The sequence below is a fragment of the Sulfitobacter sp. SK012 genome (assembly GCF_003352085.1).
GTDB lineage: Bacteria > Pseudomonadota > Alphaproteobacteria > Rhodobacterales > Rhodobacteraceae > Sulfitobacter.
In genome coordinates this window covers 1-56,663 of record NZ_CP025804.1, presented here as the reverse complement: position 1 = coordinate 56,663, position 56,663 = coordinate 1, and the positions used below count along the sequence as shown (strand labels likewise).

The following is a 56,663-nucleotide window of genomic DNA, read 5'->3' as shown; positions in this document are numbered from 1 at the left end:
CGTGACGCGGCGCGAATATGCACTGGTAAAGACAATCGCAATAATCAGGGCGATCCAGTGGCCAAAGATAAAAAGCTCCGGGATCGCCAGGGTGTCCCCACCCTCGGTGTGCAGCGGCAAATGAAAAACGGCCAGTATTGAAACGACAACAATGGCCATACCGCCCAAGACAATAGTTGATCGCAAGCTCAGCGCTGCCGCCGATATCGTGACAGGCCCTAGCAGCAGCAATACGAATGGATTGTTCAGGCCACCGGTTAAGAACAGAAGAAAGCTCAGTTGCACCAGATCAAACATGATCATAGCGAGGTTCTCACTCTCGGACAGCCGTTTATTCTGGGGAAAGATAAAGGTGGCGACGAGGTTAGCGATGATGGACGCGCCGATGGCAAAATAACACCACCCGAGCTCTAGCTGTAACCCATAAAGCAAGGGAGCAACCGTCGTCGCAATCAATTGCCCCGCAATGGCGAACCACCGCAGAACGATCATTGTGCGCAACCTAATCCAATTGGCCCGCATGCGCCCACCAAGGGGCCGGATCGTTGCCTGCGTCATCTGCGCACCCTATCATTAATGTGATTTGTATCGTTCTTTCACTAGGGTAGGTGTGTGCCTGACAACGATCAAGGCGTGAAACGCCATGCCAAGGAGGATGCCCATGATCCGTATGATAGCCATTGCCGCCGCCCTCTTAATTGGGCTTGGCATGATCGCCATGACAGTGCTCACGGGTGGACTGGCATCCGACGACCAATACGCGCAATGCCGTTCAACGGCCGTGGCTGGAGGCGCTGATCTAGGCGGTCCGTTTGAGCTTTTGAACGCGCAGGGTGAAATCGTGACAGATGTTGATGTCATCACAGAGCCGACGTTGATCTATTTTGGCTACACCTACTGCCCAGATGTTTGCCCGCTGGACGTCGACAGGAATGCATCCGCAGTGGAAATTATGGCCGAGCGCGGGCAATCGGTTACGCCGGTTTTCATCACCATTGATCCTGCGCGCGACACACCGCAGGTGGTTGGTGAGTTTGCAGAAAACATGCACCCCAAGATGATCGGGCTAACGGGATCGCAAGAACAAATCAAAGCAGTGAGCAAAGCCTACCGTACCTACTATAGCGCGCACCCCCCGGTGGATGGCGAGTACCTCGTTGATCACTCGACTTTCAGCTATTTGGTTATGCCTGATGAAGGCTTTGTTGAGTTCTTTCGCCGCGAAAAGACGCCTGAACAATTGGCTGAGAGCATCGGTTGTTTTGTTGATAATATGTAGCAGGGTTTGACGCCTCCCCAGTTGCGCTACATATTCTCACAGAACAGCCGTAAGGGGTGAGCAACATGACACAGCTAGATATCGGTCCGGACAAGAGCCTGCTCTTACTTGATGATGATGAACCATTTCTTCGCCGGCTTGCCAAGGCGATGGAAAAACGTGGGTTTGAAGTGGAAACCGCTGATTGTGTTGCCGCGGGTAGTGCTATTGCGACGGCACGCCCACCAGCCTATGCGGTTGTTGACCTACGGTTGGGTGATGGAAATGGCCTAGATGTTGTTGAAATCCTGCGTGAAAAGCGGCCCGATGCGAGGGTTGTCGTGCTGACTGGATATGGTGCAATCGCGACAGCTGTCGCAGCGGTGAAAATCGGAGCGACAGATTATCTGTCCAAACCGGCCGATGCGAATGACATTACCAATGCGCTGCTTACTACCGGTGATGATTTGCCGCCACCGCCAGAAAATCCAATGAGCGCTGACAGAGTGCGCTGGGAGCATATTCAGCGTGTCTATGAGTTGTGTGATCGTAACGTGTCCGAGACAGCCCGGCGGCTTAATATGCACCGGCGGACGCTTCAACGGATTTTGGCGAAACGCTCGCCAAAATAAGGTTTATCCCTTGGCTCCCTGGCCACGCGCATAGATGTCTTCGTATCGGATGATGTCGTCTTCACCCAGATAGCTGCCTGTCTGTACTTCGATCAATACCATTGGTACCTTGCCTGGGTTTTCCATCCGGTGCACGGCACCCAGCGGGATATAAACGGACTGGTTTTCGGAGACGAGCTTGACGTCCTTGTCCACGGTCACCCTCGCGGTGCCTTGCACGACGATCCAATGTTCCGACCGGTGGTGATGGCTTTGGAGCGAAAGAGAAGCACCAGGGTGTACGACAATCCGTTTTACCTGAAACCGCTCGCCAATCACGAGGCTTTCAAACCAACCCCAAGGGCGGTGATCAATCGGAAATTGATCGGCTTGTGTGACACCACGCGCCTTTAGTGCTGTCACCGCTTCTTTGACGCGCTGGGCTTGAGATTTATGCGCAACAAGAACCGCATCAGATGTTGCGACAACCACGACATCATTCAGCCCGATGCCTACAACTTCAACATTGTCAGACTCTGACCGGAGCAGCGAGTTGTCACAATCAATTGCCGTTGCGTGGTCCGAACAAACATTGCCGTTGTCATCTGGCCCTGCCTCGCGCCAGACAGCATCCCAGCCCCCTAGATCGGACCAGCTGTGCGCATATGGCATAACGGCCAAATTATCGGCCCTTTCCATAATCGCGTAGTCGATTGAAATATCTTCGATCTGACTCCAAGGCTCTGCCGCTAGGCGGGTAAAACCCAAATCAGTTTGTGATTCATCAAGTGATGCTTGCACGCCATCCATCAGATTTGGTGAATGCGCTTGATAGGCCGCAATGATCGCCTTGGCAGAGAATAGAAAAATTCCCGCGTTCCACAGGAAATTCCCAGCATCGAGCATTTCTTGCGCCTGCGCGGCGTCAGGTTTTTCCACAAAGCGCGCCAGTGGTTGGGGGCTAACGGCATTTGCATCCGCTCCAGCGGCCAATTCGAGATATCCATAGCCTGTTTCGGCACGCGCTGGCGTGATGCCAAACGTCACCAGATCACCAGCCTCAGCTCGAGGTACTGCTGCTTGGACTGCCTCAAGAAACAACGGTGTTTGTGCAATCACGTGATCGGACGGTGCCACCAGCATCAACGCCTCAGGGTCTGTGCGCGCCAACCATAGGGCGGCGGCCAGAACCGCGGGGGCGGTATTGCGGCCCTCTGGTTCAATCAGGATCGCCTGCGGGGATTGTTCAATCGCCGCCATCTGTTCAGTCACGATAAAGCGGAACGGATCACCCGTTAGGATCAGAGGGGCGGCAAAGCCATCTCCGGTCAACCGCCGGGCTGAGGCCTGAAACAGGCTTTCATCGCCCATCAACCGGGCAAATTGTTTCGGATAGGATTTCCGCGACAAGGGCCAGAGCCGTGTGCCGGAGCCGCCACATAGAAGAACAGGAACAATCATTGTCAGCGCAACCCTTTGTACGAGGTTCGAATTATCTCTTGGTTTGCCCAAATATCGTGGACACATCCAGTATTATCCCTAACCGCAAAGCTTGGCCATGATGCGGTAAGGTTGGAGCGTATTTATGGCAGCGGATGAGGCATCGTTATTTCGCCCGAAGCGTATTTTCCGACTGTTCGTTGAACCAAGCATAGGTCTCTCGGATGCCGTCCTGAAGATCGATGCGCGCGCGCCAGCCCATATTTGCAAGGCGCGACACGTCCATGAGTTTACGCAATGTGCCATCTGGCTTGCTGGGGTCTGTGGTGATGGTCCCGGTGTAGCCCGTAACCTTTGCAACCATTTTTGCCAGCTCAAGGATTGAAATATCCGTGCCAGAGCCGACATTAATGTGGCTGAGCATCGGCTCGGTGTTTGCATCATAGGTTGCTCTGTCGAGGTCCAGCACAAACAATGACGCTTCCGCCATGTCGTCCACGTGAAGGAATTCCCGGCGCGGGGTGCCTGAACCCCAGATTATAACCTCTTCTGCACCACTGGCCTCAGCTTCATGGAAGCGGCGCATCAACGCAGGAAGAACATGGCTGTTTTCAGGGTGGAAGTTGTCGCCAGGCCCATAAAGATTGGTGGGCATCACAGAACGATAGTCCGTTCCATGTTGACGGTTATAGCTTTCACAAAGCTTGATCCCCGCGATTTTTGCAACCGCGTAAGGCTCGTTCGTGGGTTCCAACGTGCCAGTTAATAACGCGTCTTCGCGCATCGGCTGAGACGCGCCCTTGGGATAGATACAGCTTGAGCCCAGTTGTAACAGACGCTGAACCCCGGCGCTGTGCGCTTGATGTATCACGTTGGACTGAATCATCAAATTTTCATAAATGAAATCAGCAGGGTAGGTGTTGTTTGCGTGAATGCCGCCCACCTTTGCGGCGGCCAGAATGACAATATCTGGCTTATTTGCGTTCATAAAATCCCGCACCTGAACCTGATCGGTCAGGTCCAATTCTGCGTGGGTGGCTGTGATCAATTCAAGCGCTTCGCCGTCTGCGCGGCGCGTTTCCAGCCTGCGCTTGATGGCGGTGCCTACCATGCCGCGATGCCCTGCGATGTAGATTTTGGTCATGGCTGACCTTTCTCGCTATTCGACGCTAACGGGCAAATCAAACCCATGCTCTTTGAGCAAGGCGTGACGCTTGGCAGTTTTGAGATCGGATGCGACCATCTCGGTGCACATCTCTTGCGTGGTGATTTCTGGGACCCAGCCCAGCTTTTCCTTGGCTTTTGTCGGATCGCCCAACAGCGTTTCGACTTCAGCTGGGCGGAAATAATTTGGGTCAATTTTCAGCACCACGTCGCCGACCTTCAGGGCTGGCGCGTTGTCGCCGGTGATCTTGGCGACGGTTGCTGTCTCGTCCACGCCGGTGCCGTTAAATTCCAACTCAAGACCTAATTCAGCAGCCGACCAAGTGATGAACTCGCGCACCGAATACTGCTTTCCGGTCGCGATGACAAAATCTTCAGGAGTATCTTGCTGCAGCATCATCCACTGCATCCGTACATAGTCTTTGGCGTGACCCCAATCGCGTAAGGCATCGATGTTGCCCATATAGAGACACTTTTCGAGGCCTTGCCCAATATTACACAGGCCGCGCGTAATCTTGCGGGTCACAAAAGTCTCACCGCGCCGGGGGCTCTCGTGGTTAAACAAGATGCCATTGCAGGCATACATTCCGTAGGCTTCACGGTAGTTTACAGTGATCCAATAGGCGTACATTTTCGCCACAGCATAGGGGCTGCGCGGGTGGAACGGCGTAGTTTCGGTCTGCGGCGTTTCTTGAACAAGACCGTAAAGCTCGGACGTGGAGGCCTGATAGAAGCGCGTCGTCTTCTCCATGTCAAGGAACCGGATCGCTTCAAGCAGGCGCAATGTCCCAATGCCATCGACATCCGCAGTATATTCCGGAGCTTCAAAGCTCACAGCAACATGGCTTTGCGCACCCAGGTTATAGACCTCGTCTGGCTGCACTTCGCTAAGAATACGTGTCAGGTTCGACGTATCAGTCAGATCACCGTAATGCAGCTTGAAATGCGCGTTGTTGACGTGCGGATCCTGATAGATGTGGTCAATCCGCTGAGTGTTGAACAGCGATGCCCGCCGTTTGATCCCGTGGACCTCATACCCTTTGGCCAACAGAAACTCTGCCAAATAAGAGCCATCCTGCCCTGTGACGCCGGTAATAAGTGCTTTTTTCATGCCTGCGGATCCATTGCTGCAACGGTTTCGTGATGCTTTTCATATTGGTGCGGATTTATCAATGCGAGGATGAGCCTTCTGCCGACCCAAGCGATACAACACGCGCCTCTGTTTTGCGAAAATACTGAACGACTGCATCGTCTGGGCCAAGCTGTTTGACCGCGCGGTCAAGTGCGCCTAACGGACCGGCACCAAAGTTCTTGGGGTTAACATTCATTTCTGCTGCCGCTGCACGCAGCAGCGATGCTGCTAACGTTGGATCCTCTGCATAGCGTCGTGCCAAAGATTCTAACCAACCAGGACCGCTCGCCACTGTTACCGGAATCTTGGTACCAGATACGGAACCACTTACTTCGGCTCCGGACAGTCTTGAAATCGCTTGAGGCATCCCGTCGCTTGGGTGCTCAAGGAGGCTGGCGCGCACCGAATTCATCGCTTGACCATGGAAAAAGACGGGTGCTTGCCCCAAAGTTGCATGTCTGTCGAACACATCCAAATAGTCGTCAACTTCTGCCGTTGTGACGAGCAGATTCACGACAAATGGATCGCTATGAAAAAACGGATCGTAGGCCTGAAACAAATGCCACGCGTCATTTGGCTTGCGCGCGCTGGCCCTCGCACACTCTAACGCCCACCAGCAATCATATGGCACGGTATAGTCGAGCCCAATTTGTTTCATCAGACGAGGCTGCCAAACCTCACGCAGAAACGCCTGAAACAAAGGGTCACCTGTACGGTAGAGAGCATTTCCGTTAAGATGGGACTGGGTTTTTTTCTTAAGCTCGCCAATACCAGCATAAACTGAACCGATCACCCAAGCACTGGTGTGGTCATCGATAACATCTTGCGTGGCTTCAACCCACCCCGCTGAGACGGGCAGGCAATCAACCTCGATTTGAAGGGTGAAGCCGCCGCGCTCCTGCGAGAATTCCATCGTCTTGAAAAATTGAAAGTTTGGACCTGCACGGGCACCATATGCGCCCTCCCGAGCGCCGGGCTTGCGTTCATAGCGGTCGAAATCACCAGCTAGATCAGCACTGAGTGCACTGAAACCCGAAAATGCATTGGCAAGCTTTGGATGATCGCGAAACAGCGCCTCAGCCAACGCCAGCTGATCTTCATTTGCCGCGTTTGCGACAATCATCAGATGCGGTCGATGCGTTCGTGCATCCACCACTGGCGCAAAACGCTCATCAGACCAAAGCGCAAACAACTGTGCTAGGACTGGCCCGATATCGCTGGCCACGACGGGAACTGCCACGCAGCGCAACGTTGTGTCGCCATGGCCACGTCTGGGGGTGCTGTCCAAAGGTTTCATCAGGGCCTTTCCCCTTCGGCATTTTATGTGCAACGTCCGGGGGATGATGATTAATGCGCGCATCCTACCTTGTCCAGCGCGGCAAGGGTTGGGCTACAGTTGCCATGGGTGTTTTGCACGTGGTAGAGCGACGGCCTTGCACCCTCGCGCGAAACGGAGCTTTGGTTGATGACTGTAGGAACCGCGCAACGCGATATGTTTGATCTGTTGGTGGCTGGCGTATCTGATGACGACCGGGCCGCACTAAAGCAGGCTCTTGATGCTGGTCAAACCGTGGAGGATGTGCCGCTGTCTGATCCGACAGCACGCTTGTTGGCGTTTTATGCAGGCAAATCAACCGATGGCCTGGATGATGCATTATCTGCGAAAGTACTCACCAAAGCCTCGCTGCGCAAATTGCCGGACCTATCCGTCGAGGATCACATCACCAGCACCAAGAAGGCAATCAAGCTGGCATTTGAGCTTACTCTAAATCGCCGTCCAAAAACCAAAGAACTAAACCGCTGGACTAACGAGATCGCAGGCGGCACGCCGTTCCCGCATTTTCTGCTGGCTTTGAACAAGAAAGCTGACAGTCAATCGTCTCGCACAACGGCAAAGGTCGCGCCTAACCAAACTGACGCTGAGTTTGTTCAATTCGTCTATCGAATTATCGAAGGCCGTGGCGGGCTGCCAAGTGAGCTCGAACATTTCCGCGAGCTGCTTCAAGGTCGAGAAATGAGCCGAGCTGATCAGGTCATCAATTTCTTCAACGCGGAGATCACACGTCTATCCAAAGACAGCGTTGAGGTGCTGCATGATGGCCTGTCGAGCTGGATCATGGGGACAAATCGAATCGTTCATCTAGATAACTGGGCGGCCCAGGCCAAAGATACCGAAGCGCTTGCAGCTGCGCGCGCAGCCCTGAAACCCGCAACACCCTATCATATAAATCCAGATTCTGGACTGCGCGTTAGCGCCATCACCAGCCTGTTTCGTGGCGGTGATTTCATTGAACAGTTCATGGATAACATTACCACCCAGACCTGCTTTGATCGCCATTCAGAGCTGATCATCATCGATGCAGACTCCCCCGAGAACGAGGGTGAGGTAATCGCCCGTTACCTCAAGGATCATCCCAATATCCAATACCGCAGAATGGACAGCTGCATAGGCATTTACGAGGCATGGAACCTCGGCGTTCAGATGTCAAAAGGTGACTATTTGACGAATGCCAACCTTGATGATCTGCGCCGCGCTGATTCATTTGAAATCCAAGCGGGTGCGTTGGATGCGACGCCCTTTGCAGACGTGGTCTATCAGGATTTTTACTATTCCTTTGCTCCAAACCTTAGCTGGGATGAAGTCGCAGCCTTTGGCTACAAAAGCGATCTGCCGGTGATCACACCTTATAACATGCTGCGCTTTAACTCGCCGCACAATGCACCGATGTGGCGCAAATCACTGCATAGTGAAATGGGGTTGTTCGACGCCTCATACAAATCCGCCGGGGACTATGAATTCTGGATGCGCTGTCTGTCTAAGGGCAAGTCATTCTTCAAAGTGAATGAGCCACACGTTGTGTATTATCAGAACCCTAAGGGCCTCTCGACGCGCGCAGATACGCGCGGACTGATAGAAGGGCGGATGATCCTTAAGAAATACGCTGCGCAGCTGATCGCCCAAGGGTTTACCGCTGACCTGCCAGAATTTACCACTGACATATTGGGTTTGCCAAAGTCTTCAACGCAGGACGAGGTTGATCGCAGTAGACTTGTCCAAAAGGCGCTGCGCGATTTGGCGCGCGCAGCCAAACCTGAAATGGGGACGGGATCATGAAAAAGTTGATGATTGATGGGGTCTTCTTTCAGCTTGCTTCTTCAGGGATCGCGCGCGTTTGGGTGTCTGTGTTGACGCTTTGGGCACAGCAGAACCGCTTTGATATGGTCCTGCTGGATCGCGGCAATGCCCCGGAAATCGATGGCGTCCGGACCATCCCATTTCCACGTTGGCATGCACCCGAGGCAGCCGCGGATTCCGCTTTGCTGCAACAGATGTGTGACCACTTGGGCGCGGACGCTTTTGTGTCGACCTACTACACATCCCCCGTGTCCACACCGATGGCTTTGATGGTCTATGATATGATCCCCGAGCTGTTTGATTTCGACATGCGTATTAAGGATTGGCGTGAAAAGGAAATCGCGATCGCCTTTGCGCAGTCGTATCTTTGCATCTCGAACTCAACCCGCAACGACTTGATCAAACTCTACCCTGAAATTTCAGATGCTCTGGTAGCCGTAGAATACTGCGGCGTGGACGTAGAAACATTTCGCCCGCGCGATCAGACTCAAGTCGACGCATTTCGCGCAGCGCACAGCCTTGATCGACCCTATTTCCTTTTTGTCGGCTCAAGGGTCCAACACAAAGCCTATAAGAATTCTGATCTGTTCTTTGATGCATTGGGCGAAATGCAGAGCGCTGACTTCGATGTCTTTTGCGTCGGAGGCGAAACTGAGATTGAGGCGCGCATTCTTGACAGTTTGCCAAATGGCGTCCGTGCAAGCCGCGTTTCGCTAAGCGATGATGACTTGTCGCTCGCTTATGCTGGTGCTGCAGCGTTGGTTTATCCTTCCCTTTACGAAGGTTTCGGCATGCCGGTGATTGAAGCGATGGCATCTGGGTGTCCTGTCATCACAACCAGCCGTGGATCCTTAGCTGAAGCCGCGGGAGATGCAGCTCTGTTGATCGACGGCACCTCCGTTCCAGAGATGGTCACGGCACTGCAGGGGGTCTTGAGCCCAGATACCCGCGCCACCTTGCGCGAAAAGGGGCTGGCACATGCAGCAAAGTTTGAGTGGCAACCGATGGCCGATAAAATGGCTCAGCAGATTGACGTTGCCATCAGAGCGCGCGACACCAAGGCTACGACGGCGTTTTTCGCTGAATGGACCCGTTTGCGGAGCCTAATGGCGGATGTCGATCACATATAGTTGGAGAGCACGATGCAGCGCGCGTTGATTTGCGGAATCGGTGGACAAGACGGCAGTTATTTGGCGGAGCTTTTGCTGGCTAAGGGCTACGAAGTCTGGGGTACCTCCCGTGATGCGCAATCGGCGAGCCTGTCAAACCTGCAGGCGCTGGGCATTGTCGATAAGGTTAAGGTGCTGTCCATGGCGCCCAACGATTTTCGCAGCGTCTTTCAGGCAGTCGAACGCAGCGATCCGCAAGAAATTTATAACCTTTCTGGCCAAAGCTCGGTTGGGCTTTCCTTTGAGCAACCTGCAGAGACGCTTGAAAGCATCGTGACAGGGGTGCTCAACCTGCTGGAGGTCGCGCGGCTACGCAGTAAGGTCGTCCAAATCTATCAGGCGGGATCTAGCGAGTGTTTTGGCGATACCGGCGATACAGCTGCAACCGAAAAGACTCCATTTCAGCCACGCAGCCCTTATGCGGTGGCCAAGGCCTCTGCCCATTGGCTGGTAGCAAACTACCGCGAGGCCTATGGGCTGCAATGTTACACAGGCATTCTTTTTAACCACGAATCTCCTTTGCGCCCGCAACGCTTTGTAACGCGCAAAATCATCGCAGGCGCGCACCGGATTGCAAGCGGTGACACCGGAAAATTGACCTTGGGCAACCTTGATATCGCGCGGGATTGGGGATGGGCCCCAGAGTATGTCGAAGCCATGTGGCGGATGTTGCAGACGGACGCGCCGGGTGATTACCTGATTGCCACGGGTCACACGACGGCTTTGCGGGATTTTGTGGCCGCGGCTTTTGCGCATTTCGATCTCGATTGGCAGGAACATGTTGATCTGTCTCAGGAGTTCTCGCGTCCCAGCGATATCCGAACCAGTCGCGCAGATCCTTCGCGTGCAGCGGATCTTTTGGGTTGGACGGCAAAGACCCATATGAAAGATGTCGTGCGCAAGATGTGCGAAGCGGAAGCCAAACGTGGGTAGGCCTGCTAAACAAATGAAAGCGGGATAATGAAACGGTATCTTTTTGTTTCGGGCTGCCCGCGTTCGGGCACAACGGCCCTGACCACATTGCTAAATTGGGCCCCTCAAACTTTTGTCGGCCAAGAGCGATACAATATGTTGTTCAATAAGGACAATAGTCAGCTGCGCCCAGGGTTGTTTGATCCAGAACGGTTGAGGAGTTTTCGCGACACTGACTGTGGCTATACCTCGTATGATCAAAAGCCCGCATATTTCAACGGGGCCGCTAACTTGCAAGCCATTGAAAACATGGATCAGGCGCAGGTCGTTGGGGACAAGTTGATATCTCTTTGGAGGAATTTCTCAGTCTTCAATGCGCCCCACTGGGCGAACAAAGATATTCAGGTGATCCACATCATCCGTGACGTCCATGATGTCGCGGCATCTTATCAAGCTCGGTATCAGAACGCAGCAGATGGTTGGCAAGACGACTTTTCAAAGGGGGTCCGAGTTTGGAGCCAGTCTGTGAGAAATGTTGCCACTTGGATCAAGGCGCACGAGGGTCAAGCACCATCTTTCAAACTGCATCTGGTAAGTTACGAAGGGCTGTTTGAGAATGATAAGAAAACGTTTGCCGATCGCTGTGCTGATCTTTATCGGGCGATTTCGTTGGACGTGGGCGCTTCCCAGATGGCAGGGTTCGCAAAGATGCACTCAGGTGCTGAGCGTGTCCAGAAACGCCGCATTTCGTTTCCCGAGCTGAACGACAAAATAGCGGAGATCGTTGATCACGATACGCTGCAAATGCAGAGCTATTTGCGGCAACAGGCAATTTTCTAGAACGAGCCAGCCCAAGTGCGGCAACGGCGGAGCGTCGTAGTTTGCGGAAAGCTCAGCCCGGATGGATATAGGCCCATACCAAAGTTTTTCTGTGCAGTCGCGACCGTGCGAGCAGCCTAAAGCCGGTATCCGTAGAACGCACCGATATCGCGGAACGTATCATTAAGTACCTCAATCGTTTCAGGCCGCAGCTTTTCGCGGTGATCGCCTGGCGTACCTTTGCGGATGTGTTTGCTGTCATCTTCTTGCGCAGGTCTAACATCATGTCGCTGTGCGACTCTCGCAATAGTCTGCGGGTCAGCTCTGATGCCAAAATGATCAAAGATATCAGAAAGAAATGTCTGCTTGTCGTAGTAAATATCCTCATAGCGTCTCAGCATTCCAAGTTCAAAGTTCAGATTTTCACTGTATTTCAGCAGTTTGCGCCGCAAGGGTGGGGCCGCTGCCGTAACATATTTGTCAATTTCTTTGTCTTCGATTTCTTGCATTTTCTTGTGATACGCAGCGGGGTTTTTCTTGGGCGACGCATGGCTCCCATCTTTTCGGCCATATGAGAAGTACTGAGATACGAGTGAATCACGTGGATCTCGAACTAGAAGAACAAACTTCTTAGTCCCGATTTCTGCCTCGGGCGTTTCAAGGATTTTCGGAAAATTCCTAAAGCCATAGTAAAGCCAGCGCTTCTGGAAAATCGGAAGCAGTTCAGGATCAGACATCCAGTCGATCCCTGTTTCGCCAAGGTTGAACATAATATCCGGCAATGTGACGGCGGGTATTTTTTCGACGCGGCATACGGCGTCAATCATTGAGTGCATCAAGGTGCTGCCGCTCTTGTGAACCGAGAAAGCATAACATGGTGCAAAATTTGCTTCTTGTGTAGGCAGTGCTTTTTTTAGGTCATCATAGCTCATGTTGGTGTCCTCAAACCTTGCCGCCGGGGCGTCGAACGCTTCGCAGAGGCTGGGTCAGCTTCCATGATTTTGATCCATGGATGCGTTCAATTTCTGCAGATAGCTGCGCCGTTTCGGCCGTGGCTTCCCGCAGGCGTGCTCCGTCTTGCAGCAAGGCACGGCCCAAAACGGCTTCGCGCGCTTGATGGGCCTTATCTTTTGTCTTCATCTGTTGTTGGAGCAGATCATTAAGCGCCTTGAGCATGTGCCGATCAGCAACCGCTTTTGTGTGGCCCTTTGCATCAGCGCGCATTTGTCCGATCTCTGATTCCATTTCCTTCAGTGCAGCGAGTGTCTGGAACAAGCTTTCGCGCAGCAGGTCACGTTCAATTTCCAATTCAGATTTTTTTGCAGGTGATTTGGCCACGTGAGTATCCTTGAGTGCAGGTACTGCCCATTTGGCACATCCTGACAACCCGGGACAAGGTCATCTGTGCGAGTGCTCCATCTAGAAATCTACGCCGCTTTGTTCCATCGGCCGGTCCGCGGGGGCAAGGCGCTGGGCAATATCGGAAAATGAACTCCAGTTAGACGCCAAGAAACGATCCGCTGCCGATAGCAAAATCAGGTCTGCCAGCGCAAATTGCAGTTGCCTTGCTGAGCGGTCAAAATCCTCGCGAGGCAGATATGCGAGGCGGTCTCCAAAGCGTTCCGTGAATGTTTCATAAGTTTGGGAAAGATCAGCAGCGAGAAAAATGCTATCTGCCCTGCCCTCAAGCTCAAGCGCTTCGATCCGTTGCAGGAAATGTGATGCATGGCTTTTTTTGCGCCAAAGCGTCAATTCTTCGTGGCGTTCCGCCGGCCAATTCTCTGGTGCTTCGTAGCTAAGATGGTCGTGCCCGGGCCCGGTCCCCATGCGAATATGCGCCGCAACCTGATTGGGATGCCGGACCGAAGCCACCAGATCGCTGACATGAGGCCTAGGGATCAGCCCGCGCAAAAAACTTTGTTCGATCTTATAGTCGCGATGTGGGCTGTTGAGAGTATAGGCCGCGCGGATAAAGACGTCGTTCCCGGCGTCCGTCTCCGCCAAAATAGGGGCGTCAAAGGCGGCACCCTCTTCGATCTCCATATAATTATAACTCACTGGAGTCTGCGCACGAACGGCAAGAGCTGCCTGAGCGTCATGGATCACCAGGCCGGGATAGTCGATGATATCCGACAGATGTCCGGCGCAGTGATGATCAGGCACCCAAACCACAACCAATTCGCGGCCTGTGACTTGTGCAATCGCCGCAGCCGACGCAATCGCCCGCAGCCGGTTGCACAACCCGTGCTGGGCGTCGATGAACAGCAAGGGCTGACCAGTCAGATATGATGCGGCAACAGGCATAGGATTAATCCTATCCTCAATTCGCTCCGATTGGGCAAGGGGCTGGTCTCGACAAGGATCGAGGGCTGAGGCATGAAGGGGCATTCGTCGGACCAAGGCAGGACCTCTCCCGTGACCCACCCCATCGAGATATCGAGCGACCAAACCTTATCTGTCTTGCGCGCCCTACGGCAGATTGAGGCAGTAGAGAATAACGCTCATATTGTGCCCTCAATTTACTACAGTTGGGATGCGGAGCAGGCCGAGGTTGCTTTGAGCGCACAAACCGCAGCGGGAATGCTTGTTGATACGGATGTGACCGTAAAGGGGACGCCGCGCTGGCTGACGCTGAACATTGGCCTCGGCAGAGGGTTGTTGAGCGCTGGTGATACACTTGTCCTGACAGCAGATGCAGAATGTGATCGCAAAGACGATGTGCCGCTCTTCATTCGCTCATCAGTAGATGGAGCTCAGGAAGATACGGAGCTTAAAGAGAAGTTAGTGGTAGGCAAATCTAGAACCGTTCGCACTTTGATGCATACGCTGCGCGGTGACGATGGTTTTGTCGGGCATGATGCCTACCACACGCTCATTTTTCGCCTACCTGCCAAAAAGCTGCGTTTGTCACTTATGGATTTGCGGCTGAATGTCATTCTTGCAGGCCAAGGTGCGCGGGCAACACCACGCAGCATTTCAGAGTTCAGCTAGATATCGTAGCGCTTCAGCCTTTTGTCCACGCGCGTGCCATCTGCCAAGGGGTAGCCTTCAATGATGCCGTAATCGCGAAATCCGCGACTTTGGTAATAGGTCAAACCACCTTCGTTATCCGCGCGGATATTTGCATTGATCCAAACATAACCTAACGCTTTGGCCGCAGCGGAACTTGCCTTAAAAAGTGATGATCCGATGCCAAGTCCCGTGCGGCCAACTTGCACAAAGGTTGCAATATCAATGGCCTCAGGCGGCAGAGCTTCATTGGGGCTGATCCATTGAAATCCAACGACTTCTTCGTCTTGATCTAGGGCCACATGCCATGCTGATTGCCCTGCACTTTCGGTCATCCAGTCGCTTAAATCCTCGCCTGTCACGGGTCGCGTAATTGCGGTTGTCCCGCCAATGCGGATGATCTCATTTAACAGGCGCGCCATAGATGGGGCGTCCAAAGGGATGGCCGGACGTACATTGATCATGGCAGTTGTTCCAGAAGGGCCGCGTGGCGTTCCGTAAAATCGTGGCGGGCTTGTGCGGCGGGTCTAAGTACGATCTGCAATCCTTGGGTCAGGGCGGGATCTGGATTGCCAAAGAGTTTGGTTGCTTCAGTTTCAGAAAACCCAGCGATCTGGGTTGCTTCCATCCAAGCGCTGATACGGTCGGCTTTTTTGATCTGCTTTTTAACTGAAATGGGAAGGGCTGCTGGCAGACCAAAACGAATATGGATCGCAGCTGTTAACCTCAAATCGAGCTCTCCGTATCCGGGTCCAACGGCCGCCTTGACGGGTGAAATCATGTCGCCAATCACATATTCCGGGGCATCATGAAGGAGCGCTGCTAACCGCCATTTAGCGGGGCCATCTGGGCGTATTCGCCCAAATAGAGTTTCAACCAATAGTGAGTGTTCGGCCACGCTGTAAGCATGATCACCGCGCGTTTGCCCATTCCAGCGCGCCACAAAGGCAAGGCCGTGAGCGATGTCTTCGATTTCAATATCCACAGGAGTTGGATCAAGCAGGTCTAATCTGCGACCCGAAAGCATCCGCTGCCACGCACGGGGTGGTTTGGCCATATTTGGGAGCCCCTTTTGACGAATTCAATGAGCGCTATGCTCCAGAACACTTTGTAGACGTCGAAAGGAAAATATAAAATCGATTGTTGCCGCACGGGGCTATTGGCGCATTGGTCCGAACCTCTGGCTGGCTTCCAGAGAAATGACAGCGATGGTGCAAGGATTAGGACTGAGGCTGGTTATCTTTCCAGAACGCGACCGGTTCAGTTGAAAAAATGCGATTTCCATGCAGTTTTCCAATCAGCTTGTAGCCTAGATGACCAAAGTTAAGCCGAATAAATCGCGGACGTTTGAAATCTTCGAGGATCAAGATGGGTTTGCAGCGATTGATGATCTTTTCTGCGCCAATCAAGGCCGCGCGCTCGTGTCCCTCAACATCCAACTGGAGGATCGAGATTTTGCGATTTGCAGGGATCATGTCATCAAGAGAGACAGCAGAAACTCGTTGGATGCCGTCACCAAACTCGTGGACCACAGTGCTGTGCCCCCCCATCGGCTGGCCGTTTTTATCATGGGTTCTAAAAAGCAGTTCGCCTGATGTATTTGAAAGTGCGTGATTTTGGATTGTCACATTCTTGAGTTTGTTCAGCTTGATCGTGCGTTTTGCGTGCTCAAAAGAATCTGGATTGGGTTCAAACGCCCAGATTTTTCCCTTCGGCGACATCGCACCAGCAAGACCCGGCAGGAAATCGCCAAAGAACGTTCCGGCGTGGATGATGTCGCCATCGCCTGCATTCTCCATCATGAAACGGATGGTTTTGGGCTCATAGACGTAACCTTGCTTGATCAGCCGGACGGCTGGTCGGTGATTTAGCTTGGAAGGCAGTGAATACACGCCGTATTTGTTCTCAGCTAAGGGAGCGTTCATGAAACAATCCTATGAAAAACCTATCTCTGTTTCTTCAATCATCCAAATAAGGCATCATTTGGACAATCCAAAGTTAAATTATCACAGCAATGAGATGAGGCAACACATCAGGCCAACCCCACACTGATTGCGCAATGGCAGGGCCAGTGGTATCTGCCGCCCAAACCCATGACTGAGGAGCGCCAACATGGCCGCAGATTACAAAGTAAAAGACATCAGCCTTGCCGCTTTTGGGCGCAAAGAACTTGATATTGCTGAAACTGAAATGCCGGGCCTGATGGCGCTGCGCGAGGAATATGGCGATAGCAAGCCGCTAAAGGGCGCACGCATTGTGGGTTCCTTGCACATGACCATTCAGACCGCTGTTCTCATCGAAACGCTGAATGCGTTGGGTGCAGACGTGCGCTGGGCTTCGTGCAATATTTTCTCGACCCAAGACCACGCGGCAGCAGCCATTGCCGAAGGCGGTACGCCCGTCTTCGCGATTAAGGGTCAAACCCTAGTTGAGCATTGGGATTACCTCGACAAATCCTTCAAGTTCCCTGAAGGGGCCAACATGATCCTCGATGATGGGGGTGATGCGACACTCTACATCCTCTTGGGCGCGCGCGTCGAAGAAGGCGAGGCGGACTTGCTTGCCGTGCCAACATCCGAAGAAGAGCAGGCGATCTTTGATCAGATCCGTAAGCGCATGAAAGAAACCCCGGGTTGGTTCATCAAGACACGTGAAGCGATCCAAGGTGTTTCCGAGGAAACAACCACCGGCGTTCACCGTCTCTATGATCTCTTTAAGAAGGGCCAACTGCCTTTCCCAGCGATCAATGTGAACGACTCAGTGACCAAGTCGAAATTCGACAATAAATACGGCTGTAAAGAATCTCTGGTCGACGGAATTCGTCGTGCCACAGACACCATGATGGCAGGCAAAGTTGCTGTCGTGATGGGTTACGGCGATGTTGGCAAAGGGTCTGCTGCGTCCCTATCCGGTGCCGGCGCTCGTGTGAAAGTTACGGAAGTTGATCCAATCTGCGCGCTGCAAGCCGCAATGGATGGCTTCGAGGTTGTCCTGCTTGAGGATGCGCTGGAAACGGCTGATATCTTTATCACGACCACAGGCAACAAAGACGTGATCCGGATCGAGCATATGCGCCAGATGAAGGACATGGCGATCGTCGGCAACATTGGCCACTTCGACAATGAAATTCAGGTCGCTGCCCTCAAGAACCACAAGTGGACCAACATCAAAGAGCAGGTCGACATGATCGAGATGCCGAATGGCCATCGTCTGATCTTGCTCTCCGAAGGCCGTTTGCTGAACCTTGGTAACGCGACGGGCCACCCGTCCTTTGTGATGTCCGCATCGTTCACCAACCAGGTTCTTGCTCAGATCGAACTGTTTACCAAGGGTGATGAATATAAGCCCGGCGTTTACATCTTGCCCAAGCATCTGGATGAGAAGGTCGCGCGTCTGCATCTTGACCGGATCGGCGTTCGTCTCAGCAAACTCGACGCTGAGCAGGCCGCTTATATTGGCGTCTCGCCCGATGGCCCATTCAAGCCAGAGCATTACCGCTACTAAGCTCTACAACATTCTACGCCGGGGCGGATATTCTGCCCCGGCGATGTCTATTAAAGTTGGTTGGGTAGGGATCGCTTTCCTACAGACCAACAGCACATTGCGAAAGTTTAAATCAAACTGACGCCTTCCCGCGATAGAGCGCGGACCCACCCATCAAAACACTGAAATTCAGGACCGGCGGATTGGTGTTGGTTCTGTCATTTTTTGCACTGCCCCGTCGCGGGTGATCGTGGTCCGGCGCACCGTCTCTGCTTCGCGGTGGGCAACGTCGATCCCGACATGATTGACCTCTTCTTCACGCCCACCAAAGCAAGCCTGCATTGCCGCCAACAACCCAACGTCCTCAAGCGTATTAATGCGCGGGTTCGGGTTGTTTCTGGGACTCGGCACCGTGCCGGGGAAAAGGTAGATGCACGGCGGCGGCAGGCGGTAAGGCCCTACAGCGGTTAGGCGGCCCTCTGCACCAATCAGCTTAGGGCAGGGCCGTGCGCTGGTTCCGCAAATCCAATCCCAAACGACCAACCCATCAATACGCTGGTTGCGGTCGATCATCTCGGCACTTAGCCGAGTATGAATGCCGGACCAAACGTTGTGGCGTGGATCAGCGCCGGGATTGCTGCACACGCTCCAAATGATGAATTCATCAGCGTGTGGCGGGCGCTCAAAGATGTTGGTGTTGTTTCCGTCCAAGCAACCCTTCAGCTCGATCACTGCTGTTTTGCCTGAATTCAGCGTTACGACGTAGTCGTGCCGGTTGGACTCTCCCGCGGACCCCCAAGACGCTACAAAACCACCATCGGTCATATAATTCAGGACCAGCGCTACGAATTCACGCTTTTCGCGCATTGACGCTGAAAACTGCCCCCGGAGGCGTTCGATCGTCCCACGGAAAAGACCGGACTGGTAAAAGTCCTGCTCTTCCAGACCGTGATCGCCAAGCGTATGGGCTTGGCTCCGCAGTACCTCAGCGAATTCGAGTATCTTCTTACGCAACTCCGCATTGGCTTCACAGGGGATTTCACTCATGCGCTGGCCTGCATTTTTGCCGCGATATTATGCTCTAACAAGGGTTCCAGCAAATGCGCAGCGATGTGGCGAACGACCGGAACAACAACGCCGTCGCCGGTGAGGTGATAGGCCTCGTTATAGGTCGCAGGCAACAGGTAGCTGTCAGGCAGACCCATCAGTCGCGCGGTTTCGCGGGTTGAAATCAGGCGCGAACGGATCCGTTTTCCGTCTACGACCATGATCGACTGCCTAGATGAACCACCCGCCGGGGTCCTCAAACACCCGGCAATATCATCAAATCGAATTTCAGCGCGCTGAACCTTGATCCCATGCTCATGGCGCGTGCGTTTGTATATCGTTCCAACCATGGGAACACCGGCCGCCTTGGCTGTCTCGACTTTGGCGAGATTGACCTGTGACATCATCGACAAAAGAGCCGTCGTCTCAGCAGGTTTGTGCCATTTAGTTGAGGTTGGACGATCTTCGACCATATCGGCAAACCGCGCCTCGCGCTTTTTTGGGGAGGGCATTTGCCACCAGACCCAATTTTTCTTGAGAGCGTTGGGAAGCCTATCTTGCGCCGCCATCAAACCCTTGGTGTGCCAAGGCTGTACAGGTTCGCGGCTGGCCGTTCTCGAAGTCACTGCCAGATCATTGCGCAGTCCGACGATAAAGAGGCGCGGCCGCGATTGAGGCACAAACAACGCCGCATCTGCTACAAACGCGCCAGCACGATACCCGGCCTCTTTGAGCGCGCCGCAGATTGCCGCGAAGTCGCGCCCCTTGTGTGAGGTCAGCGTCCCCAACACGTTTTCCAGTGCGATCAACGCAGGCGCTCGGCCGTCGTCGCGCAGTGCATTGAGGTGCGAGATAAACGGCCAGAACGTGCCGGAACGATTGCCAGCCAAACCCGCACCACTTCCTGCAAGAGATAGATCTTGGCAGGGAAATGAACCCCAGATCAGATCGGGCGTCCCTGGCATTTCCTCTGGAGCGATGTTGCGGATGTCGTCAACGATAAGATCCTTACCACCCCAGTTTGTGCGGTACGTCTCGCCCTTTTTTTTGTCAAAATCATTGGCCAGCAGACAGGTCCATTCCGTACCCAAGCCAGCGCGCGCCATACCGCCGCCAGCAAAAAATTCATAGAATGTTCGCGTCATGTTCTGCCTTTTCTTTCCATCCATAGACCAGACTCAGCGCATGGGATCAATATTTTTCCTGCGTGCACAAGTGGCGGCGGCGGAATGATGGCAGGGTCCATCTTGTAACTACTGTCACGATGGTACGTGGCATCAAACTCGGAACCGTTAAGGCTTCAGGAAAGCAAACCGCACAACCAGCTTTTTATGAGTGTACTGGTAGAGACGGTTGATACCTTTGGCCCCGGTGTTTGGTGCCATCACGCAAGTGGACCCAATATCATAGGCTGATATATCGACCCTCCTGTTATCCACTAAACGGAATGGCCTCTTGCTGTTGATCACCCAAGCCTGTGATGCCGAGCGTCACAACATCCCCGGCCTTCAAAAACTTCTGCGGTTTCATACCCACGCCAACGCCGGGCGGTGTGCCGGTCGCAATAATATCCCCGGGCACAAGCGTTACGAAGCGGCTGACGAACGAAACGATCTGAGCGATGGAAAAGATCATTCGGGCGGTGGTGCCGGTCTGGCGGCGTTCACCGTTCACATCTAGGTACAGATCAAGAACTTGGGGGTCAGGTACTTCGTCCGACGTAACGAACCAAGGGCCAACGGGCGCGAAACTGTCGCAAGACTTACCCTTCATCCACTGGCCGCCCATCTCAAGCTGAAACGTCCGCTCGGACACGTCATTTACGACGCAATATCCGGCAACATGATCCATTGCGTCATCTTCGGTCACGTGTTGTGCACGGCTACCGATGATGATGCCCATCTCAACCTCCCAGTCGGTCTTCTCGGACCCCTTCGGGATGATAATGGGGTCATTGGCACCCGTGACCGGACAGGCCTTCATGAACAAGATTGGAAATTCAGGAATTGGCAGATTCATTTCCTCAGCGTGATCGGTATAGTTCAACCCGATGCAAAGTAACCGCCGCACGTCAGAGAGGATTGGAGCATAGGTCCCAGTGATTTCAGGCAGACTGGCAATTTCGATTTTACTAAGGGTTTTCAAAGCCTCTGGAGATGTTGTTTCAGGAGCGATGTCGCTGATATGCGCAGACAAGTCTCGTAACTTACCGCCTTGGTCCACTGCTGCGGGCAGTACGCCATTTTCAGTTTTTATCCGGCAAAGCTTCATCTCAGCGTTCCTTTTGACCTGCACGTTCGCCGTGAGTGTAGCGACCAACACCAATCTACCCAAGTTGATTGCGAGAAATTTTGACCGAGCCCGATACATGAACTGCGCCGCTGATCTATGGTTGGTTGAGGTTTCGTATGTTGAGATCGAAGATGTCAGATGAGCGTGTATGACGACGCCTGCCGCGGTTTTGGCGGCAACCGTGCTAGGTGCGCGAAGTTATGCCGAAAATCAAAGGCGCTAATTGTTTAGATCATGACGCGATCCGAGGCGAAGGTTTTTCTTGGGAATGCCTCGCATTGCCATACCGTTCTTTTCACTTGGGCCGTCATTGTTGGTGGCGGTGCTTAGTTGAAGCGAGAGGGTCGCCGTTTCTGGAATTAACCGTAGAGCTATGCTGAGTGCGCCTTCGCGTTTTGATAAAACCATACAGCTTCACACGACATATCCTTGATAAGCATGTTGCCGGGATCGCCTACCAACAGCAATGAGATAGAGGCATGGGGTGTGATGTCGATTCAGACACTAATGTGGGGGATTTCCAGCAATTTGGGACGCCTCATACTGTTTTGTAGTTCGCGTTATGTGTGATCCTCGCTGGTGCAGAAGACAAGTTTGACCGTTATTTTGTTATGCCGCCGCTCTGCTTTGCCCATTTCGGCCTAGGTTTTCTCGCCTACTTTTTCGCGCCCAAGTCGGTCCAGTGATAGCAGCTGTTTGCACAAGACAGATAGCATATCTGAGGGCCATTGTGCGGGCGGTGTCGGGACAAGCGGCGCATTGGGAAATGCGACAGCGGTTATCCTCAAGTAAGCGGCCTCCTGTAAGCAGCTGTTTTGAGGATCTCTTGCGAGAAGCACAGTCCATTGAATTTCGCGAGGCATCGGTTGCGGGGAATAAATCCTGCAAAAATTCCTTTTGCCACGGAAAAATTGGCTCTAGGCTCTTGGTCGAGGTCAGATTTTGCTGACCAAGTCCAAGGTGGGAGATATTAATATGGGCAAACGTGACGAGTGGATCGCGAAATACGCGGAAGATCTGAAGGACAAATGTGGCATGGCGCCGGATATGGACCTTCTGACCAAAGTAACGATCGGCTGTGGTCCAGCAATCTATAACGCTGATGCGTCGACAGTTGCTGGCACCCAACCGGCAGAGCTAGAGACGGTCAAAAATAACTTTCTCATTAAAAAACTCGGCTTGCCTGATGGTCCAAACTTGATGGAAGCGATCAATTCTGTGATCGAGGTTTATGGTAAATCAGAGCGCAACAAATACCGCGCGGTGATCTATTACATGCTGACCAAGCATTTCGGCAAAGAGTCTGTGTACGGTTAAGCCGAACCCCGATTATCGATCAGAAACGCCCGCTTGGTTAAGCGGGCGTTTCTTTTTTGAATAAGCTTTAAGCTATTCAAAAATTGCATTTTTCTGATGGTTGAGGTACTCAATTTACATCGGACAGAATGCCGGAACAGATTTCAGATACGTGTGTGGTGCACTTGGGAGCACACGGGGTGAGAAGGGGTTCTGGCTTGTGGGCTTGGCCCTTTTTTCGTTCCAGAAACTGTTATTTTCAAAACAAACCCAACACCAACCCAATTGCAGCACAGCCCAGCGTCGCATAGCCGCCATCAATCAGTGTTAGTTTAAATGGCCGCCCACCATAGCCATTGTTAATCATGATCCAGGGGCTGATGAAAAACAGTCCAATGCCCAGACCAGACACAGCCCCTTTGCCAATTGTGTCAATTCCGGAGAGGGCAAACATATGCCGCATCATGCCGGCAACAACGATCATCGCAATAAATGCCATCACGTAGGGTAGCGGTGAGTCGTTTTTGGGGCGACCATCTGGACCAGCCTCAACCCCGGCAGCTTCCATCCAGGGCTTGGACAGTTTCATGTACCAGACGGCCCCAACCGCAAAGCCAGCAATTGCCGCCAATAGAACAGACAAAATTCCCATATCTTCAACTCCCACCGCATTAATTGGCGTCAAAATACCCAAAATGCAGCCAAAAAGCTACGGTTTAGTCTTTCCCATCTTGCAGATTACCTGCCACTCAGCGTCCGTCACGGGTTGCACAGATAGGCGTGAATTCCGCACCAAGATCATGTCGGACAGCAGGTCCTCGCCTTTGATCTGATTCAGCGAAACAGGCTCTATAAGGGGCTTTACGGCCTTGATATCAACGCATTCCCAGCGGGGATCGTCGGTAGTGCTGTCGGGGTGCGCAGCCACAGCTACTTCGACAATGCCGACTACAGATTTCTCTTTTTGCGAGTGATAGAAAAAGCCGCGGTCCCCTACGGCCATCTCGCGCATGAAGTTGCGGGCTTGGTAATTGCGCACACCGTCCCACTCTTCACCGACATCGCCTTTGGCCACCTGATCATCCCAGCCCCAGACGGAGGGTTCAGACTTAAAGAGCCAATAGGCCATCAGCCAATCACCTTTTTCCACTCGGTCAGCGACACGCTCGCAAAGAGCCCCGCTTTTGCATAGGGGTCGTTATCTGCCCAGTTTTGAGCCGCGGGCATATTTGGAACGTCCAGCACGATCAAAGAACCGATCATCCCGCCTTCACCGTCCAACATCGGTCCAGCCAAATGCACCATGTCTGTCGATCCCAGGTATTCCACATGCGCGGGACGGTTTGTCATGCGCACATCCAGCGCGCCGGGTTTGTCGTGGGCAATCAATGCTACAAGCATGCTATTCTTCCTTTAAGGGGCGGTTTAAGAGTGCGCGCATGGCGCTTTGTACATCTAAGCGTTTGTCGAGCAGTGCTGCAACGACTTGCGTGATTGGCATGTCCAATCTTTCTCGTTCAGCCAGGTTAGCTACCGCGCGTGCAGTGGCTGCTCCTTCAACTGTTGTACCCGCTTCAAAACGGCTGCCGTCGCCGATGGACAGGCCTAAGCGGTAGTTGCGCGAATGGTTCGAAGTGCAGGTCAACGTCAGATCGCCAAACCCAGAAAGTCCTGACAAAGTATCAGGCTGCGCGCCTACATGCTCGGCCATACGTTGCATTTCCGCATAGCCGCGCGTCATCAACGCAGCGCGTGCGCTTTCACCCAGGCCAGCACCGATCGCGGCACCGCAAGCAATGGCTATTACATTCTTCAGGCCACCGCCGAGCTCGGCACCAACGGTATCTGTCGTACGATAAAGCCGCAGCGTTGGTGTCGTGAGGGCGGCCTGAAGCGTCTTCCCGGTATCGTCATCTGCGCAGGCCAAAGTTAGCGCTGTTGGCAAACCATTTGCGATATCGATGGCAAAGCTCGGTCCTGTCAGGATCGCAGATTTGGCGCTCGGTGCGGTTTGGGAAATAACCTCGGCGGGGCCGCAGCCGCTCGTCAATTCGATCCCTTTACAACAAGCGACCAGCGCTTTGCCGGCCAGTACATCAGCGTGAGCCGTTAGAAACTCCCGTAGTTTTTGCATCGGAACCGCGAGCAGTATGATATCAGCCAGCGTCGCGGTTTTCAGCTCCCCGGTCACCGCCAACGCGTCAGGAAACGGACAGTTTGGTAGTCGTTTTGCGTTCTCGCGTAGGTCGGCCATATCACCCAATTCGCGTGCCCATAAGGTGACGGGGCTGTTTTGGCTCAGTGAAATTGCCAACGCGGTCCCAAAGGCACCAGCGCCCAGAACACTCACACTCATGCTTTGGCCCCCTTCTTGCCGCTGCCCAACATCGCTGGCTGAGTGGTATCAAGCGGCCAGCGCGGACGTGGTGAAAGACCAATCCCATCAGGTACGCGTAGGTCCATCTGCTCAAGACCCGCATATGCGATCATCGCTGCGTTATCTGTGCAGAGTACGAGCGGAGGAGCGATAAAGTCAGCGCCCATTTTGGCTGAAACAGTCTCTAATCCGGCGCGAATAGACATATTTGCCGCAACTCCTCCCGCGACGCACAGGCTTGGTTTTTGCGGCGCAAGCTCAAGATAGCGATCCAATGCGCGGCGTGTTTTTTCCGCAAGCACATCGACCACCGCCGCTTGAAATCCGGCTGCAAGGTCGGCCTGATCTCTTTTAGTCAGCGCTCCGCTCCCATTCATAAGCGCATCGCGTTGGCGAAGAACGGCAGTTTTGAGACCCGAGAAAGACATGTCACAACCCGCACGGTCCAGTAGGGGTCGCGGTAAAGCAAAGCGCGTAGGATCGCCGCTTTTTGCACATGCTTCAATGGCGGGGCCGCCGGGTTGCGGCAAAGATATCAGCCGCGCGATTTTGTCAAATGCTTCGCCAGGCGCGTCATCAATTGTGCCACCCAAACGGCTAAAGTCATCAGCCCCACGCACAATCAGAAACTGACAATGCCCTCCTGAAACCAGCAGCATTAGGTAGGGGTAAGAGACTCCATCTGTCAGTCGCGGGGTCAGTGCATGTCCCGCCAGATGATTCACGCCGTAAAGGGGCAAGCCCCTCGCCGTTGCGATCCCTTTGGCGCACATCACGCCCGACACGACACCACCGATCAATCCGGGCCCAGCGGTCACAGCAACAGCATCCAAATCCGACAGACGCATGCCTGCTTGCTCCAGAGCCTGCTCGACGCAATGGTCCAGCTTTTCAGCATGGGCGCGTGCCGCAATCTCCGGAACAACGCCTCCAAAATCTGCGTGCAGGGCATTCTGGCCCATAACAATAGAGGACAAAACTTCAGCCCCGTTCTGAGCGTTGCCACGGATGATGGCCGCGGCCGTGTCATCACAGCTGCTTTCGATGCCGAGGATGATGCGGGTCGTCATTGTCAAAGTCGTATCCATTCCGGGGTGTCTTTTGAGGAGTTAACATCGTAAGCCATAGCAAACAATCCTGAGAGCCGAACCCGTGGCCGACCGCACCCTTTTGTTGACCCGCCCCCAAGCCAGTTCTGAGCGTTTCGTCGCACGACTGGACCCATTGGCCCTCAGTAAGGTGCAGGTTGTGATTTCTCCGCTGTTGGAAATTGTCCCCCTTGATACTCCCGTTTCCCTCAATGGAATCCAGGCAGTTATTTTTACTTCTGCAAACGCCGTGGGTTTTGCGCCCGCAGCAAACGGGATGGCTGCCTATTGTGTCGGTGCGCGTACCTATGAGGCTGCACGCCAAGCAGGTTGGTCGGCACATTTAGCTGGGGAAACTGCCGTAGACTTGATTGCCCATATTCTCGATCTGCGTCCCAAAGGGCCGCTTTTACATCTGGCAGGACACCATAGACGCGGCGATATTGGCGAAAATTTGAGCAAAAGCGGAATCCAAACGCAGACGCTGACACTCTATGACCAAATATTGCGCGGGCTAAGCTCCGAGGCTCTCAGTGCGTTGCAAGGTACGACGATTGTGCCGCTTTTTTCCCCGCGTACAGCCCTTAAATTCATGCAAGAATCACCTGATATGCGCCATGTTCACGCTGTTGCCCTTAGCGGGGCGGTAGCGGATCCACTTGCCTCTGCAGGGTTGGCCTCATTGGAAATATTGCCGTCTCCGCAGGGTGATAAGATGGTGAAGGCGGTTGAAAGCCTGTGTCTTCGTGTCGCCTTGCCTTGAGAGGGCGTCACTTGCCGGATAAGGTTGGTGCAATTGATTGGCCTTAGGGTCAGAATCGAAAAGGTGTTTACGGTGGCGAAAGCGACGAAACCAACTTCTCCTAGTAGCAAGGCTACGGATGCGTCCAAGGCGACACCGGAGATCGAAGATGCGGTTGTTCTTGGATCAGACGCCGACCCTGAGGCAAAGCCTAAGGCTGCAAAATCAAAACCGGCTTCCAAGGCGGCGGCCTCAAGCGAGACCGTTAAGAAACCTGAGCCTGCCTCAAATCAAGCGAAACCAATTGCTGCTGCAATGCCGAAAGTGGAAAAACCGCGGCCGGCTAAAGATACACCCACGGATGATGTGTCAAAGCAGAACGTACAAAAGAAGGACGCGAGCTTATCTCAGTCAAGTTCTTCGTCGAGGGCAGAGATGGTTCATCCAGTGCCAGCTCCGATCGAACCTGAAAAGCGCGAGAGTATTTTCTGGCCTTTGCTGTTGGGTGGTGCGATCGCGGCGGTTGCAGGGTTCGTAGCGTCTGAACTTGATCTTTTTGACAACCGCGGAGATGCGATCACAACACAATTGCGCGCCGACTTAGCATCGCAACAAGAGCGGCTGTCAGCAGTTGAAGAACGCGCTCCCTCCGAGGTTGATCTGTCGTCAATTGACGATCTAAAAACCGACGTTACGTCCCAAATCGCCGATGTCTCGGAGCAGCTGTCCAAGGTGAACACGCGGCTGGCGGCTTTGGAATCATTACCACCGCTGGCGGACTTAGGTGCAGAAGCTGCTGCGGCTTATGCCAGCGAACTGACAACACTCAAAGCGTCCGTAGAAGATCAGCGCGCCGAGATTGCAGGGCTGCTCGACAACGCCCGTAGCGTCAAAGAAGCAACCGCAGATTCTGCCAAAGCTGCGACAGCGCAGGCAGCTCTTGCACGGATCATGTTAGCAATTGACGCTGGCCAACCGTTCCTTGAGCCGCTGACTGAGCTTCAGTCTGTCGAAGTCGGTGACATCCCCCAAGCGCTGAGTGATTCAGCTGGTGATGGCGTTGTCACGATGGCCGATCTGCAGCAGAGCTTTCCTGATCTGGCGAGGGCGGCATTGGCTGCCGCGCGCGCGAATGACCAAGACGAAAGTGCACAAGGCATTGGTGGGTTTCTAAAGCGCCAGCTTGGCGCACGTTCTGTTTTACCGCGTGAAGGATCTGATCCCGATGCCGTGCTCTCGCGTGCCGAAGCTGCACTGCGCAACGGAAATTTACCTGATACGATTGCTGAAATCGAAGCCCTGCCTGAGGAAGCCAAAACCGAGATGGCTGATTGGCTTGCCGGGGCCCAAGCGCGCAGCAATGCGCAAGCTGCTGCTGATGCGCTGGCTCAACGCCTGACGGCAAACTAAGGAACTTATTATGCTTTGGTCATTGATTAAAATTGTTGTGTTTGTTGGCGTAATCGCGGTCGTTGCGTGGGGTGCTGGTTTCTTGCTCGAGAGTTCGGGTGGCATGCAGCTAACGGTTATGGGCACTGAATTTAGCCTTGGTCCGCTTGAAACAGTGCTTGCTGTCGTCGCGCTCATGTTCACAGTCTGGGTATTGCTCAAGCTGTTTTCGCTTCTCGTGGCACTCTGGAAATTCCTAAACGGCGATGAAACGGCCCTATCGCGGTATTTTGACCGCAACCGCGAACGCAAAGGTTTTGAAGCTCTTTCAGAGGGGCTAATGGCGCTTGCGAGCGGCGAAGGCCGTGTGGCCATGGCCAAAGCTGCAAAGGCTGACAAATACCTAAACAAGCCGGAATTGACCAACCTGCTAACAGCTCAGGCTGCGGAGTTGGCTGGTGACCGCCGCAAGGCAGAGGAAACATATCGCAAGCTCGTCGAAAACGAGCAGACCCGATTTGTTGGTGTGCGCGGGATCATGAAACAAAAGCTGGCGGATGGAGACACCGAAACGGGCCTTGAATTGGCAAAGAAGGCCTTTGCACTCAAGCCCAAGCACGAAGAGACGGGTGATGTTCTTTTGCAGCTTCAGGCGGCCAAGGAAGACTGGTCAGGTGCACGTCAGACATTGAGCGCTAAGCTGAAAAATGGTCATTTACCCCGCGATGTCCACAAACGCCGTGATGCCGTGTTGGCGTTATCCGAAGCAAAAGATGTGATCGCCGATGGCAATAGCATCGAGGCGCGCGAAGCGGCGATTGAGGCGAACCGTCTGTCGCCTGATCTAATCCCCGCCGCTGTTATGGCGGCTCAAAGTTATATCGAACAAAGCAAGCCGCGCTATGCCACCCGCGTCCTGAAGAAAGCTTGGGAAGCGCAGCCACACCCTGATCTTGCTGCGGCTTTTGCAGCTATAGAACCCGATGAGACACCACCCAAGCGGATCAAGCGCTTTGTGGCGCTGACCCGCAGCAAGTCTGATCATGCTGAATCGCGTATGGTGCTGTCAGAATTGCATATTGCGAATGAAGATTTCCCAGAGGCGCGCCGCGCGTTGGGCGATTTGGTTGAAACGGATCCGACTGCTCGTTCAGTTACGTTGATGGCTGCCATTGAGCGGGGCGAGGGTGCTTCAGATACTGTGGTCAAAGGTTGGCTTGCGCGCGCGCTAAGCGTCTCACGTGGCCCTCAGTGGATTTGTGATAACTGCCATCACATTCATGCAGACTGGAAGCCGATCTGCGAAAACTGCAAGAGCTTTGATACACTTGCATGGAAATCACCACCGCTCTCTGAGGTTGCGATGCCCGGTGGCGTCCAAATGCTGCCCTTAATTGTTGGCGCAATTGAGGACAGTAGTGGCGCTGACGCGCCAGAGGCTGTTGATGGTACTGTGGTGATCGAAGACGCTGAGATTTTATCTGAAGATACCCCCGATACCGTTGGGGAAGAGCTTGAAAAAGCAGCGAAATAGCCAGCAAAAGGGTGCGCTTTGAGGCGCGCTCCCTGTAGTCCTTAGAGGGAAGTGGGCTGTTATGCTCGGATGACACCGCTAGCGGTGCTCTCCCAAACATAGTCGGGAGGCTCTAAGGACATAATCGGCAGCATCATTTACCACACGAACCAAAATATGTAGGGACGCGTGTATCGCTACATTCCCGTCAATTCACTTTGGTTTGAGCGGAGCGGGCTTTCTTTGTTCGCCCTAAATACATATTCACTAAATCAAAAACTGCACTTTTGGATGCAATGATCCAACTCAGCCTTTCCAAAAAAGTGATCCTACCGGCACCAGCTGGTACTGGTTCAGCTTGGTTTTAGGTAAGGCGGGGACAGCGATTGTGGCTGTCCCCATCCGTATGCTCAGGCAACGCTAGCAATTTATGTGCCGCCAGTTCGGAAGTAGCCGGGTTTTGGCGGTCACCAGCTTACCGTTGGTCACGGTGATCGACGTCCAGTCATCACCCGTCTGGCAGTCGCCGCTATTTGAATCCAGCATATCCGCCACCAGGAAGGGCACGATCCCGATAAGGCATCCGGTCAAGATACACCGCGATGTCGCCTCCATGCTCAGTACAGCTGACACGCTAAAGTGCAGAAATCGGTACTTTGGGTGGAGTCCGGACATTCGCTAAGTCCGCCTCCAAGGACTGCTATGCGGACGACGAAGACATTGAGGTATAAATTGCGATAGCTTAGGATAAGTGCCTATCGGCAAAGCTATCTTGCATATTAGAACCGAAGAGTAAGAATGAGCCATGCAATCATCCAACTTGGGTTACTACTAGGTTTTCACACGACTTGGGTCGGATTTGTCTGCTTCTTTTTTGCAATTGCATGGCCCAATCTTTCTTTCCGAAGAATAAAGGAAAACCATTCGCTACCCTACGGGCAAATGTGGAACCGGGTTAACGATGATCTTCTTCGAGGCGTTAAATCCCGCCTCGGTCGTGTTGCGCAACTATTGTTTGCAATTGGTCTGTCATTGCTCATTCTTGTAGGCGTCATTTGGTTCGTTTTAAAGATTGTTGAAAGGCAGACAGGCTCTGGCTAGAGGTAACTTTCCCGCTGCCAGCTCCAGACACTTTGGACTCAATGCCGGCATTCGCTGCGCGAGTCATGAGTGACCGCACTGCGCGACGAACCTCCTGTTGACCGCAAAAGACACGACCGGTGCTTTGCCCGGTGGCCTCAACTGATCGACGCAACACTTTAATCTTTAGGAAGAGATGGAGTGTTTTGAATGAAGTATCGTCGCAGGATCTATTATTCAGGCGAACAGCGTGCCGATATCTGGGATCGATGGCAGCGTGGCGAGTCGATGAGGTCGATTGGGCGCGTTTTTGATCGCCACTCATCGTCGGTATTTTCCGTGATTTCACCGACGGGCGGAATACGTCCACCTGATCGCAGACGCGGTCGTTCTGCATTGAGCCTTGCTGAGCGTGAAGAGATATCTCGTGGGCTCAGCACCAAGCAATCTCTCCGGGCAATTGCGCGTCAGTTGCGACGTGCGCCTTCAACGATCCGCCGCGAGGTACGACGCAATGGGGGCAAGTTGTGCTATCGCGCAACGGCATCAGACCAAGCTGCATGGGATCGGGCTTTGCGCCCCAAGATGTGCAAGTTGGCTTGTCACCCGATGTTGGCCCACGCAGTATCCGCAAAGTTACGGCGCAAGTGGTCGCCAGAACAAGTTGCTGGTTGGTTCAAACGCGCATCCCCTGGAGAGGCGCACAAACAGGTGTCACACGAAACGATTTACAGAAGCCTATATATACAGGCCCGCGGTGTCCTGAAGAAGGAACTTCTGGAGCACTTGCGGGCTAAACGCACTGTCCGGCGCTCACAGCATGCCAGCCAGAAGCGAAAGGGAAATGGCCAGATCAAGGACGCTGTATCTATCAGCGAAAGGCCTGCGTCCGTCGAAGATCGTGCTGTTCGGGGCCACTGGGAGGGCGACTTAATCGGTGGATCAAAGAACAGTTATATCGCGACACTCGTGGAACGGCATTCTCGGTACGTGATGCGGGTCAAAGTCGCGAACAAAGACACACAGAGTGTCATCACGGCGCTGATCAAATCGGCTCAGAAACTGCCGCGCGAGCTCTACAAGTCGCTGACGTGGGATCGTGGCAAAGAGCTGGCAGATCATCCGCGATTCACGTTGGCAACCGACGTTGATGTCTACTTCTGCGACCCACAATCACCATGGCAGCGCGGGTCAAACGAGAACACCAACCGGCTTTTGAGGCAGTACTTGCCTCGCGGAACGGACCTATCCGTTCATTCCCAAGCAAAACTCAGTGCAATTGCAATTGCAAGGCAACTCAACGAACGACCTCGCAAGACCAAACGCCAGCAGAGATGTTCGCAGAGTGCGTTGCATCGACCGGTTGAGATCGCCGCGGATTGCGGACATTGGCGCAATAATGGCATGTTGCGGTGCGGCTCGTCGTTGCGGACTTTCGCTGCCACTGCAAAACGAGCGATAGCGGTAGCTGGGTTAACAGCGGTTACAAGACAATGCTAACGTTCTTTATTTACCCCAGGGGCAGAGTGCTTCGACCTGCTGGCGACCAAGTTTATTCAATGTTCTTATGTTATCTATATAAATCTTCTCAGGGCTCAAAACGTAAGCGAGGGCTTTAGTCATTTGATCTTGACGCAGAAGATGTATGGTTGGATAGGGTGAGCGATTAGTGAAGTGGCTGAGATCGTTAGCAGCTACACCTTCAAATTGATATCGAGGGTGAAAAGATGCTAATTGCACATGCTCTGTAAGTTCTGCCTTCTCCAATAGCTGTTGAAACCAATCGAGCAAGGCGAGGTAGTTGTCGAACTCTTCTAGACCTTGGGTAAACATGAGCAAACTAGTGGCTACGTCATTTTCGTTAGCCCCAAGTAAGCGCTGCAATTCACTCACATAGAACTGCTTTAGTTGTGCATCGTTGGTGGCATCACAGATGGCATAATACACTTGGTCTTGGGCTATGGCTTTACGGGAAAATGGGCATAGATTTAATCCTACTACCATTTGTTCAAGCCATCGACGGGTGTTTTTAACTACGTCTTGATGAGTCATTGATAGTGTCTTAGGGCCATACTTATTGATACGATAGATCCTTTCTTGTTTAACTAACTTAAAGCATATTTTGCCCATATCTTTAATTTATTTGCAAAAGCCAAATCCATCGACTCGGCGCAGTTGCAATTGCCCCTTGTATCATACCGTCCTTCGCCATTGGCAAGCGGCCCACAACGGACTCTCACCAGTTGATCTGACGCCGCATTGCAGCTTCACCTGACCAGCCATTGGCGCATCGTGCAGCATTTCAATTGGTGCAATGATCTGGTCGCGGACGTTCCGGACCTTGGCTCATTGGCCTAAGGTGCCTTTGAACAATCTTTCTCCCAAGCGTCGCAAACTGCGGCAGGAACCCAAAGTACCGAATGCTGGTCAAACCTGTTCTGGGAGGGAGATCAGCTTCACATAGTTTCACTGTTTGCTAAATAGTAAATCAGCTAGCGAGATGTTAGTACCTCATCATTACTATAGCGTGGCACCCATAACAATACTTCGTTAAACACCACCGTTTCTCGCTTGCCATTGTAAGTGAATTCAATTTTCACGATTTCTCAAACTTTGCTTGAAAACTGCGAACTGTCATACTTGAGAACATAAAAGTTCTCCCCGATTTTGAAGCTTTCTTTTGGCACAATTTCTTCGTCATTTAAATTTGGGTGAGCGAACTCAATAGAGTTCACTCGGAAAGTTCTATTTCAAGGGTTGACGAGATAAAATGCAACTTGGGCAATAGCACTTTCTTAGTTGCTTACGGGAAGCACAGGATGCCGGATCGACACGGTAAATTTCTTGTCGTTTGAGATGAATAGAACGGGCTTAAATTCATAGTCTCCGGGAATAAAGGACCCGTCTTTTTGCGGCAGAACGGTTTCTGACGAACCAACTTTAAGGCCATAGCTATAAAAGTCAGACCCACATCCGGAGTTTAGTAGGGCAAGGCCAAGAACGGCAAATAAGGAAGACAATTTCATCAAGGTTTCCTTTCTGGTAGGGTCCTGCGAGAAAATTGTTGTTTTTGAATAGGTTAAAATCCGAAGGATGCCTAAGAAGAGAACATTTGGTCCTGCGGCTGTCGACGGCCATGCTTTTGAGGCCGTTTACTAGGCATAGACGTTCAGCGGTATCCTAGGAGTTACTACCCGAGCTTAAACTCTGGGAAATTAGGGGTGATGCGCTAGTCGTAGCCATTGTTCGGCTTCCGTCCACTGCGTCGATTTCTGCTGTCGGATTTTTTGTCCGAAAGGGGCTAACAACGGGCTTGCGGCAGTGCCGACGAAAAACCCCTTTCGAGGTTACTCGAATGTCGGCTTCAAATGTTTCGGCAGGGTTGGTACGCACGCGTATCGAATGGCAAGTTTCCGCCCTTCTAGTTGGAATGTGCAGGCCGTAGCATCGGTGACTAAGGGCTCCAAGCCACCGTTCGCTGCAAAGTGTAATAAGCCCGCTATAGGCCGAGAGTGACGGCGACGTTAACCATTGTCTTGGTGTTTGAGTTGAAGTCTTTCCGGTTTGGTGAGCGGGGACAAGCATCTCTACGGACAACCTAAGCACTCGCTCATTCAACCGAAATCATATCTGTCCCCCGACAAAAAGAAGATACTCCTTCTAGGCGCCTTCCTTTGCCAGATTTTCTTTTAGCACTGAATTTTACACTTAGGTCTGGCCGAGGGATTTAGCTCGATTTCTCGCCCAATGCTTTGGCTGCTGATCCCAACGTAAAGAATGCAAAGCCAGATGAAATCATGTTGACCCCAACCATTAGGCCGACCGCCCAAACCGCCGTACTGGGCAGGCCCGAGATGATCAAGACGCCTGCCAAAATACCAATAAGACCAGAAAACATCATCCATCCCCAGCCGGTCTTGGGACGTAGATTATTTGCCATCACCGCTTCCATAATGCCCTGCGCAATAAAAGTGATGGCCAAGAGAACCGTAAGTCCGATGATTCCGGAAAACGGATCAAAGGCAAGCCAGCATCCAACAACCAAGTACAGAAGCCCAATCAGCAGGTTCCACAGGAATCCTCCCCATTCACGGGTCGAAAACGATTGCCATATTTGAAACCCACCTGCGACGATGAAGAGCCAGCCAATAAAAACCTTGGCCGCAATCGTCGTCGCGAGCGGGAAAATAACTGCGAGCACGCCAAAAACTATTAAGGCGATCCCCAGCCAAGTCAGTCCCTTTGCAAACCTGCCATCCGTTGCGCTTTCATTCTGGATATTGTCCATGCTTCACCTGTCAAATTTTTTCATCTGACACTCCCCAAAGCGAATGTCTTTCTTCTAAGTTGAGGTTTTTCGTGTCCCGATCAAGCAAAATGTGAGCACCCGTCCTATTTAACTATGAGGGTTTTTTGCTTCAAAATGCCATCCCGTCATCAAACTTGAATGAGTAAGCGGAGCTTCTCTTCGCTACCACCGAAGGTCGGCAATGGGCCAGAAGCACCAGTTTGGCAGATTACTGCGAACGGCGGGGCAGCCCGCAACTCGGACACCATGGTTGGTTAAGCGGCCTCTGTGAATTTCATCACTTCACGCTTCCCAATGACGAAATTCTCATCAAATCGCTCACAGAGTTCTCGCGCGGTCCACTCACCCTCACTGTGTTTTTCAACCACCAAGCGAATAAAGTACTTTGAAACCAGCCTGGCCAGCACATCGCAGATTTCTATTGCTCGAGAACCTCGTGAATCACGGGATTCAGTTGATATGACTCGAAGTGACCAATCCAACCCGCTCCCATCACTTAATAATTGGCCCGAAGCCTCGCCCGCACTACTTTTGGCTGCATAACATAACGCCCCTTACCGGGCGTTCGCCACTTGTTAGCATGGCTTCTGATCTGCTCAGAGTTGTCTGGATTCCTATAGATCTTGCTCAAAGAGCCTCTGGGGTATGTGCTTTTGCCAACCCACGACGAAACCACGTCTAAGACCGGTAATTGATCGGGACAGAACCAAATTTATGCAGTGTTTAAATAGAAAACGACGAAGGCCACGAGTAACGCGGAGGGGATAATTAATACCGCAATGATGCCCATCACCACGTCACGATATTCCGTAGGGGGTGAGGGGGGGGTACGGATCACGTCTAAGTTTCCAAGGATTTTGTTTTTGTTCTTCAGACATTAGATGATCCCTCATTAAATAAACATTACAAATAGGATTATAAAAGCAGCGGCGCAGATAACTGGGGTGGCCAAGACGATCAGGATCACATCCAGCTTGCTGAAAGGCTTTGGTTCCTTACTCATGAGAGACCCTCCTGCCACAATCCGGACATCGCTTTTTCGCGTTCTGCGTATGCCATTCCGACCGCAATCTCTTTGCTGGGTTTACCAACGCCTTGCGCTGCGTCCCGTATCTCTTGGCAAACCAAATCTAAGGCATTTGCATCGTGTACTGTAGGTGAGCTGTCGGTCATACGGCCGCGAGCCAAGGTCGCAATTTGTTTGAACATCGTGGTTCCTCCAGTAATTGAACATCGTTCATACTGAGCGTATACAACGTAAGTGAACAATGTTCAAGACAAATATGAACGCCGTTCAATTTTTTGGAAAATCGAAAACGGAGACTAAGTGGGATGTGCATTTTTTCCTACCGGCACGTATCAGTCCCTCCGCCTGGTCCGGCCTAGACGGCACAGAACCTGGCATAGTGGAGCCCATTTTCAGACGCCGACACGGCCAAGCAAAAGCATGTAGATCTGATGAGGCTTGGTTTTGACGGGTTGTACCAAAGTGTGCGCATCGCACTTGAAACGCCGAGCGTCTGGTGACAGACAAATGCCTATGCAAAACGGATCACAACATCATCTTTCAGGTAAAAAGATGAGTCTAAGAGACATCAAGGACTTAGCCAGTCTGTGCGAAACTGCCACCCTTAGTCACTGTGACCTTCAGGGTTTGGACTTGTCAGAATCCAATATGTCCGGCTGGTGCTTTGAAAAGTGCAACCTGACACGTACATCCTTCAATGGTGCTAATTTGGAAAACGCTATTTTTTTGGGGTGTCGAGCGCCCGGGGCCAGTTTTTTGAGCGCTTTACTCACAGAAGCCCAGATTGAAGGCGGCGATTACAGCAACTGCCGTTTTCAAGGGGCGACACTTGTTGCAATGAAGGTTGCAGGCTGCAAAATGATTGGGGCGGACCTAAGTGACACGCGCACGAACGACTTTGAGCTACGGGATAGTTTGTTCGGTCTGGCCCTTCTTCCGAAGCTATCGTTTCGGAAAATGACACTCAAACACCTCGATTTTGGCGAGGCCGATCTTCGGTCCTGTGACTTCCGAGAAACCGTATTCGAGGACTGCTCTTTGCGGGATGCAAATTTATCCGGTTGTCGCTTTGAGGATGCTGATTTGCGCGGAGCGGATCTCGGCGGTGTCACGTTGGGTGATGCCAAGCGGTTTAGGGGCGCCGTCATTTCAAAACGACAAGCCGCCGATCTATTGAGTGAGCTAGGCTTGCGAGTGCTTTGACTAACGTCGCAACACCTCTGTGTTGAATGTCAGTGACAATTCTGACCTCTACTGGGTCAGTTCTCAGTTACATTAACAAATCCTCTACTGAAGTTATTTGAGTTGTGTACTCAAGGGGCGACGAGGCTTTCGCAACGGTATTGCCTTCCAAGCTCAACAACTCTTGAGCTCCGCGCGGCGCATCTTTTCAAGGATCTGCTTCTGACCAACTTCAAAGCTCTCGAATGGGATATAGTTAAGTCTAATTGGGGTTTCAGTCATTCCTTCCACTTGTCGTCGACCCTACGGGTCCGCGTGCCGCTTGTTCAGTTTCAAACGTACAGTACAACAGGAGCGGTCAAAAAACTCATTATAGGCAAACCCATGCACCGTTTTGATTGTCGTCTAAATCAGAAAAGTGAAGTTTGAGCAGTTCATGCTGATCCATAAATGAAGCTGCAAAACTACGCTGGGGTAGTGATTTTTTTACAAAAACGCCAGATACCCAGACGCCAAGCAAGAGACCATTCTTCTCTCTCAACTCGATACGATGGCCCTGTACATCCCCTGGGTCCACTCGTCCGCTGGTGTTTGACATTTTTGCGTCGAAACACACCAACCCATTGCTATAAAATCGCCATCGAACCGCGCCCCATTCACATTCGTCAATGGATGTCGGGCCGTTCCAGAGGTATTCGCGCCATTGGAGAGTTGCCCCGTCGGGCAAATCAACGTCATCCGCAAAAAACGCATCGTTGTTTTGGGCTTTCCAGCGACTATAGGGAGCGGGCTGATCCTCTCTGCCAATAGGAATACCTGTATCAGCATGGTTCAATTTTTTTTTCATCAAACCGTCGCCGACTCGCCCTTTTCCTTCTTTGTTACCGGTCAATTTAGAAAGTAATTTCGAAGCAGCAGCCCAAACCATGACCTATTTCCTTGCATTTCCCCACCAGCTTACAACTATGGCGAAGGGACCAAAATTTAGCAAATTGCCATTCTTGGGCGAATCTTGTTGTCTCACATTGATGTTATTTATGGGTTTGTAACTTGAGCTGTGAGGATGTGTTCCCGGCCCGCAACTCCCCTCATAGGTAGACATCGATGCCATTCGGACGGGTGACCTTCAGATTGGTGGTATGAAATATTGAAGGGAACAGTACTGCCAAATGGATTCACTAACCCAGTTTGTTCTCGGATCAACAATTTCTGTACTGTGCCTGGGCAAAACGCTTGGTCCGCGCAAGGCCGCCCTTTTGGGTGGTGCGCTGGGAACCTTACCCGATCTTGATGTCTTTTTGTCATTCGATACAGCAGTCGATGAGTTTGTGTTGCATCGCGGTTGGACACATGCTCTGGCTACACACGCAGTGGCGGCCCCCGTAATTGGCGAACTTCTTGTACGCAGTATTCGCCGACTTAAAGACCACCGCGCTCTGGTTTGGTGGACGGTGTTCTTATGTTTCTCGACACATGCGATCATCGACGCCATGACGGTCTACGGAACACGGTTGTTCTGGCCCTTCTATCAGGATCCCGTTGGCGTGGGATCTATTTTTATCATTGATCCAATTTATACTCTTCCGCTCCTTGGAACTGCCATTTGGGCACTTTCGCGACGGGATTGGTCGCGCCCGCTTGGGCGCGGGATCACGCTGGCCCTTGTGTTCAGCACAGCATATTTGGGGCTTGGGGTGATGTTGCAGGCACAGGCCGAATACAGAGCGAAAGCGATTTTTGCCAAAGCAGGAATATCGACAGATAGCGTCTTTGCAATCGCCGCCCCATTTAACATCGTGCTTTGGAAGGTGATTGGACTGGAAGAGGATCGTTATCACAACTTGTATCTTTCGATGTTTGGCAATGACCAACAAGCAAGTGTGAATCCCGGAGACAAAATGGCCATGGAAATGGTTGGGTAATCTGACCGTCGCGGAGTAAAATTCCGCAATCTAACATCTGGTGCTGTCGAGCAACGGGTGGGGAAGATGTATTCTGTGGATTTGTACAGTCGGGTGCGCCGTGCGTGCCATGTCGAAGGTAAGAACAATAGTGAGGCGGCCCGTCTGTTTGGGATTGACCGCAAAACAGTGGCGAAGATTTTGAAGCATTCGGTTCCGCCGGGTTATCAAAGAACGACCGCGCCAGTTCGTCCGAAGTTGGATCCGTTCATTGGGATAATTGATCAGATCCTGAAAGACGATAAACGGGTCATCAAAAAGCAACGCCACACAGCCAAACGTATTCATGCGCGATTGCGTGATGAACATGGGTTCACTGGCGGGATCACCATCGTCACGGACTATGTTCGTGAGAAGCAGCGACGTACCCAAGAGGTGTTTGTTCCTCTGGTTCACACCCCTGGCCATGCTCAGGTCGATTTTGGCGAGACCCTTGGTGTGATTGGTGGTGTTGAACGAAAGCTGCATTACATTGCGATATCGTTGCCGCATTCGGATGCGTTCTTCATGAAGGCATATCCGGCAGAAACGACAGAAGCCTTCTGTGATGGTCACAACGCTGCGTTTGCGTTCTTCGGTGGTGTGCCCTTGTCGGCACTGTACGATAACACCGTGATAGCGGTTGCAAAGATCTTGGGAGGAGGCAAGCGGATCCGGACCAGAACTTTCTCGGAACTACAATCGCATTATCTGTTTGAGGACCGGTTTGGCCGCCCTGGTAAAGGTAACGACAAAGGTAATGTCGAAGGTGTCATTGGCTACGGACGGAGGAACTTCCTAATCCCTGCTCCCCGGTTCGATAGTTTTGATGCTTTGAACGCCTGGTTGGAGGAACAATGTTTGAAGCGTCAGGACGATGTTGTTCGCGGGCATAGTGAGAGTATTGGTGAACGGTTGCTACGAGACCTGGACGCGTTGATGGCATTGCCCCCAACACCTTACGATGCGTGTGATAAGGTCAGTACTCGGGCAACTTCAATATCGATGATCCGTTATCGCAATAACGATTACTCCGTCCCTGTCGCCTTTGCCCATCATGAGGTTCAGGTACGCGGCTATGTCCATGAGGTCGTGATCGGCTGTGGGACCGAGATTGTCGCCCGACATCGACGATCTTACGAGAAGGCAGATATGATTTTCGACCCGATGCATTACTTGCCATTGTTGGAGCAGAAGGTTGGTGCTCTCGACCAGGCGGCACCCTTGCAGGGTTGGGATCTGCCCGATGCGTTCACGACCCTTCATCGATTGTTGGAAGCCCGCATGGGTAAGGCGGGGAAGCGCGAATATGTTCAGATCTTGCGACTATTGGAAACCTTCGAGATGGAGCACGTTCATGCTGCAATCAAACAAGCCTTGGACCTGGGCGCACTTGGCTACGATGCGATCAAGCATCTGATCCTTTGCCGGATTGAGCGTCGTCCGCCTAGGCTTGATCTCGATATCTATCCTTATCTGCCGAAAGCGGTGGTTGAGACGACAAAGCCTTCCAGCTATGCCGTGCTGTTGTCCGAGGTGGCCGCATGAACGATACTGTTACTGATACACCGCAGGTTCTGCTCAGGCATCACCTGACCAAACTTCGGCTGCCAACCTTCCAAAGCGAATACACCAAACAGGCCCAACAATGCGCCGCAGAGAACAAGGATCATGTCCAATATCTCCTGCGCTTGTGTGAGCTGGAGCTGATCGAACGTGAGCGACGGATGGTAGAGCGGCGTATCAAAGCCGCGAAGTTTCCGGCAACCAAGAGCCTGGATAGCTTTGACTTCAAAACGATCCCGTCACTGAACAAGGTGCTGGTGATGGAATTGGCCCGCTGCGAGTACACCGCAAAGCGTCAAAACGTTATCGCGCTAGGACCAAGTGGGACCGGTAAAACACATGTTGCTCTCGGCCTTGGACTGGCAGCTTGCCAAAAGGGCTTGAAGGTACGTTTCACCACAGCCGCTGCACTGGTTCATGAAATGATCGAGGCAGTTGACGAACGCCGACTGCAACGACACCAAAAACAACTAGCAGCCCAAGATTTGCTGATCATTGACGAACTTGGGTTCGTGCCACTCTCCAAGACCGGGGCCGAGTTGCTGTTCGAAGTGATCAGTCAACGATATGAACGCGGCTCCATCATCATCACATCCAACCTGCCGTTCGATGAATGGACAGAGGTCTTCGGATCAGAACGCCTCACGGGTGCCATCCTCGACCGCCTGACACACCACGTCCATATCCTGGAGATGAATGGTGAAAGCTATCGGCTGAACCAAAGCCGAAACCGCACAGCCTGAACAAACCCAACTGAAGCCAAGGAGCTGACAAATTGGCCAATTTCTCTCCGGGACGCTGACCGATTTTACTCCGGGATTGACAGTTCGAACGCGATACACGAGGGTTCAGGCCGACCGAAAGTGCCAGGTCTCTTATTCCGCATGCTGAAAAAATTGAGGTGGCGGCATCAGATTTTGTCGCGAAGGCAACTGACCTGACAGGAACACACCCTATCCGCATAACCGCACCTGGGTATTTCTCGGAGCAGGCAACCGATATTCTCAGCGAATTTGTCGCCATGCATCCGGGCGTCGCATTCGAGTTCATTCCCAGCTTGAAAGTTTTGAACCTGTCGGAAGGTGAGGCCGATATTGCGATACGAGTATCAAAAAGCGAACCAGATGAAACTCTTATCTGCCGGAAACTCAGTACCGCACGGTGGGCGCTGTTTGGGGGGAAAAGATATGCTGAAAAGTTCGGTTTGCCGAAATCCTCGGACGATCTGAAAGGCCATCGGTTTGTAACTTTCGAGCACGACGACGTGCCGACCTATTTGCACAATTGGATTGCTCACCGGGTTTCGCCGGATCAGATAGTCATGTCATTTAGTGAACCGGAACTGATGCAAGCATCTATCAGAGCGGGCCACGGTCTAGGTCTTGTAAACTTGCGAATTGCTTCCTTTGACGCCGCGCTCATCCGCTGTTTTGACAACATCGAAGAATTGTCTCGGTCAAATATGATGTTGATCGCACCGGACGCTTATCGGCGCCCTGAGGTCAGGGCTTTCACCAAGTTCTTTGCGCCTCGTTACGCTGCGACCTTTAAATTGACAAAACCGACGTCACCGACCGAGACAGACTGATCCATGATCTGAAGCTGTAGTCGAGGCTGAAGCCCTATGGCGAACTTTCCAGTCACCTTTGGGAGAATACAGAGCTTTTCAACACAATCAGCCCGTAGGCGACATTTTATTCGAATTATGCTATACGACTTAGCTGAGGCGGTCATGCAGATAAGAACCCAATAAAGGGAGGGTGTTTGTGTGATCATGCGAATATTCCAAGTAACGGCGAAGGCAGGTAAGGAGAAGGAATTCAGTGAGTTCTTTCATGAAACCGCGATCCCGTTGATGAAGCGAACGGCAGGGATTGTTCAGGTCCTGCCCGGTGCCCCTCAGCCGGAAAGTCCGCGAGAATTCAGTTTCGTAATGGTCTGGGAAAACCTTGAAGCGTTGAAAGCGTTTGTCGGCGAGGACTATGCAAGCCCGCATATCGATCCTGCTGAGACGGAACTCGTCGAAGCCAGATCAATCAAACATCACGACCTCGTGGAGGCGTAGCGGGAAGGCGAACCGCGCCATTGGCCCGCCCAAGAACACCTGAAACGCTGTATATGCTTGTCCCGCTCAGCCATCATCCGAGGCTGCCGGGCACAGGTTTTCTCGACAAAAACCATCAGATGACTGCGGCGAACCCAGAGCGGACCTCGTCTTCACGGTGTAAGATTTCACTGCATCAGGTATACTGTTGGCATTAGATTTCACAAAAGCCAGCGAGGGTTGTGATTTGTCGCATCGAAAGAAGCCTGTAAATTCTGGTGTGTCGGCGAAGATCTCTAAGGCAACCGGGCGGCGATCAGCCGATCTGGAACATGCTTTGGAAGAGGCTCTCAACCGTCAGGCCGCCACCGCCGAAATCCTCAAGGTCATCAGCAATTCCCCCAGACAGGCACAACCAGTCTTCGATTCGATAGTGCAGGCTGGATTGCGTCTGTTCCCCGAAGCGACAATCAGCATCGCATTGCGAGAAGCTGATCATGTAGTAGTGGTCGCAATCGCCGGACCAGACCCGGACGGAGTCGAGGCATGGCGCCATCGTTTCCCTTCGCCGCTGCATCCCGAAACCATACATGGCCACGTCATCCTAAACGGCACAGGCATCGATATCGCCGATGTCGCTGCGGTGCAGGATCGTTTCATGGTGGGTGCAGGCAATTTCCTGGCATCAGGCTACCGCGCAGTGACGATGTTACCAATTTCCGACGGCGACACCACCGTGGGCGGCTTGGCCGTTCTACGCAGTGACACGGGCGAACTCAGCACGGATCAATTCGAGGTGCTGCAAACCTTTGCGGCTCAGGCCGATATCGCAATCGCAAATACACGATTGCTGAATGACATGCGCGCCGCGAACGAGACACTCGAAAATGTCTCGGAGCAACTGGCTAAATACATGCCACCGCAACTGTATCGGTCGATCATTGCAGGGGATCAACAGGCCGCAATCGAATCTCACCGCAAAAAACTGACGATCTTCTTTTCCGACATCGTCGATTTCGCAGAGATAACCGATCAGCTTGAAGCTGAGGAGCTTACATCGCTTCTCAATGAATACCTTTCGGAAATGTCAAAGATTGCACAGGAGCACGGCGCATATTTTGACAAGTTCATAGGCGACGCAATGATGTTTTATTTTGGTGACACGGACAGCCGTGGTATCAGGGAAGATGCTTCAGCCTGCGTCCGAATGGCTATCGCCATGCAGCGTAGACTCGCGGACCTTCAGGCCGGATGGCGGGCGCAGGGCTTTATCGACCGTCCGTTCCGGGCACGTATCGGTATCAACACCGGCTTTTGCACCGTCGGCAATTTCGGTTCGGACAATCGGATGGACTATACGATCATCGGCAGAGAGGTTAACCTGACGGCCCGGCTGGAAGCCGAAGCTGAACCGGGCGGCATTCTGCTCGCAGCCGAAACATATGCGATGGTCAAGGATTGGCTGAGGGTGGAGGAGCGGGATGCAGTCACGGTCAAAGGGTTCCCAAAACCGATACGAACTTATGCGGTGACCGGAATCTACGAAGAAGTGGCGGGGCACGGCGATTTTATCCACTACGAGGATGAATTCTGCACACTGACTATAGACCGTGATCGTATGAATTCGGATCAGATGGCGCGCGTCGCGCACTCGCTGAAATCCATCCTTTCTGACCTGGAGCGCTAAGCGAGCAAAACGCATCAGTTTGGGGGCCTGCCAATGGGTTTTGACTATTTTTTGCAATCACCGGAAAGTCCCGCTCTGCCGCCAGAGCCATGAACGAAATGCTGCGCTTTGCATCAATGGCCGGTCTCACGGGCCGCATCGCAGCATACAACATGTCCGGCGAGCGGCAGCTAAGGGCCGAGAGTGACAGTCATGAGTCGGAGAAATGGTCAAATCGCTACACCATGCACATGCCGACACTAAGGGCGGATTGGCTTGTGCCAATCATTTGACGACGAGTTATCTCAGGCGGGTGGCAAGAAGGTGAACTAGGGAAATCAATCCAGCCCAGATTGGCAAAAGTACTGGCCACCCGATCAACGCCAATGGAAAGACCAAAATCCCTGCTCCAACTGCGACGATGTCGCGAGACTGTAAACCGTCCGACAAAAGGTCCGGCAATAGTCCGATGGCGCTACCCAGCAAACCTGCAAACGTTGCTGCGATAACTCCACCGATCAACGAAAGAGCCCACCCAAGTAAGCCAGGTCGGCCAAACAGGTTCGACAGTGCATACCCGGCAATTGCGCCTCCAAGCCCCATCGCAATTATATACCGAACAATCATTCCAATGGGCAGATTGGACCAATCCGAATCTGCAAGGTCGCCAATGTCCTCGAAAATCAGCGCCAAGAACAACAGAGTACTGGCGGCAGCAAGGCCCGCACCTACGGTTAACTTCAGCCTACGGGCGTCTGTTCTGCTTTCGAATTGTTTCGCCATTTGCCTAAAATGCTTCCCAATTTGGTGGATGATAACAATGATTGCCATGATGCGCTAATGAAGGCGTATTAGGATCTGGACCCAGTAAATAGCCAATGCTGAGAACGACAGCTTCTCCGCAATAGCCACATTGGTGGATTTTTGCGCAGCGGAGCCCTGCCCAATCTCTCATAAGTTGATCAGATTCGGTTGCTATTTCTAATGTGCGAGGTCGCGACCTCCTGCCATCCAAATGTTCAACCGCCACATGCCCCATGCCAGCGGTATGGCTGCTATCCCACCAATGACATAGGCAAGAGGCTCGTCCGAAAAGCTTTCGAAAAGCTGAGTGTAGGCGTGAATGCCGCCGAAAGTAATCGCCGCGTTGAAAAGACCCCTCTGGGACTTGTTCGCCGCCCAGAAGATAAGAGCGGCCAGCGCAACTGCCCAAAGAACTGAATAGAGGTTGGCAGATAAAAACAGCGCAGTTTCGCGGAATGTGGATTGGGCTGCGAGCCATTCCTCCCAACTCATGTCAGTCCCGTATCGAAAGTACCCCGGCCCCCAAACGGTTTCACCGACAAAGTCGCCCCACAGCGACCCGACCAATGCACAAAGGTTGGCAACGATAAAGGCCATGACCGCAAGCACGCGAGCATGCCTGGCCGTACGCTCAGGCCACCTGGCCGAGACCCAAGTGCAGGCGGCAATCAGTAAGCTCATCTGTATTATGGAAAGTGTCGGCTCGGGTGAATAGAAAACGTAAGCGGCGTGAAAGTATATAGTGCCAGTGTTCAGCACTTGGGCAAATGGAGCAATAGCAAGCGACGTCACCAGACGAACGTCCGTCAGCCAGCCTGCGCCGATTGTGACGGCCGTTGCGTACAGATAGAACAGACTAATTGGCACGCCTGTCACATCTCCTTGGTCCAAGACGAACGCGAGTCCCACGAGGTGCATCGCAAGTCCCATTACCAAGATTGCACCGGTCACAAAGCGTGCTGAATTTAGTTCGTGTTTCATGAGCCACGCCGTTGCGGCAGCGACAATCAATCCGCTTACAATCATGATGGGTCCTGCGATGCCCTCATACTTGTCCATCAGTTCAAGGCTGGCGCCCCCGATCAGCATACCGGCGCCGATAAGCGCCGACGCAGCGCCGAACATTCGATACATTTCGGTGCCATAGCTCAAAATCAGAACACCTAATCCCAGGGCAAATAACCCTAGACCAGCAACCGATGCTGGGGTCCCAAGCCAAGCAATAAACCCGCCGGTTGCTGCCACAATACCAAGGCACAGAATGCTGTTTATGGCCAAATAGACCATTGCTTCCCGCGCTCTAGTCTCGATGGTTTTGGCCTGCTCGCTGGTAATAATCCCGTCTTCGACCAGACGCTCTGTGTCCGCTATGGCCTGCATCATCCCGACCTTTCGAAAAACCAACTATGTGAAATTTCTAGTAACATTTCTGATTGCACGGATCGAGATAGGTTAGCCCGAGGCATCAGCGCACTTTGTATGTGAGCATAAAAGCTGTGCGAGTTGCTCTCGTGCCTCGGGTCTAGTTTACCGTGACTGTAATGACCTCACTCATGACAGGCGGATTGTGCGGCACGTGGCTCCAATCGCCAAGAAGCAGCTGTAGAGTATGCGTGCCCACAGGCAGCTCTTGGGTTATTTGTGTCTGACCACCACCGAAATGGACAACTTGGTCTGTTGCGGGCAGTCCTGAATCAAGGTCCAGCGTGCTTGGGTCAGTATTGATCAGCAAGTGGTGATGGCCGGTGTTGTCCATTTCTGTGCCTGCTGGAGCAACGCCCATGCCTTCAAGTCCAAAAACGATAGTGACAGGATTTGAGACCGTCGAACCGTCTGTAGGTGATACGATGTATGCTCGTGCGTCTGCTGGTGCTGGGCTGCGGTGACCGTCTGCAACGGCTGCTCCCGCAATCAGAATTCCTGCGGTCACAGTTAAAATTAAGTACTTCATGTTATTCTCCCTGAAAGACGAGCACTGATCTGCACATTTTCATATAGCCCCCAGAGTTAGAGTTTGCCCATTCTGTATAGTATAAAACCTATACCCCGACGAATTGTCAGATCATCTAGCGTTCCCCACCTGAGGCAAGATTCCCGATGCAATCAAGCAGGGCGTCAGACAAGGGTCCGACATCTCTGAGTGAAACTGTCAGATGACGGCTGAAGCCCAATGTGGTCACTTCAGAATGAACGTCGTGGTGTTCATCGCCCACCTATCAGGTTTGTGTTTGGGACCTTGAGCATTGCTGATAGGCTAAGACTTAAGCTGCAAATCTGACAGTTTAGGAACGCGAAATGAAACAACAGCGCCTCGATCCCGGTTGGGCTTGGACCAAGAAATTCAATCTCTCTGCCGGAGTGAAGGTCGGTGATACCATTTACACCTCAGGTTTAGTTGCATTTGACAGCGACGGGAATGTTGTTGGTGAGGACGTCTACACTCAAGCCAAGCAGACTTTTAAGAACATAGAGGAGCTACTTGCATCTGCCGGAGCGACCATGGCCGACGTTATTAAGATTAACACCTTCCTGACCGATATTTCCCATTATGGTGAATTTGGTAGAGCCCGGACGGAAGCTTTTCCGGCGGGCGTCCCCGCCAGCGCGGCCTACGCTACACCGGCTCTCGTCATGCCTGCCTTATTGGTTGAAGTCGAGGCCATTGCAGTGGTGGGCAGCGGAAGTTGAAATTAACCCGCCAAGGTTAGCTACCCATCAGATACTCTTAAGGGTAACTACCGGATTGTCGGCATAGCTGCCCCATGAACTTTTCTCCAAGCGACCGAGGCGCACCAGTGGCACACTGGGAACCTTTTGTCAGGTGGCGAACATTAGCTGACCTACGGGATGCGTTTGAATAAACGACTTGTCTGTCATCAATAGGGTCTAAGATTAGTGTAGGCACTTCGGAACTAAACAGACCTTGACCTAGAGGAGATCAATGCAGGTCAATTCAATTGGCCAGTTTTTGGTTTTACCAAGCGCGGCCAGTGTTGATGATAGTCATCAATGACGATTGGGTGGCTATGTGATCGGCCATTCTGAATATGGGGGTGATCCTCTGGTAAGTCTTCATGAGTATGTTCGAAAGCTCCAGAATCGTCCGGCGTCCACAGCACGATCCCACTGACCATCCCAACCGCCGCGAGCAATGCAAGAACAGCAAATGCTGTGGTTGGCTCAGCAATAGTGATCAGCAAACCTGCAAGGGGGTATGTCACCAGCCAGCAAGCGTGTGATAAAGCAAACTGTGCAGCATACACGGCCGGCCGGTCCTCGGAATGTGCGGATCGTTTGAGTAGCCGCCCGGATGGAGTCAGCACGACGGAATAGCCGATCCCGATGATCAGCCAGCCTGCGAGAAGTGGAAACCACTGCGTGTCATAGATAAGTGACGACAGCGACAGGCTTAAGAGCGAAACGACCAGTACGGCGGCTCCGCCGATCATTACGGGGCGGTCGGGACGGTTGCCCAGAAGTCGGGGCAGTAAAAGCGCCGCCAGCATTGATCCCCCACCAAATGCACCAAGAGCAATGGCTACTTGAGCGTCGCCAAGTCCTAGATCAGAGCGAACCAGAACCACCGTGTTCACCAACACCATCGCACCCGCGGCTGCCGCTGCAAGGTTGAGAGACAAAAGCCCTCGCAGGCGTGGCGTTGCGAGGTAAATCCGTATGCCTCTTGTGGTGCGGTCATAGATGCCTCTTGGGGCAGTTGGTTGCGGGCTTGGCAGATGGACGGAGACGACCAACATGGCAGATCCGACAAACCCGATCACGGTGCCGACGAACAGTGCATGATAGCTGACCAAGGTCAGCAGGATCGCGGCCAGCATCGGGCTAATGATGTTTTCCAGATCGTAGGCCAACCGAGAGAGCGACAAGGCACGGGTGTAGCGGTCTTCCTCTGGCAAGATGTCGGGGATTGTCGCTTGAAACGTGGGTGTGAAGGCGGCCGAAGCAGATTGCAGCACGAAAATCAGGATGTAAGCCTGCCAGACTTCGGTCACGAACGGTAGGCACAGCGCTACGGCGGCTCGGATCAGATCAAGGCTGACCAGCATTGTGCGTCGCGGCCAGCGATTTGCAAAGGCTCCGGCAATAGGGGCTATGCCAACATAGGCGACCATCTTGATAGTGAAGATCGTGCCTAAAACCAGACCGGCCCGTTCACCTGACAGATCGTATGCCAAAAGCCCCAGAGCAATGGTCGCAAGGCCAGTGCCAAGCAGTGCCACGATTTGTGCCAGAAACAGGTGACGATAGGTGCGGTCGGCAAGAACAGAAAGCATAATGATCCCTCACAAAAGATCAGAAGTCGAGGTTTTCCACGTTCAGCGCGTTTTGTTGTATGAACTCGCGTCGCGGCTCAACAACATCGCCCATCAGCTTGGTGAAAAGATCATCTGCTTCTGCCATATCTGCCACTTTGACCTGCAGCAGCGTCCGTGCATCAGGGTCTAGCGTGGTTTCCCAAAGCTGTTCAGGGTTCATCTCTCCCAGGCCTTTGTAGCGTTGCAAAGACAAGCCTTTTTCACCCTCAGCCAGAATTGCATTCAGCAAATCCATCGGCCCGTGGATCATTTGGTTACGGTCCTTGCGCACCAACGTTGCGGGCAGATCGTAGACCTCTTGCAGATGCTCGGTGAAGGTGCCCGAGCGGCGTGCATCGCCCGAACGGAGCATTTTGCCGTCCAGCGTGCGTACTTCTTCGACGCCGCGCAGGATGCGGGCCAGACGGATGCCGTGATCCTGAGTGATCCGGCCATGCCAGCCTTGCTCATATTCCATCGCAATCAAGTTCAGCCGCTTTGCGACCTTGTCAGCCGTGCCTTGCAGGTCTGCGTCCACAACGCCCGGTACAAAGGCACCAGCAATTGCGGCCTGTTCCAAGATATGGCGCGGGTAATGCGTCGGGAAAGCCTCGAGCACTCGGCGCATTTGCCGCGCGAGATCGACGACTCGTGTCAAATCCTGACCAGAGATTTCTTCGCCGTTGCCCTGCCTCAGCATCGCGCCTTCGATACCCTGTTGAACCAGGTAATCTTCCATCGCAGCTTGATCCTTGAGGTAGACCTCGGATTTACCACGGGCCACTTTGTAGAGCGGCGGCTGCGCGATGTAGAGATGTCCGTGCTCAATAAGCTGTGGCATCTGACGGTAAAAGAACGTCAGCAACAGCGTTCGAATATGCGCGCCGTCCACGTCCGCGTCTGTCATGATGACGATCTTGTGGTAGCGCAGCTTTGACAGGTTGAATTCGTCGCGACCAATGCCAGTGCCAAGTGCCATCACCAGGTTGCCAATCTCTTGGCTGCCCAGCATCCGGTCGAACCGCGCACGCTCCACGTTCAAAATCTTACCCTTCAGGGGTAGGATTGCCTGAGTTTGCCGATCGCGACCCGTCTGCGCCGAACCACCAGCAGAATCCCCCTCCACGAGGAAGACTTCGGTTTTGGATGGGTCTTTTTCAGAGCAATCCTTGAGTTTACCAGCAAGGAAATTCACATCCATCGCTGTCTTTCGCCGAGTCAGATCGCGTGCTTTGCGCGCAGCCTCGCGGGCATGCGCGGCCTCAATGATCTTGCTGACAACGATGCGGGCGATCTGAGGGTTTTCCTCAAACCATTCAGCGAGCTTTTCGTTCACCAAACCCTCAACGGCGGGCCGTACTTCGGAGCTGACCAGCTTGTCTTTGGTTTGGGAAGAGAACTTTGGGTCCGGCACTTTGATCGACAGCACACAAGTCAGACCCTCGCGCGCATCGTCGCCGGTAAAGGTCACCTTCTCCTTTTTCGCAATGCCTGAGCTTTGCGCATAGTTGTTGATCGTCCGTGTCAGCGCCCCACGAAAGCCCGCCATGTGCGTGCCGCCATCGCGCTGAGGGATGTTGTTGGTAAACGGCAAGACGTTCTCGTGATAGCTGTCATTCCACCACATCGCGACTTCGACGCCGATGTCGTCTTTTTCGCCGGTGATAAAGATCGGGTCAGCCATAATCGAAGACTTGTGCCGGTCGAGGTATTTCACGAATTCCTTAACGCCACCGTCGTAGTAAAGCTCTGATTCCAACGGCTCAGCAGGACGCTCGTCGCGCAGAATAATCCGCACGCCAGAGTTCAGGAATGCCAGTTCGCGCAAACGTTTTTCCAGCGTTTCAAAAACGTAATCAAGATTCGAGAACGTGTCGGTAGAGGCCATAAACCGGACTTCGGTGCCCGTGTGTGTAGTGTCGCCCAGGACTTCAAGATGCTTGACTGTAAAGCCGCCTTCAAACCGAGCAATGTGCTCTTTACCCTCGCGCCAGATCCGCAGTTCCAGCCAATCGGAAAGGGCGTTCACAACCGAAACGCCCACGCCGTGCAGACCGCCCGAAACTTTGTAGGAATTGCTGTCGAACTTACCACCAGCGTGCAGCTGGGTCATAATGACCTCGGCCGCTGAAACGCCTTCTTCGTCATGGATGCCCACCGGAATTCCGCGCCCGTTGTCTGACACGGAAACGCTGCTGTCATCATGGATCGTAACTGTCACACGGTCCGCGTGACCTGCGAGCGCTTCGTCGATGCCGTTGTCTACAACTTCATAGACCATGTGGTGCAAGCCGGACCCATCATCGGTATCGCCGATATACATGCCGGGGCGTTTACGAACAGCCTCTAAGCCTTTGAGAACTTTGATGGAATTCGCGCCATACTCTTCTGGCGCTTGGTCGTTATCGGACATTCGGGAAATCCTATTATGCGTTACGCTATATATACGGTTTTTGGGCGGGATTGTCACGCAGCTGACACAAGATTTTGTGGTCAAAGCAGGGGGATTATCAGGCCGACGCAAATAAGCAAAATGCCGCATACGATGTTGATCCGCCGCAGCAGCGCGGGCGAGGTCAAGACACCGCGCACGCGCCCAATTAGGGCGGCCATCAGCAGATTTCCGGTCATTGGGATAATCACAGACACAGCGCAGATCGCCACGACGTCCCAAGCGGTTACTTGGCGTAAATCGAAAAACCCCGGCAGCACGCCGATATAAAACAGCACCGCCTTTGGGTTGCCTAGAATTGCAACAACTCCTGCCAGAAACCCAGGCCACATACCGGGCTTGGTCAGCCTGCTATCGGCGCTTATCGCCTCTGAAGCATTGCGGATTAACGCCCACCCCATGACGATAAACACGCCACATGCAAACCACCGCAGGACGGTCATGAACGTGTCAAATACCGACAGGATCCACGTGATCCCCAAGACAGCCACGAGGGGCCAGATGATATCCCCGACCGCAACACCGACCGCCAAAGGTACTGCACTGCGAAAACCGCCCGAAAGCGCCCGCGCCATCAGGGCAAGCCAGACCGGGCCGGGTGTCAGGAACAAAATCACCAGCGCGCCGGAATAGAGCAGCAGGTCAGACGCCGAGATGGTCACGGCACAATGCCTACCTGAGAGGTGCCACTGTCCTCAGTCACCTCAAGATACTGGGCACGATCCCCTAAAGCATCAAAGAGCTCTGCGCCGGTCCCCGTCATCCAAGCTTGTGCACCTAGGCCCACGATTTCATCGTAAAGGGCGGCTCGGCGACCCGCATCTAGATGGGCCGCGACTTCGTCCAGAAGCAATAGAGGTGGTGCTCCGGTTTCCGCGGCAAGAGCACGTGCGTTGGCAAGGATCAGCGAGACCAGCAGCGCCTTCTGCTCCCCCGTAGAGCAATCGCGAGCGGGAACCTTCTTGGCGGTATAGACAGCATATAGATCGGCGCGATGCGGTCCGATCAGGGTGCGGCCAGCCGCTAAATCGCGCATCCGGTTGTCAGCGAGGGCCGCCTGAAAGCCATCGATGTCGCGCGGCATGTCACATTGCAGCTCAAGCGTCGCTGCTGGAAAGGCCGTCTCAGCGGCATCTTGTGCCTTGGAAAGGGCCTCTAATGCATGGCGGCGGTTTGCGTCTATCGCAACGCCTGCCTCGGCCATACGGGCCTCAAGGGCGGCATACCACGAAGGCTCGCGCACCATGTCCTTGAGCAGCCGGTTGCGCTCTCGCATTGCTTTTTCATAGTTCAATGACAGTTCCGCGTGGTCGGGCAGGAAGCTGAGTGTCATCCGGTCCAGAAATCGCCGCCGTCCATCTGCACCCTCAATCCAAAGCCGATCCATCGCTGGGATCAACCACAACACGCGTGCAATTCGACCCAATGCAGTCTGCGCGGCTGGTTTGCTATCAATACGGACCTGGCGAGCTGCACCACCCTCGGATTGGATTTCAATCTCATTGAGGCCTCTGGGCGAGTGCAGCAAAGCCGTCAGCTTCCAACCCAGAGCTTCCGGGCGGCGGGTCATGTCTTGAGCGCTGGCACGGCGCAAACCGCGGCCCGGTGATAACAGCGACACTGCTTCAAGTACGTTGGTCTTACCCGCGCCATTGTTGCCATAAATCGCAACAGGCCTTGCATCAACATCCAGCACTGCGCGCTTGTGCGAGCGAAAATGCGATAGGGTGAGGTTGCTCAGGTAAAGCCCAGCCATCAATCGATCGCCGAAGTAGTTTTAGAAATTACGGTTGCCGTCACACCCGCATCGGCATGACGACATAGACTGCAGAGGTGTCATTGCCTTCGCGCATTAGGGTCGGGTCTCCAGAGGAGTTAAACAGGAACACGGCGTTCTCACGGTCAACTTGGCTCGCAATTTCAAGCAGGTATTTGGCGTTGAATCCGATTTCAAGGTGCTCGTCGTTATAGGCCACGGCCAGCTCTTCTTCGGCGGCACCACTGTCAGGTGCGTTGACCGAGAGGATCAAACGATCCTCATCAAGTTGCAATTTAACCGCACGAGAACGCTCGGAGCTGACTGTGGCGACACGGTCAACGGCACGCGCAAATTCTGCTGCATCGACTTCCAACTTGCGGGTGTTTCCCTGCGGGATCACGCGGGTGTAGTCAGGAAACGTCCCATCGATCACTTTGGACGTAAGTGTAATCTGCGGCGTGGCAAACCGAATTTTGGTCTCAGACACGGACACGGCAATCTTCATGTCGTCGTCATCCAGAAGTTTGCGCAATTCACCGACGGTTTTGCGCGGCACGATTACGCCAGGCATGTCGCTCGCATCAGCAGGCATATCTGCATCGATCCGTGCGAGCCGATGGCCGTCTGTTGCCACACAGCGCAGCATCTTGCCCCCGTCACCATCCGCGATGTGCATATACACACCGTTCAGGTAATAGCGCGTCTCTTCGGTTGAGATGGCGAATTTTGACTTATCAAATAACCTACGCAGCACTTTGGCATCTGCAGAGAAATTCGAGGCATACTCAGACGATGCCATCACCGGGAAGTCTTCTTTGGGCAGTGTCGCGAGCGAGAAGTTCGAGCGTCCTGCTTCAACTGTCAACCGACCGGCGGCGCTGTCTGCAGTAAGCGAAACCAACGCGCCATCGGGCAGTTTGCGAACGATTTCATGCAATGTGGTGGCGGCGACAGTGGTTGAACCTGCACGTTCGACCTGAGCCGGGGCCCTGTCGACAACCTCAATGTCCAAATCCGTAGCGCGGAACGATACATCGCTGCCTTCGGCTTCGATCAGCACGTTGGCAAGGATCGGTATTGTGTTGCGGCGTTCCACGACAGATTGGGCCTGCGAGACAGCCTTAAGCAGCGCGGCGCGTTCGATGCTGAATTTCATATGCCCTCTCCAGTCCGGTCACTCCGGGACGGGCAAACTACCCTGTTCCGGGGCTTTCACAAGCCATTTCTGTTTTGTCAGACGGAAATGGTGGCCCGTCAAGGCCTACCGGTCAGAACATTCGCAGTTAGCGTGTTAAGCTTCCAATGCGCGGCGCAACAGTTCCAGATCTTCTGCAATCTGACCATCTGACTGCTTGAGCTCTTCGATCCGCTTCACGCCATGCATAACCGTGGTGTGATCACGGCCCCCAAAGCGGCGCCCGATCTCGGGCAGGGACCGGCTGGTCATCAATTTGCAAAGATACATCGCAACCTGCCGCGGCCTTGCATAGCTTCGCAGCCGCTTGGGGCCGATCATATCGCTGAGGCGGATGTTGTAGTGATCCGATACCTTGCGCTGAATCTCTTCGATGGTTGTCTTCCGTTCAGAGGCGCGCAGAACATCGGCCAGACATTCCTGGGTTAACTCCAATGTGATCTTGCGGCCTACAAGTGAGGCAAAGGCGAACAGACGGGTAAGCGCCCCTTCGAGCACGCGCACATTGGTCGAAATCCGGTGCGCAATAAATTCCAGAACGCCTGCATCCATCTCAAGGTCTGGATAGGTGGCCTGATGCGTCTCGACCTTCGTTTGTAGAATGCCCAACCGCAGCTCATAATCCGTAGGGTGCAGATCGGCGATCAGACCGCATTGCAGGCGCGATTTAACACGCTCTTCGAGGTCTTTGATCTCGCCCGGGGCGCGGTCGGCGGAAATGATGATCTGTTTGTTCTGATCCACCAGTGCGTTGAAGGTGTGAAAGAACTCTTCCTGGGTGCTGTCTTTTCCAGCGATGAACTGGACGTCGTCGACCATCAGGACGTCAACGGACCGGAATATCTCTTTGAAGTCCATCATCTTGCGATCCCGAAGGGCTTGTACGAAGCGGTACATGAATTGCTCAGCAGAAAGATACAGCACGTTAAGCTCAGGGCTGCGCGCCCGCAGCTCTTGTGCAATGGCGTGCATCAGGTGGGTCTTGCCAAGGCCAACGCCACCATGAAGGAAAAGCGGGTTGAATGTTACGGGGCCCCCTTCGGCAACCCGGCGCGCAGCGGCATGTGCCAGCTCATTGGGTTTGCCCACGACGAAGTTGTCAAAGGTAAAGCGGCCTTCAAGAGGCGCAGTATAAAGTGGATTGGTTGAGACGGGTTTGGTATTTGTCTTGCGGCGGAAATCTGGGGAAGGGGCGGAAGCAGCGGTTTTTGGAGCAACAGAGAAATTCAGACGGGCCAAATCTCGGCTGCTAACTTTCATTTCATGCAGGATCAGATCTGCGAAATTCTGGCTGACATAATTGCCAAGAAATGTGGTCGGAACGTGGATCGTCGCGATGCCCTTGTCGATACTTGCGAGCGCAAGCGGGTTGATCCACATTTTGTAATTATTCTCCCCAACAGTTTTCAGTAGCCGCTCTTTTGTCTGATCCCAATCATCCCGCGTCAT

At 53.1% G+C, this 56,663-nt stretch carries 54 protein-coding genes and 1 pseudogene (1 of these 55 running past the window's edge); 21 read left to right on the top strand and 34 right to left on the bottom strand.

The genetic code is table 11. From position 1 onward, the window contains the following. A protein-coding gene (regB, locus tag C1J03_RS00280) for a sensor histidine kinase RegB (RefSeq protein ID WP_114882555.1) crosses the window boundary here: on the bottom strand, window positions 1-558 show its 5' portion. Its footprint begins 831 nt before the window's first position; the window shows 558 of its 1,389 coding nt (coding positions 1-558); it begins with the start codon at window positions 556-558; its stop codon lies beyond the left edge, outside the window. Between the two features lie 103 nt (window positions 559-661). Here regB and C1J03_RS00275 point away from each other — a divergent pair, with 103 nt between their 5' ends. Beyond that, complete coding sequence (locus C1J03_RS00275) at window positions 662-1,279, top strand: SCO family protein (RefSeq protein WP_114882554.1); 618 nt, start codon at window positions 662-664, stop codon at window positions 1,277-1,279. 65 nt (window positions 1,280-1,344) lie between these two features. Continuing rightward, window positions 1,345-1,890, top strand: coding sequence for an ActR/PrrA/RegA family redox response regulator transcription factor (locus C1J03_RS00270; RefSeq protein ID WP_114882552.1), 546 nt, complete (start codon window positions 1,345-1,347; stop codon window positions 1,888-1,890). A gap of 3 nt (window positions 1,891-1,893) precedes the next feature. On the opposite strand, the gene C1J03_RS00265 is transcribed toward C1J03_RS00270, so the two are convergent. The 4 genes from C1J03_RS00265 to C1J03_RS00250 form a co-directional block, all read right to left on the bottom strand. Then, window positions 1,894-3,330: a mannose-1-phosphate guanylyltransferase/mannose-6-phosphate isomerase gene (locus tag C1J03_RS00265; protein ID WP_114882550.1), complete on the bottom strand. Its 1,437-nt coding sequence runs from the start codon at window positions 3,328-3,330 to the stop codon at window positions 1,894-1,896. 145 nt (window positions 3,331-3,475) lie between these two features. Beyond that, a complete protein-coding gene (fcl, locus tag C1J03_RS00260) occupies window positions 3,476-4,453 on the bottom strand; it encodes a GDP-L-fucose synthase (protein ID WP_114882548.1) in 978 nt (325 codons plus the stop codon). 15 nt (window positions 4,454-4,468) lie between these two features. Continuing rightward, complete coding sequence (gene gmd, locus C1J03_RS00255) at window positions 4,469-5,584, bottom strand: GDP-mannose 4,6-dehydratase (protein WP_114882546.1); 1,116 nt, start codon at window positions 5,582-5,584, stop codon at window positions 4,469-4,471. Between the two features lie 58 nt (window positions 5,585-5,642). Next, window positions 5,643-6,902 (bottom strand): hypothetical protein, encoded by a 1,260-nt coding sequence (locus tag C1J03_RS00250; protein WP_114882544.1) that lies wholly within the window; start codon window positions 6,900-6,902, stop codon window positions 5,643-5,645. A 168-nt stretch (window positions 6,903-7,070) separates the two neighbouring features. Here C1J03_RS00250 and C1J03_RS00245 point away from each other — a divergent pair, with 168 nt between their 5' ends. From C1J03_RS00245 to C1J03_RS00230, 4 genes are read left to right on the top strand one after another with little or no spacing between them, the layout of a single operon-like run. Further along, a complete protein-coding gene (locus tag C1J03_RS00245; protein ID WP_114882542.1) occupies window positions 7,071-8,720 on the top strand; it encodes a glycosyltransferase in 1,650 nt (549 codons plus the stop codon). After that, window positions 8,717-9,871 (top strand): glycosyltransferase family 4 protein, encoded by a 1,155-nt coding sequence (locus C1J03_RS00240; RefSeq protein ID WP_114882540.1) that lies wholly within the window; start codon window positions 8,717-8,719, stop codon window positions 9,869-9,871. Before C1J03_RS00245 ends, C1J03_RS00240 begins: the two co-directional genes overlap by 4 nt. 12 nt (window positions 9,872-9,883) lie before the next feature. After that, window positions 9,884-10,843: a GDP-mannose 4,6-dehydratase gene (locus tag C1J03_RS00235; protein WP_114882537.1), complete on the top strand. Its 960-nt coding sequence runs from the start codon at window positions 9,884-9,886 to the stop codon at window positions 10,841-10,843. A 27-nt stretch (window positions 10,844-10,870) separates the two neighbouring features. After that, window positions 10,871-11,662, top strand: a complete 792-nt coding sequence (locus C1J03_RS00230) for a sulfotransferase (RefSeq protein WP_114882535.1) — start codon at window positions 10,871-10,873, stop codon at window positions 11,660-11,662. A gap of 116 nt (window positions 11,663-11,778) precedes the next feature. Here the strand turns inward: C1J03_RS00230 and C1J03_RS00225 are convergent, their stop codons facing one another. The 3 genes from C1J03_RS00225 to C1J03_RS00215 form a co-directional block, all read right to left on the bottom strand. Continuing rightward, complete coding sequence (locus tag C1J03_RS00225; protein ID WP_114882533.1) at window positions 11,779-12,573, bottom strand: sulfotransferase domain-containing protein; 795 nt, start codon at window positions 12,571-12,573, stop codon at window positions 11,779-11,781. Window positions 12,574-12,583: 10 nt separating this feature from the next. Further along, window positions 12,584-12,979, bottom strand: coding sequence for a hypothetical protein (locus tag C1J03_RS00220; RefSeq protein ID WP_114882531.1), 396 nt, complete (start codon window positions 12,977-12,979; stop codon window positions 12,584-12,586). Between the two features lie 81 nt (window positions 12,980-13,060). Further along, window positions 13,061-13,945 (bottom strand): hypothetical protein, encoded by an 885-nt coding sequence (locus C1J03_RS00215; protein WP_114882530.1) that lies wholly within the window; start codon window positions 13,943-13,945, stop codon window positions 13,061-13,063. Window positions 13,946-14,056: 111 nt separating this feature from the next. Here C1J03_RS00215 and C1J03_RS00210 point away from each other — a divergent pair, with 111 nt between their 5' ends. Further along, entirely contained in the window at window positions 14,057-14,632 is a 576-nt protein-coding gene (locus C1J03_RS00210; protein ID WP_162798417.1) for a hypothetical protein, read from the top strand. Here C1J03_RS00210 and C1J03_RS00205 read toward each other — a convergent pair. From C1J03_RS00205 to C1J03_RS00195, 3 genes are all read right to left on the bottom strand, one after another. Then, window positions 14,629-15,114: a GNAT family N-acetyltransferase gene (locus tag C1J03_RS00205; protein WP_114882526.1), complete on the bottom strand. Its 486-nt coding sequence runs from the start codon at window positions 15,112-15,114 to the stop codon at window positions 14,629-14,631. The genes C1J03_RS00210 and C1J03_RS00205 overlap by 4 nt on opposite strands. After that, window positions 15,111-15,707, bottom strand: a complete 597-nt coding sequence (locus C1J03_RS00200) for an HD domain-containing protein (protein ID WP_114882524.1) — start codon at window positions 15,705-15,707, stop codon at window positions 15,111-15,113. Before C1J03_RS00200 ends, C1J03_RS00205 begins: the two co-directional genes overlap by 4 nt. A gap of 163 nt (window positions 15,708-15,870) precedes the next feature. Beyond that, window positions 15,871-16,575, bottom strand: a complete 705-nt coding sequence (locus tag C1J03_RS00195) for an FkbM family methyltransferase (RefSeq protein ID WP_114882522.1) — start codon at window positions 16,573-16,575, stop codon at window positions 15,871-15,873. A 187-nt stretch (window positions 16,576-16,762) separates the two neighbouring features. Between C1J03_RS00195 and ahcY the strand changes: the two genes are divergently transcribed. Next, on the top strand, window positions 16,763-18,154 hold the full coding sequence (gene ahcY, locus C1J03_RS00190; protein ID WP_114882520.1) for an adenosylhomocysteinase: 1,392 nt from the start codon (window positions 16,763-16,765) through the stop codon (window positions 18,152-18,154). Window positions 18,155-18,322: 168 nt separating this feature from the next. Here the strand turns inward: ahcY and C1J03_RS00185 are convergent, their stop codons facing one another. From C1J03_RS00185 to C1J03_RS00175, 3 genes are all read right to left on the bottom strand, one after another. Beyond that, window positions 18,323-19,180: a hypothetical protein gene (locus C1J03_RS00185; protein ID WP_114882518.1), complete on the bottom strand. Its 858-nt coding sequence runs from the start codon at window positions 19,178-19,180 to the stop codon at window positions 18,323-18,325. Next, the gene (locus C1J03_RS00180; protein ID WP_114882516.1) at window positions 19,177-20,325 is read right to left on the bottom strand and encodes a DNA cytosine methyltransferase; all 1,149 of its coding nucleotides are present in this window, start codon (window positions 20,323-20,325) and stop codon (window positions 19,177-19,179) included. The genes C1J03_RS00185 and C1J03_RS00180 overlap by 4 nt, the downstream gene beginning before the upstream one ends. 286 nt (window positions 20,326-20,611) lie before the next feature. Then, a complete protein-coding gene (locus C1J03_RS00175) occupies window positions 20,612-21,451 on the bottom strand; it encodes a fumarylacetoacetate hydrolase family protein (protein ID WP_114882514.1) in 840 nt (279 codons plus the stop codon). Between the two features lie 996 nt (window positions 21,452-22,447). Here C1J03_RS00175 and C1J03_RS00170 point away from each other — a divergent pair. Further along, entirely contained in the window at window positions 22,448-22,789 is a 342-nt protein-coding gene (locus C1J03_RS00170; RefSeq protein WP_114882512.1) for a DUF2853 family protein, read from the top strand. A 238-nt stretch (window positions 22,790-23,027) separates the two neighbouring features. Here C1J03_RS00170 and C1J03_RS00165 read toward each other — a convergent pair whose 3' ends face one another. From C1J03_RS00165 to tsaD, 5 genes are read right to left on the bottom strand one after another with little or no spacing between them, the layout of a single operon-like run. Next, window positions 23,028-23,420 (bottom strand): DUF1761 domain-containing protein, encoded by a 393-nt coding sequence (locus C1J03_RS00165; RefSeq protein ID WP_114888768.1) that lies wholly within the window; start codon window positions 23,418-23,420, stop codon window positions 23,028-23,030. Between the two features lie 57 nt (window positions 23,421-23,477). Continuing rightward, window positions 23,478-23,897, bottom strand: coding sequence for an EVE domain-containing protein (locus C1J03_RS00160; protein ID WP_114882510.1), 420 nt, complete (start codon window positions 23,895-23,897; stop codon window positions 23,478-23,480). After that, entirely contained in the window at window positions 23,897-24,169 is a 273-nt protein-coding gene (locus tag C1J03_RS00155) for a YciI family protein (RefSeq protein ID WP_114882508.1), read from the bottom strand. The genes C1J03_RS00160 and C1J03_RS00155 overlap by 1 nt, the downstream gene beginning before the upstream one ends. Before the next feature lies 1 nt (window position 24,170). Continuing rightward, complete coding sequence (locus C1J03_RS00150; protein WP_114882506.1) at window positions 24,171-25,124, bottom strand: NAD(P)H-dependent glycerol-3-phosphate dehydrogenase; 954 nt, start codon at window positions 25,122-25,124, stop codon at window positions 24,171-24,173. Continuing rightward, entirely contained in the window at window positions 25,121-26,215 is a 1,095-nt protein-coding gene (gene tsaD, locus C1J03_RS00145) for a tRNA (adenosine(37)-N6)-threonylcarbamoyltransferase complex transferase subunit TsaD (protein WP_114888767.1), read from the bottom strand. The genes C1J03_RS00150 and tsaD overlap by 4 nt, the downstream gene beginning before the upstream one ends. Before the next feature lie 82 nt (window positions 26,216-26,297). On the opposite strand from tsaD, the gene C1J03_RS00140 reads away from it, so the two are divergent. From C1J03_RS00140 to C1J03_RS00130, 3 genes are all read left to right on the top strand, one after another. Further along, window positions 26,298-26,996, top strand: coding sequence for a uroporphyrinogen-III synthase (locus C1J03_RS00140; RefSeq protein ID WP_162798416.1), 699 nt, complete (start codon window positions 26,298-26,300; stop codon window positions 26,994-26,996). 72 nt (window positions 26,997-27,068) lie between these two features. After that, window positions 27,069-28,385 (top strand): COG4223 family protein, encoded by a 1,317-nt coding sequence (locus C1J03_RS00135; protein ID WP_162798415.1) that lies wholly within the window; start codon window positions 27,069-27,071, stop codon window positions 28,383-28,385. Window positions 28,386-28,395: 10 nt separating this feature from the next. Continuing rightward, on the top strand, window positions 28,396-29,898 hold the full coding sequence (locus C1J03_RS00130) for a heme biosynthesis protein HemY (RefSeq protein ID WP_114882499.1): 1,503 nt from the start codon (window positions 28,396-28,398) through the stop codon (window positions 29,896-29,898). Window positions 29,899-30,297: 399 nt separating this feature from the next. Here the strand turns inward: C1J03_RS00130 and C1J03_RS00125 are convergent, their stop codons facing one another. Further along, window positions 30,298-30,552, bottom strand: coding sequence for a hypothetical protein (locus tag C1J03_RS00125; protein ID WP_114882497.1), 255 nt, complete (start codon window positions 30,550-30,552; stop codon window positions 30,298-30,300). Window positions 30,553-31,167: 615 nt separating this feature from the next. On the opposite strand from C1J03_RS00125, the pseudogene C1J03_RS00120 reads away from it, so the two are divergent. After that, a pseudogene (locus tag C1J03_RS00120) lies at window positions 31,168-32,324 on the top strand (IS30 family transposase). A 139-nt stretch (window positions 32,325-32,463) separates the two neighbouring features. Here the strand turns inward: C1J03_RS00120 and C1J03_RS00115 are convergent. The 4 genes from C1J03_RS00115 to C1J03_RS00100 all read right to left on the bottom strand — a co-directional run bounded on the left by C1J03_RS00115 (window position 32,464) and on the right by C1J03_RS00100 (window position 36,475). Further along, window positions 32,464-33,009 carry a DUF1415 domain-containing protein gene (locus C1J03_RS00115; RefSeq protein WP_114888766.1) on the bottom strand — a complete coding sequence of 182 codons (546 nt, stop codon included), beginning with the start codon at window positions 33,007-33,009 and terminating at the stop codon, window positions 32,464-32,466. Window positions 33,010-33,752: 743 nt separating this feature from the next. Then, on the bottom strand, window positions 33,753-33,983 hold the full coding sequence (locus C1J03_RS00110) for a hypothetical protein (RefSeq protein WP_114882495.1): 231 nt from the start codon (window positions 33,981-33,983) through the stop codon (window positions 33,753-33,755). Window positions 33,984-34,684: 701 nt separating this feature from the next. Continuing rightward, entirely contained in the window at window positions 34,685-35,245 is a 561-nt protein-coding gene (locus C1J03_RS00105; RefSeq protein WP_114882493.1) for an HdeD family acid-resistance protein, read from the bottom strand. A 1,020-nt stretch (window positions 35,246-36,265) separates the two neighbouring features. After that, window positions 36,266-36,475 (bottom strand): hypothetical protein, encoded by a 210-nt coding sequence (locus tag C1J03_RS00100; RefSeq protein ID WP_114882490.1) that lies wholly within the window; start codon window positions 36,473-36,475, stop codon window positions 36,266-36,268. 325 nt (window positions 36,476-36,800) lie between these two features. Here C1J03_RS00100 and C1J03_RS00095 point away from each other — a divergent pair, with 325 nt between their 5' ends. Next, window positions 36,801-37,496 (top strand): pentapeptide repeat-containing protein, encoded by a 696-nt coding sequence (locus C1J03_RS00095; protein WP_254694142.1) that lies wholly within the window; start codon window positions 36,801-36,803, stop codon window positions 37,494-37,496. Between the two features lie 349 nt (window positions 37,497-37,845). Here C1J03_RS00095 and C1J03_RS00090 read toward each other — a convergent pair whose 3' ends face one another. Beyond that, window positions 37,846-38,403: a hypothetical protein gene (locus C1J03_RS00090; protein ID WP_114882488.1), complete on the bottom strand. Its 558-nt coding sequence runs from the start codon at window positions 38,401-38,403 to the stop codon at window positions 37,846-37,848. A gap of 241 nt (window positions 38,404-38,644) precedes the next feature. On the opposite strand from C1J03_RS00090, the gene C1J03_RS00085 reads away from it, so the two are divergent. The 6 genes from C1J03_RS00085 to C1J03_RS00060 all read left to right on the top strand — a co-directional run bounded on the left by C1J03_RS00085 (window position 38,645) and on the right by C1J03_RS00060 (window position 44,712). After that, on the top strand, window positions 38,645-39,397 hold the full coding sequence (locus tag C1J03_RS00085) for a metal-dependent hydrolase (protein ID WP_114882486.1): 753 nt from the start codon (window positions 38,645-38,647) through the stop codon (window positions 39,395-39,397). A gap of 66 nt (window positions 39,398-39,463) precedes the next feature. Further along, window positions 39,464-40,963 (top strand): IS21 family transposase, encoded by a 1,500-nt coding sequence (istA, locus tag C1J03_RS00080; RefSeq protein WP_114882484.1) that lies wholly within the window; start codon window positions 39,464-39,466, stop codon window positions 40,961-40,963. After that, complete coding sequence (istB, locus tag C1J03_RS00075; RefSeq protein WP_114882482.1) at window positions 40,960-41,724, top strand: IS21-like element helper ATPase IstB; 765 nt, start codon at window positions 40,960-40,962, stop codon at window positions 41,722-41,724. Before istA ends, istB begins: the two co-directional genes overlap by 4 nt. 158 nt (window positions 41,725-41,882) lie before the next feature. After that, entirely contained in the window at window positions 41,883-42,569 is a 687-nt protein-coding gene (locus C1J03_RS00070) for a LysR substrate-binding domain-containing protein (protein WP_162798414.1), read from the top strand. A gap of 180 nt (window positions 42,570-42,749) precedes the next feature. Next, window positions 42,750-43,046, top strand: coding sequence for a putative quinol monooxygenase (locus tag C1J03_RS00065; protein WP_114882476.1), 297 nt, complete (start codon window positions 42,750-42,752; stop codon window positions 43,044-43,046). A gap of 226 nt (window positions 43,047-43,272) precedes the next feature. Beyond that, a complete protein-coding gene (locus tag C1J03_RS00060) occupies window positions 43,273-44,712 on the top strand; it encodes an adenylate/guanylate cyclase domain-containing protein (RefSeq protein WP_162798413.1) in 1,440 nt (479 codons plus the stop codon). Between the two features lie 279 nt (window positions 44,713-44,991). On the opposite strand, the gene C1J03_RS00050 is transcribed toward C1J03_RS00060, so the two are convergent. The 3 genes from C1J03_RS00050 to C1J03_RS00040 form a co-directional block, all read right to left on the bottom strand. Beyond that, on the bottom strand, window positions 44,992-45,474 hold the full coding sequence (locus C1J03_RS00050) for a hypothetical protein (protein ID WP_162798412.1): 483 nt from the start codon (window positions 45,472-45,474) through the stop codon (window positions 44,992-44,994). Window positions 45,475-45,672: 198 nt separating this feature from the next. Beyond that, window positions 45,673-46,878: a hypothetical protein gene (locus tag C1J03_RS00045; RefSeq protein ID WP_114882468.1), complete on the bottom strand. Its 1,206-nt coding sequence runs from the start codon at window positions 46,876-46,878 to the stop codon at window positions 45,673-45,675. A 139-nt stretch (window positions 46,879-47,017) separates the two neighbouring features. Further along, entirely contained in the window at window positions 47,018-47,446 is a 429-nt protein-coding gene (locus C1J03_RS00040; protein ID WP_114882466.1) for a DUF4399 domain-containing protein, read from the bottom strand. Between the two features lie 344 nt (window positions 47,447-47,790). On the opposite strand from C1J03_RS00040, the gene C1J03_RS00035 reads away from it, so the two are divergent. Continuing rightward, a complete protein-coding gene (locus C1J03_RS00035) occupies window positions 47,791-48,183 on the top strand; it encodes a RidA family protein (RefSeq protein WP_114882464.1) in 393 nt (130 codons plus the stop codon). Between the two features lie 260 nt (window positions 48,184-48,443). Here the strand turns inward: C1J03_RS00035 and C1J03_RS00030 are convergent, their stop codons facing one another. The 6 genes from C1J03_RS00030 to dnaA form a co-directional block, all read right to left on the bottom strand. Continuing rightward, window positions 48,444-49,787 (bottom strand): MFS transporter, encoded by a 1,344-nt coding sequence (locus tag C1J03_RS00030; RefSeq protein ID WP_114882462.1) that lies wholly within the window; start codon window positions 49,785-49,787, stop codon window positions 48,444-48,446. Between the two features lie 19 nt (window positions 49,788-49,806). Continuing rightward, window positions 49,807-52,221, bottom strand: coding sequence for a DNA topoisomerase (ATP-hydrolyzing) subunit B (gyrB, locus tag C1J03_RS00025; RefSeq protein WP_114882460.1), 2,415 nt, complete (start codon window positions 52,219-52,221; stop codon window positions 49,807-49,809). 80 nt (window positions 52,222-52,301) lie between these two features. Next, entirely contained in the window at window positions 52,302-52,922 is a 621-nt protein-coding gene (locus C1J03_RS00020; RefSeq protein ID WP_114882458.1) for a LysE family translocator, read from the bottom strand. Continuing rightward, window positions 52,919-54,016 (bottom strand): DNA replication/repair protein RecF, encoded by a 1,098-nt coding sequence (gene recF, locus C1J03_RS00015; RefSeq protein ID WP_114882456.1) that lies wholly within the window; start codon window positions 54,014-54,016, stop codon window positions 52,919-52,921. The genes C1J03_RS00020 and recF overlap by 4 nt, the downstream gene beginning before the upstream one ends. A 40-nt stretch (window positions 54,017-54,056) precedes the next feature. Then, the gene (gene dnaN, locus C1J03_RS00010; protein WP_114882454.1) at window positions 54,057-55,175 is read right to left on the bottom strand and encodes a DNA polymerase III subunit beta; all 1,119 of its coding nucleotides are present in this window, start codon (window positions 55,173-55,175) and stop codon (window positions 54,057-54,059) included. Between the two features lie 135 nt (window positions 55,176-55,310). After that, window positions 55,311-56,663 carry a chromosomal replication initiator protein DnaA gene (gene dnaA / locus C1J03_RS00005; RefSeq protein ID WP_114882452.1) on the bottom strand — a complete coding sequence of 451 codons (1,353 nt, stop codon included), beginning with the start codon at window positions 56,661-56,663 and terminating at the stop codon, window positions 55,311-55,313.

What these genes read in the sequence shown, in the direction of transcription:
- C1J03_RS00275 (WP_114882554.1), top strand. Translation starts at nt 662, where the DNA reads ATGATCCGTATGATAGCCATTGCCGCCGCCCTCTTAATTGGGCTTGGC.
- C1J03_RS00270 (WP_114882552.1), top strand. Translation starts at nt 1,345, where the DNA reads ATGACACAGCTAGATATCGGTCCGGACAAGAGCCTGCTCTTACTTGAT.
- C1J03_RS00265 (WP_114882550.1), bottom strand. Translation starts at nt 3,330, where the DNA reads ATGATTGTTCCTGTTCTTCTATGTGGCGGCTCCGGCACACGGCTCTGG.
- fcl (WP_114882548.1), bottom strand. Translation starts at nt 4,453, where the DNA reads ATGACCAAAATCTACATCGCAGGGCATCGCGGCATGGTAGGCACCGCC.
- gmd (WP_114882546.1), bottom strand. Translation starts at nt 5,584, where the DNA reads ATGAAAAAAGCACTTATTACCGGCGTCACAGGGCAGGATGGCTCTTAT.
- C1J03_RS00250 (WP_114882544.1), bottom strand. Translation starts at nt 6,902, where the DNA reads ATGAAACCTTTGGACAGCACCCCCAGACGTGGCCATGGCGACACAACG.
- C1J03_RS00245 (WP_114882542.1), top strand. Translation starts at nt 7,071, where the DNA reads ATGACTGTAGGAACCGCGCAACGCGATATGTTTGATCTGTTGGTGGCT.
- C1J03_RS00240 (WP_114882540.1), top strand. Translation starts at nt 8,717, where the DNA reads ATGAAAAAGTTGATGATTGATGGGGTCTTCTTTCAGCTTGCTTCTTCA.
- C1J03_RS00235 (WP_114882537.1), top strand. Translation starts at nt 9,884, where the DNA reads ATGCAGCGCGCGTTGATTTGCGGAATCGGTGGACAAGACGGCAGTTAT.
- C1J03_RS00230 (WP_114882535.1), top strand. Translation starts at nt 10,871, where the DNA reads ATGAAACGGTATCTTTTTGTTTCGGGCTGCCCGCGTTCGGGCACAACG.
- C1J03_RS00225 (WP_114882533.1), bottom strand. Translation starts at nt 12,573, where the DNA reads ATGAGCTATGATGACCTAAAAAAAGCACTGCCTACACAAGAAGCAAAT.
- C1J03_RS00215 (WP_114882530.1), bottom strand. Translation starts at nt 13,945, where the DNA reads ATGCCTGTTGCCGCATCATATCTGACTGGTCAGCCCTTGCTGTTCATC.
- C1J03_RS00205 (WP_114882526.1), bottom strand. Translation starts at nt 15,114, where the DNA reads ATGATCAATGTACGTCCGGCCATCCCTTTGGACGCCCCATCTATGGCG.
- C1J03_RS00200 (WP_114882524.1), bottom strand. Translation starts at nt 15,707, where the DNA reads ATGGCCAAACCACCCCGTGCGTGGCAGCGGATGCTTTCGGGTCGCAGA.
- C1J03_RS00195 (WP_114882522.1), bottom strand. Translation starts at nt 16,575, where the DNA reads ATGAACGCTCCCTTAGCTGAGAACAAATACGGCGTGTATTCACTGCCT.
- ahcY (WP_114882520.1), top strand. Translation starts at nt 16,763, where the DNA reads ATGGCCGCAGATTACAAAGTAAAAGACATCAGCCTTGCCGCTTTTGGG.
- C1J03_RS00185 (WP_114882518.1), bottom strand. Translation starts at nt 19,180, where the DNA reads ATGAGTGAAATCCCCTGTGAAGCCAATGCGGAGTTGCGTAAGAAGATA.
- C1J03_RS00180 (WP_114882516.1), bottom strand. Translation starts at nt 20,325, where the DNA reads ATGACGCGAACATTCTATGAATTTTTTGCTGGCGGCGGTATGGCGCGC.
- C1J03_RS00175 (WP_114882514.1), bottom strand. Translation starts at nt 21,451, where the DNA reads ATGAAGCTTTGCCGGATAAAAACTGAAAATGGCGTACTGCCCGCAGCA.
- C1J03_RS00170 (WP_114882512.1), top strand. Translation starts at nt 22,448, where the DNA reads ATGGGCAAACGTGACGAGTGGATCGCGAAATACGCGGAAGATCTGAAG.
- C1J03_RS00165 (WP_114888768.1), bottom strand. Translation starts at nt 23,420, where the DNA reads ATGGGAATTTTGTCTGTTCTATTGGCGGCAATTGCTGGCTTTGCGGTT.
- C1J03_RS00160 (WP_114882510.1), bottom strand. Translation starts at nt 23,897, where the DNA reads ATGGCCTATTGGCTCTTTAAGTCTGAACCCTCCGTCTGGGGCTGGGAT.
- C1J03_RS00155 (WP_114882508.1), bottom strand. Translation starts at nt 24,169, where the DNA reads ATGCTTGTAGCATTGATTGCCCACGACAAACCCGGCGCGCTGGATGTG.
- C1J03_RS00150 (WP_114882506.1), bottom strand. Translation starts at nt 25,124, where the DNA reads ATGAGTGTGAGTGTTCTGGGCGCTGGTGCCTTTGGGACCGCGTTGGCA.
- tsaD (WP_114888767.1), bottom strand. Translation starts at nt 26,215, where the DNA reads ATGACGACCCGCATCATCCTCGGCATCGAAAGCAGCTGTGATGACACG.
- C1J03_RS00130 (WP_114882499.1), top strand. Translation starts at nt 28,396, where the DNA reads ATGCTTTGGTCATTGATTAAAATTGTTGTGTTTGTTGGCGTAATCGCG.
- C1J03_RS00125 (WP_114882497.1), bottom strand. Translation starts at nt 30,552, where the DNA reads ATGTCCGGACTCCACCCAAAGTACCGATTTCTGCACTTTAGCGTGTCA.
- C1J03_RS00115 (WP_114888766.1), bottom strand. Translation starts at nt 33,009, where the DNA reads ATGACTCATCAAGACGTAGTTAAAAACACCCGTCGATGGCTTGAACAA.
- C1J03_RS00110 (WP_114882495.1), bottom strand. Translation starts at nt 33,983, where the DNA reads ATGAAATTGTCTTCCTTATTTGCCGTTCTTGGCCTTGCCCTACTAAAC.
- C1J03_RS00105 (WP_114882493.1), bottom strand. Translation starts at nt 35,245, where the DNA reads ATGGACAATATCCAGAATGAAAGCGCAACGGATGGCAGGTTTGCAAAG.
- C1J03_RS00100 (WP_114882490.1), bottom strand. Translation starts at nt 36,475, where the DNA reads ATGTTCAAACAAATTGCGACCTTGGCTCGCGGCCGTATGACCGACAGC.
- C1J03_RS00095 (WP_254694142.1), top strand. Translation starts at nt 36,801, where the DNA reads ATGCCTATGCAAAACGGATCACAACATCATCTTTCAGGTAAAAAGATG.
- C1J03_RS00090 (WP_114882488.1), bottom strand. Translation starts at nt 38,403, where the DNA reads ATGGTTTGGGCTGCTGCTTCGAAATTACTTTCTAAATTGACCGGTAAC.
- C1J03_RS00085 (WP_114882486.1), top strand. Translation starts at nt 38,645, where the DNA reads ATGGATTCACTAACCCAGTTTGTTCTCGGATCAACAATTTCTGTACTG.
- istA (WP_114882484.1), top strand. Translation starts at nt 39,464, where the DNA reads ATGTATTCTGTGGATTTGTACAGTCGGGTGCGCCGTGCGTGCCATGTC.
- istB (WP_114882482.1), top strand. Translation starts at nt 40,960, where the DNA reads ATGAACGATACTGTTACTGATACACCGCAGGTTCTGCTCAGGCATCAC.
- C1J03_RS00050 (WP_162798412.1), bottom strand. Translation starts at nt 45,474, where the DNA reads ATGGCGAAACAATTCGAAAGCAGAACAGACGCCCGTAGGCTGAAGTTA.
- C1J03_RS00045 (WP_114882468.1), bottom strand. Translation starts at nt 46,878, where the DNA reads ATGATGCAGGCCATAGCGGACACAGAGCGTCTGGTCGAAGACGGGATT.
- C1J03_RS00040 (WP_114882466.1), bottom strand. Translation starts at nt 47,446, where the DNA reads ATGAAGTACTTAATTTTAACTGTGACCGCAGGAATTCTGATTGCGGGA.
- C1J03_RS00035 (WP_114882464.1), top strand. Translation starts at nt 47,791, where the DNA reads ATGAAACAACAGCGCCTCGATCCCGGTTGGGCTTGGACCAAGAAATTC.
- C1J03_RS00030 (WP_114882462.1), bottom strand. Translation starts at nt 49,787, where the DNA reads ATGCTTTCTGTTCTTGCCGACCGCACCTATCGTCACCTGTTTCTGGCA.
- gyrB (WP_114882460.1), bottom strand. Translation starts at nt 52,221, where the DNA reads ATGTCCGATAACGACCAAGCGCCAGAAGAGTATGGCGCGAATTCCATC.
- recF (WP_114882456.1), bottom strand. Translation starts at nt 54,016, where the DNA reads ATGGCTGGGCTTTACCTGAGCAACCTCACCCTATCGCATTTTCGCTCG.
- dnaN (WP_114882454.1), bottom strand. Translation starts at nt 55,175, where the DNA reads ATGAAATTCAGCATCGAACGCGCCGCGCTGCTTAAGGCTGTCTCGCAG.
- dnaA (WP_114882452.1), bottom strand. Translation starts at nt 56,663, where the DNA reads ATGACGCGGGATGATTGGGATCAGACAAAAGAGCGGCTACTGAAAACT.